At 45.0% G+C, this 57671-nt stretch carries 47 protein-coding genes (1 of these 47 running past the window's edge); 20 read left to right on the top strand and 27 right to left on the bottom strand.

The window, feature by feature from the left end:
• The first annotated feature begins 814 nt into the window (after positions 1 to 814).
• On the top strand, positions 815 to 1348 hold the full coding sequence (locus JMA39_RS20405; RefSeq protein WP_202723736.1) for a thioredoxin family protein: 534 nt from the start codon (positions 815 to 817) through the stop codon (positions 1346 to 1348).
• A 73-nt stretch (positions 1349 to 1421) separates the two neighbouring features.
• On the opposite strand, the gene JMA39_RS20410 is transcribed toward JMA39_RS20405, so the two are convergent.
• The 3 genes from JMA39_RS20410 to rhlB all read right to left on the bottom strand — a co-directional run bounded on the left by JMA39_RS20410 (position 1422) and on the right by rhlB (position 7097).
• Positions 1422 to 4403, bottom strand: a complete 2982-nt coding sequence (locus tag JMA39_RS20410; protein WP_202723737.1) for a TonB-dependent receptor — start codon at positions 4401 to 4403, stop codon at positions 1422 to 1424.
• A 452-nt stretch (positions 4404 to 4855) separates the two neighbouring features.
• Positions 4856 to 5767, bottom strand: coding sequence for a Ppx/GppA phosphatase family protein (locus tag JMA39_RS20415; RefSeq protein WP_202723738.1), 912 nt, complete (start codon positions 5765 to 5767; stop codon positions 4856 to 4858).
• 13 nt (positions 5768 to 5780) lie between these two features.
• Positions 5781 to 7097 carry an ATP-dependent RNA helicase RhlB gene (gene rhlB, locus JMA39_RS20420; protein ID WP_202723739.1) on the bottom strand — a complete coding sequence of 439 codons (1317 nt, stop codon included), beginning with the start codon at positions 7095 to 7097 and terminating at the stop codon, positions 5781 to 5783.
• 402 nt (positions 7098 to 7499) lie between these two features.
• Between rhlB and trxA the strand changes: the two genes are divergently transcribed.
• Both trxA and rho read left to right on the top strand, forming a co-directional pair.
• Positions 7500 to 7826 (top strand): thioredoxin TrxA, encoded by a 327-nt coding sequence (gene trxA, locus JMA39_RS20425; RefSeq protein WP_012278950.1) that lies wholly within the window; start codon positions 7500 to 7502, stop codon positions 7824 to 7826.
• A 237-nt stretch (positions 7827 to 8063) separates the two neighbouring features.
• Complete coding sequence (gene rho / locus JMA39_RS20430) at positions 8064 to 9329, top strand: transcription termination factor Rho (protein ID WP_202723740.1); 1266 nt, start codon at positions 8064 to 8066, stop codon at positions 9327 to 9329.
• Between the two features lie 86 nt (positions 9330 to 9415).
• Here the strand turns inward: rho and JMA39_RS20435 are convergent, their stop codons facing one another.
• The 5 genes from JMA39_RS20435 to JMA39_RS20455 form a co-directional block, all read right to left on the bottom strand.
• A complete protein-coding gene (locus JMA39_RS20435) occupies positions 9416 to 10333 on the bottom strand; it encodes a LysR family transcriptional regulator (RefSeq protein WP_202723779.1) in 918 nt (305 codons plus the stop codon).
• A 108-nt stretch (positions 10334 to 10441) separates the two neighbouring features.
• A complete protein-coding gene (locus JMA39_RS20440) occupies positions 10442 to 11173 on the bottom strand; it encodes a fumarate reductase iron-sulfur subunit (protein ID WP_202723780.1) in 732 nt (243 codons plus the stop codon).
• Between the two features lie 8 nt (positions 11174 to 11181).
• Entirely contained in the window at positions 11182 to 13182 is a 2001-nt protein-coding gene (locus JMA39_RS20445; RefSeq protein WP_202723741.1) for a fumarate reductase flavoprotein subunit, read from the bottom strand.
• Positions 13183 to 13239: 57 nt separating this feature from the next.
• Positions 13240 to 13914: a fumarate reductase cytochrome b subunit gene (locus JMA39_RS20450; protein WP_202723742.1), complete on the bottom strand. Its 675-nt coding sequence runs from the start codon at positions 13912 to 13914 to the stop codon at positions 13240 to 13242.
• Positions 13915 to 14075: 161 nt separating this feature from the next.
• On the bottom strand, positions 14076 to 14810 hold the full coding sequence (locus tag JMA39_RS20455; protein ID WP_280639056.1) for a fumarate reductase cytochrome b subunit: 735 nt from the start codon (positions 14808 to 14810) through the stop codon (positions 14076 to 14078).
• Between the two features lie 336 nt (positions 14811 to 15146).
• On the opposite strand from JMA39_RS20455, the gene prmA reads away from it, so the two are divergent.
• The 8 genes from prmA (at position 15147) to JMA39_RS20495 (ending at position 20408) form a co-directional block, all read left to right on the top strand.
• Complete coding sequence (gene prmA / locus JMA39_RS20460) at positions 15147 to 16028, top strand: 50S ribosomal protein L11 methyltransferase (RefSeq protein ID WP_202723744.1); 882 nt, start codon at positions 15147 to 15149, stop codon at positions 16026 to 16028.
• 151 nt (positions 16029 to 16179) lie between these two features.
• Complete coding sequence (dusB, locus tag JMA39_RS20465) at positions 16180 to 17148, top strand: tRNA dihydrouridine synthase DusB (RefSeq protein WP_202723745.1); 969 nt, start codon at positions 16180 to 16182, stop codon at positions 17146 to 17148.
• 17 nt (positions 17149 to 17165) lie between these two features.
• Positions 17166 to 17471 carry a DNA-binding transcriptional regulator Fis gene (fis, locus tag JMA39_RS20470; protein WP_012153658.1) on the top strand — a complete coding sequence of 102 codons (306 nt, stop codon included), beginning with the start codon at positions 17166 to 17168 and terminating at the stop codon, positions 17469 to 17471.
• 285 nt (positions 17472 to 17756) lie between these two features.
• Positions 17757 to 18023, top strand: a complete 267-nt coding sequence (locus tag JMA39_RS20475; protein ID WP_202723746.1) for an AlpA family phage regulatory protein — start codon at positions 17757 to 17759, stop codon at positions 18021 to 18023.
• 441 nt (positions 18024 to 18464) lie between these two features.
• Positions 18465 to 18713: an AlpA family phage regulatory protein gene (locus tag JMA39_RS20480; RefSeq protein WP_202723747.1), complete on the top strand. Its 249-nt coding sequence runs from the start codon at positions 18465 to 18467 to the stop codon at positions 18711 to 18713.
• Entirely contained in the window at positions 18706 to 18957 is a 252-nt protein-coding gene (locus JMA39_RS20485; protein ID WP_202723748.1) for a MerR family transcriptional regulator, read from the top strand. The genes JMA39_RS20480 and JMA39_RS20485 overlap by 8 nt, the downstream gene beginning before the upstream one ends.
• Positions 18958 to 19138: 181 nt before the next feature.
• Positions 19139 to 19759 (top strand): YagK/YfjJ domain-containing protein, encoded by a 621-nt coding sequence (locus tag JMA39_RS20490; protein WP_202723749.1) that lies wholly within the window; start codon positions 19139 to 19141, stop codon positions 19757 to 19759.
• A gap of 430 nt (positions 19760 to 20189) precedes the next feature.
• Complete coding sequence (locus JMA39_RS20495; RefSeq protein ID WP_202723750.1) at positions 20190 to 20408, top strand: hypothetical protein; 219 nt, start codon at positions 20190 to 20192, stop codon at positions 20406 to 20408.
• A 73-nt stretch (positions 20409 to 20481) separates the two neighbouring features.
• Here the strand turns inward: JMA39_RS20495 and JMA39_RS20500 are convergent, their stop codons facing one another.
• The 5 genes from JMA39_RS20500 to JMA39_RS20520 all read right to left on the bottom strand — a co-directional run bounded on the left by JMA39_RS20500 (position 20482) and on the right by JMA39_RS20520 (position 28031).
• On the bottom strand, positions 20482 to 21570 hold the full coding sequence (locus JMA39_RS20500) for a phospholipase D-like domain-containing protein (RefSeq protein WP_202723751.1): 1089 nt from the start codon (positions 21568 to 21570) through the stop codon (positions 20482 to 20484).
• 176 nt (positions 21571 to 21746) lie between these two features.
• Positions 21747 to 24611, bottom strand: a complete 2865-nt coding sequence (locus tag JMA39_RS20505; RefSeq protein ID WP_202723752.1) for a type I restriction endonuclease subunit R — start codon at positions 24609 to 24611, stop codon at positions 21747 to 21749.
• Positions 24612 to 24690: 79 nt separating this feature from the next.
• A complete protein-coding gene (locus tag JMA39_RS20510; protein WP_202723753.1) occupies positions 24691 to 25017 on the bottom strand; it encodes a hypothetical protein in 327 nt (108 codons plus the stop codon).
• 114 nt (positions 25018 to 25131) lie between these two features.
• Positions 25132 to 26445 (bottom strand): restriction endonuclease subunit S, encoded by a 1314-nt coding sequence (locus JMA39_RS20515; RefSeq protein ID WP_202723754.1) that lies wholly within the window; start codon positions 26443 to 26445, stop codon positions 25132 to 25134.
• Between the two features lie 14 nt (positions 26446 to 26459).
• Positions 26460 to 28031, bottom strand: coding sequence for a type I restriction-modification system subunit M (locus tag JMA39_RS20520; RefSeq protein WP_202723781.1), 1572 nt, complete (start codon positions 28029 to 28031; stop codon positions 26460 to 26462).
• Positions 28032 to 28265: 234 nt separating this feature from the next.
• On the opposite strand from JMA39_RS20520, the gene JMA39_RS20525 reads away from it, so the two are divergent.
• Positions 28266 to 29147 carry a hypothetical protein gene (locus JMA39_RS20525; protein WP_202723755.1) on the top strand — a complete coding sequence of 294 codons (882 nt, stop codon included), beginning with the start codon at positions 28266 to 28268 and terminating at the stop codon, positions 29145 to 29147.
• Positions 29148 to 29312: 165 nt separating this feature from the next.
• On the opposite strand, the gene JMA39_RS20530 is transcribed toward JMA39_RS20525, so the two are convergent.
• On the bottom strand, positions 29313 to 30536 hold the full coding sequence (locus JMA39_RS20530) for a tyrosine-type recombinase/integrase (protein WP_202723756.1): 1224 nt from the start codon (positions 30534 to 30536) through the stop codon (positions 29313 to 29315).
• Positions 30537 to 30789: 253 nt separating this feature from the next.
• On the bottom strand, positions 30790 to 32013 hold the full coding sequence (locus JMA39_RS20535) for a tyrosine-type recombinase/integrase (RefSeq protein ID WP_202723757.1): 1224 nt from the start codon (positions 32011 to 32013) through the stop codon (positions 30790 to 30792).
• A gap of 558 nt (positions 32014 to 32571) precedes the next feature.
• Here JMA39_RS20535 and JMA39_RS20540 point away from each other — a divergent pair.
• Entirely contained in the window at positions 32572 to 34104 is a 1533-nt protein-coding gene (locus tag JMA39_RS20540; protein WP_202723758.1) for a leucyl aminopeptidase, read from the top strand.
• Positions 34105 to 34207: 103 nt separating this feature from the next.
• On the opposite strand, the gene JMA39_RS20545 is transcribed toward JMA39_RS20540, so the two are convergent.
• The 4 genes from JMA39_RS20545 to JMA39_RS20560 all read right to left on the bottom strand — a co-directional run bounded on the left by JMA39_RS20545 (position 34208) and on the right by JMA39_RS20560 (position 40338).
• The gene (locus JMA39_RS20545) at positions 34208 to 37375 is read right to left on the bottom strand and encodes an efflux RND transporter permease subunit (protein ID WP_202723759.1); all 3168 of its coding nucleotides are present in this window, start codon (positions 37373 to 37375) and stop codon (positions 34208 to 34210) included.
• Positions 37376 to 37386: 11 nt separating this feature from the next.
• Positions 37387 to 38427, bottom strand: coding sequence for an HlyD family efflux transporter periplasmic adaptor subunit (locus JMA39_RS20550; protein ID WP_202723760.1), 1041 nt, complete (start codon positions 38425 to 38427; stop codon positions 37387 to 37389).
• The gene (locus JMA39_RS20555) at positions 38424 to 39812 is read right to left on the bottom strand and encodes a TolC family protein (protein ID WP_202723761.1); all 1389 of its coding nucleotides are present in this window, start codon (positions 39810 to 39812) and stop codon (positions 38424 to 38426) included. Before JMA39_RS20555 ends, JMA39_RS20550 begins: the two co-directional genes overlap by 4 nt.
• Positions 39813 to 39927: 115 nt before the next feature.
• Positions 39928 to 40338 (bottom strand): hypothetical protein, encoded by a 411-nt coding sequence (locus JMA39_RS20560; RefSeq protein WP_202723762.1) that lies wholly within the window; start codon positions 40336 to 40338, stop codon positions 39928 to 39930.
• 336 nt (positions 40339 to 40674) lie between these two features.
• Here JMA39_RS20560 and ric point away from each other — a divergent pair, with 336 nt between their 5' ends.
• Positions 40675 to 41397 (top strand): iron-sulfur cluster repair di-iron protein, encoded by a 723-nt coding sequence (gene ric, locus JMA39_RS20565; protein ID WP_202723763.1) that lies wholly within the window; start codon positions 40675 to 40677, stop codon positions 41395 to 41397.
• Between the two features lie 71 nt (positions 41398 to 41468).
• On the opposite strand, the gene JMA39_RS20570 is transcribed toward ric, so the two are convergent.
• From JMA39_RS20570 to JMA39_RS20600, 7 genes are all read right to left on the bottom strand, one after another.
• The gene (locus JMA39_RS20570) at positions 41469 to 41933 is read right to left on the bottom strand and encodes an Sbal_3080 family lipoprotein (RefSeq protein WP_202723764.1); all 465 of its coding nucleotides are present in this window, start codon (positions 41931 to 41933) and stop codon (positions 41469 to 41471) included.
• A 107-nt stretch (positions 41934 to 42040) separates the two neighbouring features.
• Positions 42041 to 42757, bottom strand: a complete 717-nt coding sequence (locus tag JMA39_RS20575) for an HAD-IA family hydrolase (RefSeq protein WP_202723765.1) — start codon at positions 42755 to 42757, stop codon at positions 42041 to 42043.
• Positions 42754 to 43668, bottom strand: coding sequence for a tyrosine recombinase XerC (gene xerC / locus JMA39_RS20580; protein WP_202723766.1), 915 nt, complete (start codon positions 43666 to 43668; stop codon positions 42754 to 42756). The genes JMA39_RS20575 and xerC overlap by 4 nt, the downstream gene beginning before the upstream one ends.
• A 12-nt stretch (positions 43669 to 43680) precedes the next feature.
• Positions 43681 to 44313: a DUF484 family protein gene (locus tag JMA39_RS20585; RefSeq protein WP_202723767.1), complete on the bottom strand. Its 633-nt coding sequence runs from the start codon at positions 44311 to 44313 to the stop codon at positions 43681 to 43683.
• Positions 44310 to 45137, bottom strand: coding sequence for a diaminopimelate epimerase (gene dapF, locus JMA39_RS20590; protein ID WP_202723768.1), 828 nt, complete (start codon positions 45135 to 45137; stop codon positions 44310 to 44312). Before dapF ends, JMA39_RS20585 begins: the two co-directional genes overlap by 4 nt.
• Before the next feature lie 65 nt (positions 45138 to 45202).
• Positions 45203 to 46447, bottom strand: a complete 1245-nt coding sequence (gene lysA, locus JMA39_RS20595; RefSeq protein ID WP_202723769.1) for a diaminopimelate decarboxylase — start codon at positions 46445 to 46447, stop codon at positions 45203 to 45205.
• A 5-nt stretch (positions 46448 to 46452) separates the two neighbouring features.
• The gene (locus tag JMA39_RS20600; RefSeq protein WP_202723770.1) at positions 46453 to 46629 is read right to left on the bottom strand and encodes a hypothetical protein; all 177 of its coding nucleotides are present in this window, start codon (positions 46627 to 46629) and stop codon (positions 46453 to 46455) included.
• A 411-nt stretch (positions 46630 to 47040) separates the two neighbouring features.
• Here JMA39_RS20600 and cyaY point away from each other — a divergent pair, with 411 nt between their 5' ends.
• Positions 47041 to 47370 (top strand): iron donor protein CyaY, encoded by a 330-nt coding sequence (gene cyaY / locus JMA39_RS20605; RefSeq protein ID WP_202723771.1) that lies wholly within the window; start codon positions 47041 to 47043, stop codon positions 47368 to 47370.
• A gap of 85 nt (positions 47371 to 47455) precedes the next feature.
• Here cyaY and JMA39_RS20610 read toward each other — a convergent pair whose 3' ends face one another.
• Positions 47456 to 49879 (bottom strand): class I adenylate cyclase, encoded by a 2424-nt coding sequence (locus JMA39_RS20610; RefSeq protein WP_202723772.1) that lies wholly within the window; start codon positions 49877 to 49879, stop codon positions 47456 to 47458.
• 200 nt (positions 49880 to 50079) lie between these two features.
• Here JMA39_RS20610 and hemC point away from each other — a divergent pair, with 200 nt between their 5' ends.
• From hemC to JMA39_RS20635, 5 genes are all read left to right on the top strand, one after another.
• Positions 50080 to 51012, top strand: coding sequence for a hydroxymethylbilane synthase (hemC, locus tag JMA39_RS20615; protein ID WP_202723773.1), 933 nt, complete (start codon positions 50080 to 50082; stop codon positions 51010 to 51012).
• A gap of 7 nt (positions 51013 to 51019) precedes the next feature.
• Entirely contained in the window at positions 51020 to 51751 is a 732-nt protein-coding gene (locus JMA39_RS20620; RefSeq protein WP_202723774.1) for a uroporphyrinogen-III synthase, read from the top strand.
• Positions 51752 to 51815: 64 nt separating this feature from the next.
• On the top strand, positions 51816 to 53009 hold the full coding sequence (locus JMA39_RS20625; RefSeq protein WP_202723775.1) for a uroporphyrinogen-III C-methyltransferase: 1194 nt from the start codon (positions 51816 to 51818) through the stop codon (positions 53007 to 53009).
• Positions 53009 to 54178 carry a heme biosynthesis HemY N-terminal domain-containing protein gene (locus JMA39_RS20630; RefSeq protein WP_202723776.1) on the top strand — a complete coding sequence of 390 codons (1170 nt, stop codon included), beginning with the start codon at positions 53009 to 53011 and terminating at the stop codon, positions 54176 to 54178. Before JMA39_RS20625 ends, JMA39_RS20630 begins: the two co-directional genes overlap by 1 nt.
• Positions 54179 to 54457: 279 nt before the next feature.
• Positions 54458 to 57671, top strand: the beginning of a protein-coding gene (locus JMA39_RS20635) for a retention module-containing protein (protein ID WP_202723777.1). The gene runs 4340 nt beyond the window's last position; the window shows 3214 of its 7554 coding nt (coding positions 1-3214); its start codon is at positions 54458 to 54460; its stop codon lies beyond the right edge, outside the window.

Below are 57671 nucleotides of genomic sequence, written 5' to 3' on the forward strand. Positions count from 1 at the left end.
TACACTTCCCAGTGTCGGCGTCAAGCGCTTATTTTAAGAAGTTTTTCAAGCGATGATTCTTTATACAAGGCACATCTAATAAAGCTCTTAAAGCGATTGTCACCAGATTCAAATCTCTTTCGATTTTTGAATCCCCAACACCGCTGCAAGTCCCGTTCTATCTAGCGTTTACGCTGGGTAGTTGACCTGCTGTGCCGTGTCAGTGGATGCGCATTATAGGGAGATTCGAGGCGAGCGCAAGCGCTTTTTGAAAGAAAAATGAAGTTTTTTCAAAAGCCTATATTAAGCACACCATACCCACTAAATACCCCCAGAGTTATCCACAAAACAGACATTTTAGTTCATATTTTGTGCGCCGGGACATTCAGTCTAGTACAGTATTTTCGAGTTGCACGTAGAATTTTTAATTAAGTTGAATTATTGCAAGCTTTACCTTCATTACTGGAATTATACAGAGTTCCGTTATCTAGGCCTCAGCTCGCTGTATTCCTTATATATGCTCTAAAATAAGCAGGTAACAAATGGTATAACGCTGACTCAGCTAATTATCCTACTCTTTAAACTAAACCATCCGATAACTCCCTGAAGATCTCCACTCAGTAAGATGCCTCTTCTCTATTAGGCTTAGATACTCTTAAAGATTCTGCATACATAATTAAGCTCCCCTTCAGGCTTCGCCTGTTAACCTACTTCCTATAATGAATTTATTCACTTTAGAGTGATCCCTATAACAATGCGGTAATTGTTCCCTTCACGCACTTGTTAAGACATGCTTGAATAAAACAAACCATTTCTTCTTGCCCGAGGTACTTTCATGCACAATAACGTAAAAGCATTGCTTGCAACCACTGTCTTATTTTTTAGTAGTCAAACATTGGCTAGCAGCGGATGCGCATTCGAAGATAAGCAAGACGGCTTTTTAGCGACTTGCAGTGAGGAGAAACAAGAAGTGATTTTAACTGGTGCTGTAACACATCAAGAGCTTAACCAATTTGACTGGTTTACCGATGAGTATTCAAATTATACCGCTGATGCATCTGCGATTAGTCAGCTACAAAAAGTAGATACTCCAACAGAAGTCATAGTCATCATCGGTACATGGTGCCCTGACTGTCATCGCGAAACCCCTCGCTTCATTCGCATCATTGAAGAGATCAACAATCCAAACATAAAAGTGACATATATTGGTGTAGACAGAGCCAAACAAGATCCGCAAGGATTAGCTGCTAACTATGAGTTTACCCGTATTCCGACTTTTATTGTTGAACAAGACAATAAAGAGATAGGCCGCATCGTCGAAAGACCAGAAGTGACACTAGAGGCTGATTTGGTAAATATCTTAAAGTAACCTTGTAGCTAATAAAATTAAAAGGCCGCAAATGCGGCCTTTTATACTCTTATATTAGCTAGTAACTTCTACATTAGAAATCGTAACGAACCGACGCTCTAACATAACGCGGAGTCTGGAAACTATCAGCGTAACCATAGCGAATGTTCTTAGCACCACTGTCAAACTCATATTGCTCATCCACTCCTGTAACACCATCGAAGTTAAACAAGTTGAATACGTTTAACTTGAAGTTAAGACGGCCTGCTTCATTAAAGTCCATTGTGTAAGACATATTTAGGTCAATGTTATAAATCCAATCCGTTCGTCCCATGGTGCCACGAGGTGCGGCTTCACCGCCGGCATAGAAAGATGAAGCACCGTACCAATCACGACCATAACAAGTCCCATCAATCGCCACAGCCTGAACACAGTAACCTTGGTCTTCAGGGTGAACGCCAAAGGCATTAATTGGACGACCAGATTGTAGGTACGAGTTAAAACCAACGCTGAAATCATCAGTTACGTTATAAACACCATATAACTTGAAGTTATGACGACGATCGTTTGGTAGGTAACCATCACCATTATCCATAAGTTCAGGGTAGTCAAAAGATGTTGTCCAACCTGGATCTGCCTGCTCATTATCAGAACGAACTAGGCCTTCTGTATTACCTTCACTCTTAGACCAAGTATAAGAACCATTCAGTGTAAAGTCGTCTGTAACATTACCGCTAAAGCTTAGCTCGATAGCCTTATATGTACGCTCAGCTTCTGGAAAGCCCATTTGATCGGCATTTACATTTACAGTCTCTTTAACACCATCACCATCTACATCATAATAGATCTCTGTACCAATCCCTGGGTTTGTTAGTGTCGGGAACCAACCACCAACAAAGTAATCTTCAGCGCTTGTTTCACCATTACCAGCATGCCATGTATTTGCATCATAGTTTTCTAAAATCCATTGGTTCATACCGTAGTTAAATGATACATCTTCAATAGATTGCTTAAGATCGCGATACACACCACGCACACCTACAGCCCAATCATCATTAACCTGCTGCTGATAACCAATTGCAAACTCATCTGAATACATTGAGCCAGCTTTGTTATTAAACAGCTGATCAGCATCTGGTACTGAACCGTCAGCAACAACGCGGCGACTAATTTCATCTCCTAGTATTGGAGAACCATCTGCATTAACACCATCAAGATGACTTACGATATGTGAATCATACGCAGCAGATGCCATGCGTAAGTTTGTGTTTGGAGATACAGGCTGGAAATAACGTCCATATGAAGCGTATAACTTACTCGCACCATCTCCCAGTACATCCCATGTAGCACCTAAGCGTGGCGCAAATTGGCCATCTAGGTCGACATACTTGTCACCAGAACCAGTAGTGTTACTAAATTCGCTATAACGAACACCAGCATTAATCGTTACAGTATCAGTCACTTCCCAAGTATCAGAAACATATAGTGCAGTATGAACGTTTTCTGTTTCGCTATTTTTCCCCCAAATACGCAAATCAGCATACTCAGTACCTTCAGCAAGCCCGTATGAATTATCAGGACCTGCAGCAAAATACTCATACCAACCATCACCGTGCGGTGTATAGATATCAGCAATTTCTAGACGCTCATAATCATAACCAGCACGTAATGTATGATCACCAATAACCCAGTCTAAATCGATACGGTAAGTGATTCGTTTGTCTTCAGTTTCTGAAGAGCCATAACCAACCCAGTCACCTAAGCGCTCCCATGAACCGGAACGAAGATCCCAATAGGTAGATTGATCTAACGTGCCAGAGTTATCCTTGGTAGATTGGGTGATCTCACCATACATAGCTGTTAAAGTAATATCGTCTGTTAGATAACCAGTATATAAAGCATTCCAACCAATTCCGCCGTATGTGGACTCTGTTACACCAATCTCATCACCACGACCGCCGTTTTCATCACGCTGGTATTCATTTCCTGTGTAGTCGCCTTCATTACTGAAAGCCATTACACCCAAAGAGTGATCTTCATGGATAAACCAATCAACTTTGGTAAACCAACGGTTAGTCTTCCACTCATTATCGTTAATCTGACTCTCACCGTATCCAGTGGTTTCCTCTTCAAACGGGTTCCATAAACCGTAGAAAAATAACTTGTCTTCAATTAATGCACCTGAAGCCCAAATATTATATTCAGTTTCTTGCCAATAACCGTCTTTCGCCTCTTCAATAGTGCCATCATCTTTCATTCTTAGCGCCGGTTCAGCTAACGAATCTGGTGCGATTTCAGCTTTTGCACCAAACTGCCACTCATTATCACCCGACTTTGACACTAGACTTACAACACCACCGATAAAACGACCATATTCAGCCGATACACCACCAGTTTGTACTTCAGTTTGCGCAATAGCTTCCCATGGAAGATCGATATCGCCCATACCTTTACGTAAATCAGTGATATTTAGTCCGTTTAGATAGTATCCGTTTTCTGCAACTGATGAGCCGCCAATCGAAACGCCGCCGAAACCATCATCACCTGCGACAGAGCCTGGAGTAAGTAAGGCAATAGCAGTGGCATCTAATTCAACGGGTAACTGGTTAAGTTCACCCATAGAGATAACTTGTGACGCTGTAGTACTAGAAGTATCTACTCGGCTAATTCTTGCGCCACTAACAGCAATACGCTCGACACCAGAATCCTCAAGATCAAGAGCAACATCGAAAGTCAGTGCATTACCCATAGTAACTGCTATGTGTTGCTCTCTTACTTGGTAATAACCGTCTTTAGAGATGGTTACTGTATATTTACCAATCGGCAGACCTTTAAGAGAGAAGCTACCGTTTGCACCTGTAGTCGTTTCTCTCACAATACCTTTTGATTCATGCTTAATAATAACTTTTGCATTACTAAGATTTGAGCCAGCTTCAGTGGTAATTCGACCTTGCATAACACCTAAGCCATCGGCTGCCATCGCAGCAGGCGCAGATATAAACAACACCGACCCCACGGCTAATGCAGCTAACGTTTTTTTCGGCGAAAATCGCTTCGAAGCGTTACTTCCAGACATAATTTATCTCCCTTAAACTTTCTTTGAGTAAGCGCTTAGTCAGAATATTTTTTAATAAGATTGGGTACAGAACAGCCAAGCGCAACAAAACGTTAACACAACATACATATTTTATACAATCTACATTATCCAGAAGGCTATAGAATTGAGAGTATTTAAGGTTTTTATGAAGTAGAAGATCTAGAGAACAACACACACTACAGTTTTAACGTTTACAAAAATCAACAAAAGCAGTCGGTGGAACCGTAAATTAGTTACATGCCAGATAAAAAGACTGAAATAAGCAGGGGAAATATAATTTTAATTGTTAAGAGCAGCTAAAGCAGAGTCATTACAGCGGCAAGTATTGAGTTAATTGATACTCAAACGCGACAAAATAGAATTGAATACAAATAATAGAAAGAGGGATTAAGAGTTGAATATAAAGTAAAAGTAAAAATAAAATTAATAAGCTAAAGGTTACTCGCTAGAGTCTGCAGCACACCTTCACGCAGGGCACCACCAGAAAGGTGGAGTTTTTCAATTTCAAGTAACTCAAATAGAGCAAGTAAAATTGACACGCCAGCAGCAAATGTTGGCGCTCTTTCATGATTCAACCCCGGAATTTCTAGCATTGACGAATCCTCTTGGGCCAATACTTCCTGTTTTAGCTGCAGTAAAACAGCTAGTGTGATTGTACTAGAAAGATTACGATGGTTTAGTAGTTCAACAACTGACTGAACACTGCCCGACGCCCCGACTACGCAATGCCAACCTAATGTTCTAAGCTCGCCAAGCTGTTTTCCCAATATCCCCTTGACCTTGGCCTTAGCGTCATCAAAATCCAGTTGCTGGAATGGGAAGCTGCCAAAAAAGGCCTCGTTAAAAGTAACACACCCAATAGGCAAGCTGGTTTTGAGTAGTACCCGACTACCATCACCGATAATAAACTCGGTGCTTGCCCCACCAATATCGATAACAAGACGGCGCCCTTCACCTTCGGTCGTAGCAACCATACCTTGATAGATAAGCTCAGCCTCACGCATACCGGAGATAATTTCGATAGGGTGGCCGAGAATAGTGAGTGCTCGCCGACAAAAGTCATCCGAATTTGAGATGTTTCTCAGTGTGGCTGTAGCAATTACTGCCACGTTATCACCGCTAACGCCCTCTTTTTCGAGCATTTTGGCAAACATTTTTAAGCAGTCGAGCCCACGTAATAACACCTCTTCACTCAGCGAACCATCGGCTAAAATACCTTCAGCCAAACGAACTTTTCGTTTGTACTTAGCAATAATTTTAGGCTGATGGCCATCAGTTTTAGCCACCAGCATATTAAAACTATTTGAGCCTAATGTGATGGCTGCATAAAGAGGTGCTGTCATTGAGCGCTATCGCCTAAGAATGCCTACGCGTTCTATCATGACGACGTGGACCACTACTACGATGGTTGCCCTGTGGGCGACCTTGACCACTGCGATCACGCTGATTGCGAGTATGACTAGTAGGCTTACGATGAATTTTTACTGGTGGTGGAATATCATCAAGTAGCGCATCGCTATCGTAAGATGTCACCGGAATTGAGTGTTGAATATAAGACTCAATAGCAGGCAAGTTAAGAGCATACTCTTCACATGCAAAACTCACTGACACACCTTTTTGACCTGCGCGGCCTGTACGACCAATACGGTGTACGTAATCTTCGCAGTCATCGGGTAGATCGTAGTTATAAACGTGAGATACATCAGAGATATGCAAACCACGCGCCGCAACGTCTGTGGCCACTAAGATGTCAATTTCACCTTTGGTGAACTGCTCAAGAATACGTAAACGTTTCTTCTGCGGTACATCACCTGTTAACAAGCCTGCGCGATGTCCGTCACCTTCAAGCCATGACCATACTTTTTCGCAGCTGTGTTTAGTATTAGAAAAGACGATGGCTTTTTCTGGCCAGTCTTCTTCAAGCAAAGACAATAGCAAAGGCATCTTCTCCTCCATCGATGGATAGAAGATCTCCTCTTTAATGTTCTTTGATGTTTTCTCGTTTGGCGCAATCTCAACCTTCTCTGGCTCATTCATGTGGTCATAAGCAAGCTCCTGCACTTTCATAGAAAGCGTTGCAGAGAACAACATATTCAAACGTGACTTAGCATCTGGCATACGTCTAAACAGGAAGCGAATGTCTTTAATAAAGCCTAGATCGAACATGCGATCGGCTTCATCAAGCACAACAGCCTGAATCGCACTCACGTTAATGACACCTTGGCGTACGTAATCAATAATTCGACCCGTAGTACCAATAAGTACGTCAACGCCTTTATCCAGTACTTTACGCTGTGCTTCATAACCCTCGCCACCGTAAACAATACCAACCTTAAGACCGGTATGTTTAACCAATAAATTGGCATCTTTAGCAATTTGAATCGCTAACTCTCGAGTCGGCGCCATGATAATAGCGCGTGGTTGATTGAGTTGACGATCTGCTGGGGCTGGTACTGATAAGAGGTGGTTAAAGGTCGCAACCAAAAAGGCCAAGGTTTTCCCTGTACCCGTTTGCGCCTGACCAGCTATATCTTTTTTTTCTAATAAAATCGGTAATGATAACGCTTGAATCGGAGTACAGAACTCAAACCCAGCTTCATTAAGTGCTTGATGAACCTCTTTATGTAAGGGGAATTCAGCAAACTTCTTTGTAGATAAATGTGTTTCGCTCATAGCGCAGGCTTACCTGTAAAGGTTGCAATAAAAAACTCGATCGTTTGAAATAGCGATAGAATTTTATCACGGAAAATTGGTGCACACTCTGAGAAACGTAGTTCACGGTACTTTTTGCATCGGTGACGGAATCACTATTCCCTCTGTTTTATATGATGCTATGAAATTTTAGCGTGTATTTACGGTTCTCTTAGGACAATTTTAAACGCTTATTCGCGTTAGACGTCATTGACGTAGGCTAACTATGCCTGTAAATCAGCGTCTTGTCTAAAGCGTTTTTTGCTCCTAAAGAGTACTGCAGTAATATTTGCATAACTTTTGGCTTGAAAAGCTATTTTACCAACCCAATATACAGGTTAAGCCATTAACAAACCAGCGATGGCAACCAAACTGGAGAACAACATGAGCGACAAGATTGTATACCTAAGCGACGATAGCTTTGAAAATGACGTAATTAACTCTGAACTACCAGTTCTGGTTGATTTTTGGGCTGAGTGGTGTGGTCCATGTAAAATGATTGCCCCAATCCTAGATGATGTAGCTGAAGAATATGAAGGTAAAATCACAATCGCTAAGCTGAACGTTGATCAAAACAATGTATCACCAGCTAAGTACGGCGTTCGTGGTATCCCAACTCTACTGCTATTTAAAGCCGGTGAGCTTGCTGCTACTAAAGTTGGCGCATTGTCTAAGACTCAGCTTAAAGAGTTCATCGACGCTCAACTTTAAGCTTAAAAATACCGCTCCCCCCCCTGATATAGCGGTATGAAAGTGATTCCCGGCACAGCTTCAACAAGAAAATGTGTCGGGTTAAGCTAAACTTCTAGACGCCTCGTCTTGTTAGTGCTACTTTAATAACCAGACACATTCAAATTAACCCACTTCTCGCTATCCAATCGATATTCAATAAGCTACAAAACCATTGATCGAAGATAGTATTGTCACGTAAAAACAAGACCCACCAAGATGAATTTATCAGAATTAAAAAACACCTCGATTTCAGATTTAGTCCAGCTTGCGCAAGACATGAAGCTAGACAATATGGCCCGTGCTCGTAAGCAAGATATTATTTTCTCTATTCTTAAGGCCCACGCTAAAAGCGGTGAAGATATTTTTGGTGGTGGCGTTTTAGAGATCTTACAAGATGGCTTCGGCTTCCTTCGTAGCTCTGATGGTTCATACTTAGCGGGCCCAGACGATATCTACGTATCACCGAGCCAAATTAGACGCTTTAACATGCGTACTGGTGACACGATATTTGGTAAGATTCGTCCACCAAAAGAAGGTGAGCGTTATTTTGCCCTTCTAAAAGTTACTGAAGTTAACTTCGACAAACCTGAAAACTCTCGCAACAAAATCCTTTTTGAAAACCTTACACCTTTGCATGCAGAAGAACGTATGCGCATGGAGCGTGGTAACGGTTCAACTGAAGATATCACTTCACGTATTCTGGATTTATGTTCTCCAATTGGTAAAGGTCAACGTGGTCTTATCGTTGCACCACCAAAAGCGGGTAAAACCCTATTACTACAGAACATGGCGCAAAGTATCACCAACAACAACCCTGAAGTGGTGTTGATGGTTCTACTAATCGACGAACGTCCTGAAGAAGTTACCGAGATGCAACGCATGGTTAAAGGTGAAGTTATTGCTTCTACCTTCGATGAACCAGCAAGCCGTCACGTACAAGTTGCCGAAATGGTAATTGAAAAGGCAAAACGCCTCGTTGAGCATAAGAAAGACGTAGTTATCTTACTTGACTCTATTACTCGTCTTGCTCGTGCATACAACACTGTTATCCCTTCATCTGGTAAGGTGCTTACTGGTGGTGTTGACGCTAACGCTCTACACCGTCCTAAGCGTTTCTTTGGTGCAGCTCGTAACATCGAACATGGTGGCAGCTTAACCATTATCGCAACAGCGCTTGTTGATACAGGCTCTAAGATGGATGAAGTCATTTACGAAGAATTTAAGGGTACAGGTAACCAAGAGTTACACCTTTCTCGTAAGGCTGCTGAGAAGCGTGTCTTCCCTGCAATCGATTTCAACCGTTCTGGTACGCGTCGCGAAGAGAAACTAACTACGCCGGATGAGCTACAGAAGATGTGGATCCTACGTAAGATCCTTAATCCAATGGATGAAGTGACAGGCATGGAGTTCCTTATCGATAAATTGGCCATGACCAAGACTAACGATGAGTTCTTCACAGCGATGAAACGCGCTAAGAGCTAAGTCTCTTTTAATCAACTGACGTTAAGTTGATTAAAATAAAAAAACCGCATTCGTGCGGTTTTTTTGTTTCTGTATTACAGTAAAAGCTAGCGTTCCATGTAATGACTTACACGCTCTAAACGCTGTTTACAACGCTCTCTAAGCATATCTCTCAGTAACAGCACCACAGGCGTCACATGCTCGCGTCCGGGGCACACTAGGTACAGATCAGCCTCTTCCCCTCGATAGTCTTTCAACAAAGGCACTAAACGACCCGACTCGATATCATCTGTTAGATCTAACCAAGACTTAAATACCAGACCTTGGCCTGCAACCGCCCAACGCCGCGCTATATCTGCATCATTACAGGTACGGTTGGCGGTGACTCTAATCTTATGCTGCTGGCCATTTTTGCTAAATAGCCACTGATCATGAGTCCGTTCATCCAGCATAAAGAACAAGCAATTATGTTCTGCTAATTGCTCTAACGAGGTCACCTCACCGAAGCGTTTGATATAGTCTGGTGAGGCACACAGCACTCGATGTGACTGGCAAATTTTAAAGGCCACCAGCGAAGAGTCTTTAGGCTTGCCTGAACGCAACGCCACATCAATCTTGTCATGATAAAAGTCCGATAGGTTATCACCGATATGTAGACGCAGTTTCATCTGAGGATATGCTTGCAAGAAATCATCTAACCAAGGCAATAACACATTACGCCCAATGTCTGAGGGTACCGCTAAGCTAACCAAGCCCGAAATACTGGCCTGACTGCTCTCTATCGCCCTTTGACCTAATTCAAGATCCGCTAACGCTCTGCGGCAATGAATAAGATAGCGCTCCCCGGCATCAGTAAGCCTTAAGCTACGTGTACTGCGAATAAATAGGCTGGTTCCTAACGCTTTCTCTAACCGCTTTAGCCCGGCGCTTGCTACCGCAGAGGAGATATCTAGCTCCACTGCTGCAGCCGTCAAACTGCCACAATCAGCTATCCGTACAAATAGCCTGAGATCATCGAGCTGCATCTTTATCAATATTCCGAAAACTAGGTATAAAACTTCATTGTAGATAAAGCACCAGTAAACATCACCCATAAAAAAACCTGCAAATGCAGGTTTTTTCTTTATCTCAACCTAGACTAGCGTCACCGCCATCTTACGGCGCAGATAGGCTATCTGCTGCATATGCGGCAAGTCTTTAGGACAGTTGTCTTGGCAACCCAGTAGCGTCATACAGCCAAATACACCATCTTGGTTACCAATCACATGATAGAAGTCTTCTAGCTCGCGACCATCGCGGCTATCTAGCTCGAAACGTGCCAACTTCATCATGCCTACAGCGCCAACAAATGTGTCACGCATCTGCTTAGTCGCACAAGCTGAAACACAGACACCACACTCGACACAGCGCTCTAGCTCATAAAGCTTAGCCGCTTCAGCCGGATCCATTGGCGCTTCTAAGCGGTGCACATCGATGTCATCACTGATTGGGTGTAACCATAGTTTTAAGCGTTCAGCGAGTTCACGCATAAACTTACCCGTGTTAACCGATAGATCGCCAATCAGCTCAAAACCAGGCAGCGGCATCAAGTTAATCTCACCCTTAGGGTACTTAGTGGTCAGTGTGCGGCAAGCCAATGTAGGGAAACCGTTGATCACCATGGCGCAACTACCACAGATCCCGGCACGGCAAACAAAATCAAACTGCAAAGAGGTATCTTGCTCCTCACGCAAACGATTCAGTGCAATAAACACCGTCATGCCCGGTGTTTCTTCCAGCTGGTACTTCACCATCTTAGGCTTATCACCCGGCACCTGCGGATCATATCTAAAAATGTTAAAAGTTAAGGTACGGCCCTTAGCCATTTCTTGGCTCATTTAGCGTTCTCTCCTACGCTCGACTGATCAAGCGTGTCACTTAAGCGTTCGTTCTTTGGTTTTAATGATTCTGGTACGTCAAACGGCATCAAAGCGTGCTGCTGCTGATGCCTATCGGCATCTGGCCCTAGCTGAGCTAAGATCTCGCTGATCTCCTGCTCACGCTTGGCGGTATCTGGATGAGCAATCGCATTATCGATACCATAACCACGATAACCCGGTGGTAACTCCATCTGCATCACATCTAACTGCTCATACTCAAGCTCTGGTGCAAGTGCATTCTCATCAGGCCAGCTAGATAAGGTTCTGTTTAACCAATCTTTGTCATTACGTTGTGGGAAATCTTCACGAGCGTGAGCACCGCGGCTCTCGGTACGCGCAGCGGCACCTGCAGCAACTGTTAGCGCGACTTTAAGCATACGTTTAACGCGCAGTGCTTCTACCAGCTCAGGGTTTGCATGACGCTTGTTACACTTAAGGCCAATGGCGCGTGAGCGCTTTAATAACGCTTGTAGTTCAGCAACCGCTTTTTCTAACTCAGGACCATTTCGGAAAATACCGACGTAATCCATCATGATCCGCTCCATCTCTTTACGGATCGCAAATGGACTCTCTGTGCCGTCACCTTCTACTAGGCCATCAATTTCACTGCGTACCTTGTCGACGAATGTCTCAACTAGACCTGTATCGATCTCTAAGGTGTTTTCCTGACAGAAATCGGCCACATACTTACCGATGATCATGCCGCCAACAACCGTTTCTGCTAGTGAGTTGCCCCCTAAGCGGTTAAAGCCGTGCATATCCCAACACGCAGCTTCCCCGACGCTGAATAGACCCTTAAGCTGTGGGCTTTGTCCCGTCTTATCGGTACGAATGCCGCCCATCGAATAATGCTGGGTCGGTCTTACCGGGATCCAGTCTTTAGCAGGATCGATTCCTAGGAAGTTTTCACAGATCTCTTTAACTTCACGCAGGTTAGTCTCTACGTGTTTACGACCAAGCAAGGTGATATCCAGCCACAAGTGCGGACCATAAGGGCTATCGACCCCTTTGCCTTTGCGCATATGCTCTGTCATGCGGCGCGATACTACGTCACGTGAAGCCAACTCTTTCTTCTCTGGCTCGTAATCAGGCATAAAGCGATGACCATCTTTATCACGCAGTAAGCCACCGTCACCTCGACAGCCTTCGGTAGTCAAGATCCCCACTGGCACAATCGCCGTTGGGTGGAACTGCACCGCTTCCATGTTACCAAGCTTTGCTACACCGGTTTCTAATGCCAACGCTTGACCAACACCTTCACAGATAATGGCATTGGTAGACACTTCATAGATCCGGCCATAACCGCCAGTAGCGATAGTGGTCGACTTAGCTACATAGGCATGTAGCTCACCAGTAATCAGACAACGCGCCACTACGCCGTGACAGCGCTTACCATCGTGGATCAGTGATAATGCTTCCATGCGCTCATGCACAGGAATATCCATCGAAATGGCTTTATTATCTACCGCATAAAGTAACGAGTGGCCGGTACCATCTGCCGTGTAGCAAGTACGCCACTTCTTAGTACCACCAAAGTCACGAGCATTGATTAGGCCATGAGCGCTCTGTGCTTCCTCAATGGTTACCTTCTCTGCATTCACAACCACTTGACGTGGGCCAGCGGTTACACGCGTCCAAGGTACGCCCCAATTCGCTAATTCACGCACGGCTTTCGGCGCACAATGAGCAAACATACGCGCCACATCTTGATCGCAGCCCCAGTCAGAACCTTTTACCGTATCTTGGAAATGGACATCCTCATCATCTCCCATGCCTTTTACGGTATTGCCCAAACTCGCTTGCATACCACCTTGCGCCGCCGCCGAATGGGAACGCTTTGCAGGAATTAATGACAATACAACAGTATCTAGGCCACGCTCTTTAGATGCGATAGCTACTCGTAATCCAGCAAGTCCGGCGCCGATCACTAATGAATCGGTATATATCAGTTTCACACGTGCTCCTTAAAGTAGGGTGCAGAGTCAGTTTATGTTCTATTTATCATCGACTATTTACCCATTGGCATAAGGCAGGAACGCCAGTAATGACGCCAAGCCCACAACAATGAAAATCACACTGATGATAGTCTTTATTTTTTTCAGTCTTTTGCGGGTATTTAAGTCTCTCGCTGCGCCCCATTTCACCGCTAGGCGGTAAACACCAATCGCGGCGTGAAGCTCAACACAGAGTAACAGCGGCAGATACAACAACCACGCCCCCTGTTGCCAAATTCTATCGGCACTCCCGTGGGGGCCTATCGTCTCGGGGGCAGATCCTATCAGCCATAAATGCACGGGAAGCAATAGTAAAATCACCACTCCCGTTGCGGCTTGCCATACCCATAAACGTGTATCGCCATGATTAACCAAGTTAAGCTGCTGCCTTAACGCTTTTTGCTGACGCAGGCTAAGCGGTAGCTTATGGATAGCTACTAGGACATGCACCAACACAATAGCCGCAATCAGTAAGGCTATAATCGATACTACCCAAGGGTATCCATGACCATCAGCGCTTAAAAAGCTCAGCTCCATGGTCTTGGCAACCCAGGTCATCGCATCTCCCCCTAGCAAGATAGAGGAAACCAGTATCAGGTGTGTCCATAAAAATATTGCCAACACGCCACCAGAGATACTCTGGCTCAAATCTAACCAACCACTCCAATTACCGCGATCTGTTATTTTATTCATTCGCTGCCCTATCCTTGATAAATACCTAGCCCATTAACCTTTTGGTTACAATGTCGCGCAATAATAGGTATTTAACTGTGAGATAGATCAACAAAAATACGATTAGTTAAGTGAAGATTAATCAACTACTTCAGCTTAATCCCCACATAAATAAGCACCGCTTAACTTGGCCGATAAGCCTCTACTGGAAGTGTCAACTCACTGCCGATCAAAATGTAGGAACCTAGGCTAAGTAAACCGATAACGATAAGGTAAACAATTAACACCTTAACCAATTTACGCAGACCAGTGCGCTTATGGGTGAAGCCCCACTTAACCGCAACACGGTATAGGCCGATCATAGCGTGGATAACTACAGCGGGTAGCAGTAGTGCGTATAACAACCATGCATTATGGTGATAAACACGCTCCGCTGATAAGTTAGGGCCAATTTCAGGATTGGCAATCATGGTAAATAGGTGAACAGGTACTAGGAAGAACAACACAAAACCAGTAGCTAATTGCCAAAACCAAGCATGGCTATCTTTGTGATTAATCACTGTCATATGGCGTCGTAACGCACGCCACTGGCCAAGCTGAGCAGGAAAACGACGTAAGGCAACGGCTGCATGCAGCATCACTACGGCTAGCATAAACACCGAGAAGACTTTAGTTACAATCGGAAAGCCGTGACCAGTAGGGCTAAACATACCGCCTTCTAAGAATTGCACGACCGTATAGAAAGCATCTTTTCCAAGTAGGATACTCGACTCGAAGTGTAGGTGAGCCAGTAGGAAGCAGCCCATCATCACTCCTGTAATGCTTTGTATTTTGTCTGCTTTTGCCGATGCAGGATGTCCGGTACCGCTTACGTAGGATGCTAACATTATTCTTGTCTTGTTTGTCTTATGCCTAATAGTGGGATTTACACTCTAACAAGAACTTTGTCAGCAAAATGATACAGGGATTTTTTTCGTGAACAAGCTCACCCTTTTTGGCCCAACTATTAGATCAAGATCACAAATAGTGACGTACAAAAGAACACTGGTAATACCATTTACCCAATACAATTCAATACCTTGAATGGATAATTCAAACAAAACAATCATCAAGAAACCACTTCGATATTGAAGGTAAAAGCGACAAAAAGTAGCTATAACTAAAGATTAATTCGTTGATTTAGCATCTAACGTTCACGCTCAAACCTGCCATGGTTTACAATAGCCCCATATATTTAGATAACGAGAATGCTCATGCCTTGGATCCAACTAAAAGTCGATACCGACAATCAACACGCTGATGCCCTAAGCGATATGCTTATGGAATTTGGTTCACTTTCTATTACCTACGAAGACGGCAAAGATACTCCGATCTATGAGCCAACCTTAGGTGAAACACCATTGTGGAATCATACTGTTATCACCGCGTTGTTTGAGGCTGACTACGATCTAGCACCGATAGTCACTATGCTAAAAGGCCTACCTTACTTAGGTGAAAACTTCAGCCATAAGATCGAACAAGTTGAAGATAAAGACTGGGAACGCGAATGGATGGATAACTTCCACCCAATTAAGTTCGGTGATCGTTTATGGATCTGTCCAAGTTGGCGTGAAATCCCAGACCCTACAGCCGTCAACGTCATCTTAGATCCTGGTTTAGCCTTCGGTACGGGGACTCACCCAACTACCGCACTCTGCCTAGAGTGGTTAGACGGACTCGATTACAGCAATAAAGATGTGATCGACTTCGGTTGTGGATCAGGCATCCTAGCGGTAGCAGCGCTTAAGCTTGGTGCAGAGCGTGTAACAGGCATCGATATCGATTACCAAGCCATTGAAGCGTCAAAAGCCAATGCCGAGCGTAATGGTGTTGAAGACAAGCTTGACCTTTACCTACCTGAAGATCAGCCAGACGATTTACAAGCCGATATTCTAGTGGCCAACATTCTTGCAGGCCCACTGCGTGAACTTGCACCGCTTATTGCAGAAAAAGTTAAGCCGGGTGGACTATTGGCACTTTCTGGCCTGCTACAAGAGCAAGCTGAAGAAGTTTCTGCCTTTTACAGTCAATGGTTCGATATGGACGAGCCCGCTCACAAAGACGATTGGAGCCGCTTGACAGGTATACGCAAATAGCAGTAACCCGCGGCGCTTTCTGCGCCGCGACTGACTTCTCACCAAGCAAAAGTCAAGAAAAAAAGTTGCCCTCAGGTCATTTATTGACCTTTTCACAGGCTTGAAAAAGGCGTACTATAGCGCCCCTTTGACGAGCAAGGTGTTTTGATAAATGCAGATTGGACCCTATCGCCTGAAAAATCAGTTGATCGTGGCGCCAATGGCAGGTGTCACAGACCAACCCTTTAGAAATCTCTGCTTACGTTATGGCGCAGCCTTAGCCGTGTCGGAGATGCTTTCATCGAATCCTGATGTTTGGGATACAGATAAAAGCCGCTTGCGTATGACACACGCAGGTGAAGACGGAATACGTTCGGTTCAGATTGCTGGTGCAGATCCTGAGTTAATGGCCAATGCCGCTGTTGTTAACGTACAACAAGGGGCGCAGATCATTGATATCAATATGGGTTGTCCAGCAAAGAAAGTGAATAAGAAGCTCGCAGGATCAGCTTTGTTGCAAGATCCAGTTCAAGTAGAAGCAATTCTACGTGCAGTGGTGGCAGCGGTTGATGTGCCTGTGACGCTAAAAATTCGAACGGGATGGGCTCCAGAGCACAGGAATGGTGTTCATATCGCCCAGATAGCTGAAGATTGCGGTATTGCCTCGTTGGCCGTTCACGGTCGCACTAGGCAATGCATGTACAAAGGCGATGCCGAGTACGACACAATCAAAGCGATTAAAAAACAGATCTCGATACCAGTTGTCGCAAACGGAGACATTTTAACCCCAGAGAAGGCACGTTTTGTGCTGGATTATACTGGTGTGGATGCCCTGATGATTGGACGAGGAGCTCAAGGACGACCTTGGATATTTAGGGAAATCCAACATTACCTGGATACAGGTAATAAGCTAGCGCCCGTTGAGATGGATGAAAAGCGTCAAGTGATACTTGAACACCTAAAGCTACTGTACGACTTGTATGGTGACTATAAGGGCATCCGCTTCGCAAGAAAGCATGTTGGCTGGTACCTAGACCAAGAAAATCAACGGCCTTTTAGAGCCGAGTTTAATCGACTCGAAACCGTTGAAGAACAATGTTCCATGGTGGAACGCTATTTTGATGAATTTGTTGCATATTAATAAAGAGCAGAATACGAATGTTTGATCAGACTACTCACACTGAAGTTCACCCACTTACTGTTGGCAAAATCGAAACCGCAAGTGGCGCTATCAAGCCACAACTACTACGTGATGCGGTAAAGCGTGCTGTCACTAACTTTTTCGCTCAAATGGACGGGCAAGAAGCTGAAGAAGTATATGAAATGGTGTTAAGCGAAGTTGAAGCACCTCTGCTAGATATCATCATGCAACACACTCGTGGCAACCAAACTCGTGCTGCCAACATGCTAGGTATCAACCGTGGTACACTACGCAAGAAATTAAAGAAGTACGGCATGAACTAAGACTAACGTCTTAACGTGTTGTATAGAAACGGGTTTTTTGGCGACAAAAAGCCCGTTTTTGCTAATATGTACCCCCATATGTACCCCCGTTGTTTTGTTGCCCTAGCCCTTATCCCCTCTCAGTTTTCTCAATTTCACCCATAAAAAATATCATGTGAAAAGATCTGCCACTTTTCATGCTAAAACCCTTCATCTGCTAAAAACCCCTAAAATTTCGTTTTTACTTGCACTCTCCTCAAAATCCATATCCGCGCAATCAAGCGCTATGAATACGAGGAAATACCAATGAAAGACGTCAATTTAGCTTTAACGGATATCGGTGCAGCAAATGAATTAGTGTTTGACCGAATGGTTAAAGAAAAAGAGCGAAAGCTCATCACCTCAGTAAGTAGATCTGAAGCCTTCCAACTAGAACGCAAAGGCCTATTCCCTAGTCGCAGAAAAATCTCTAACCGTTCCGTAGGTTGGTTGCTCTCAGAATTGCTAGAGTGGGTAAAATCTAGAGATGCTGTAGTGTCACCAGATAATCATAAGCAAGAGGCAGCATTATGATTATCGCTAAAGGCGCAGTACACTCGCCACAGATTGAAATTATGCCGCTAATTGGTATTGCTGAAATGTGCACAAAATTGCATAAGAGTCGCGCAACTATCCACCGATGGGTAAAAGCGCATAAGCTTATAGCGCCTATATATCGAAACAATCGAACCATTGGCTGGTGCCCGCTTAAGTTTGAGCAATGGCAATTAACTCAAAAGTAAAAAATAGCTGATTTGCTGGTGGTGATACATAGCCCCTTAACCACCAGCACCTCCCCTAAAAACAACCTAAATAGTTATACAATGTATAACTCAAACTCAGCTATCTTCCCTCTGACTCCTCGCCAAAACAGCCCAAAACACTAAAACTCCCTAAAATTTAGTTTTTACTTGCAAGTTAAGCAGAATCCTTCAACCAAGAGCAATAAAGCCCTTTGGAGCCGAGGAGAAACAAATGCAAACATCGATATTCACGCCATCAATCGAAGACAGTATTAATGAACCTATTATCAATGAGCAGCAACGTAGGTTCATCACATCGGTTAGTCGAGCCCACGCCTTCCAACTAGAGCGCCAAGGCCTATTCCCCAAACACCTAAAGCTCGATAACAACGCCAATGGCTGGAAGTTAACAGAGATCCTAGCTTGGGTGCGTTCCCGCCCAATTGCAGAGCTTAAACAAGTGGGAGCCAACAATGACTAAATCACCTAACGCAAATACTAGAAACAATAGAAAAGTCAGGCTATGCCAATTAGTCGCCTCAACACACACCGTTGAACAAGTGCTCACTGTGGCTCAAATCGCAACTCGACTAGGCAAAAGTACTAAGACCATCAGAAATTGGCTAAGACAAGCCACAGATGCGCCTAAAGCCTTTAAAGACCAGAATGAATGGTTTGTCAGTATATCGGAATATGAAAAGTGGGAAGTTCGCTCACAGCTGTAGCGTTCGACCAATTAGAAGAGGGCAATATGTTGCCCTTTTTCAAGGGTAAGAATGAGACAAAATGGGCTGTTATAGTGCTTTATCAAACCTAAAAAATCGAAAAAAACGACTCAAATACAGCCAGCTTTGCGCCCTTGAGGGCAAGGCTTCCACCAAAATGTACTAGGTTTTAAATATTATTATGTCTTTGATCTTTAGAAGTACACCGGAAATAGAAGATACACAGAATAGTGTTAAACAATTAGAGCAAGCTATAGATGTTGTTCTAGGTGGGATCAGATGGAAAGTAATGCAATTCCCTGAAGGGTTAAACCGCAAACTTCTCAACGCCCTGTACAGTACTTTAATGGCCTATATCTCATGGCACTCTAAAGTATTGGTGATCCGCTTAGATGTCTCATTATATGATTCATTACCCAACAATCAAACCATCAGTAAGCTAAGAAGTTACATTCTCAGGCATCTTAACTCAAATTACAACTCTAGAGCTGAGTTTGGCTGGGTAAGGGAAGAGAACCAATATGCTGATAAATGTCACTATCACTGTTTCATTTTACTGGACGGGCAAAAAGTCAGGAGCAGTAAAAGGACATTCGATCTAGCGAAAAAGGCACAAGAGCTAATCATCGATATCAATATTCACTTCCCTGAAAATTGCACCTACATGATATTACCTAACACCCTGAGTAGCATCCAAGCCGCATTATACAGGCTCAGTTATTTAGCCAAAAATTGGACTAAAGAAAACAATCCCGCTTTAGCCAAAAGTTATTACTTTGGCCGTACTAAACATAAAACCTAAACAAAGCAACTTACAGCCTCACCACCAGCACTAAATATAGGCCGTATTTTTACAACAGAAACAGTTAATTAATTGTTAACCGTTTTACTGTTTTTTTGATCACAAGCTTATTTATGAACTCGTTTAACTTAGCCCCCCTGTGCAACTATTTACTTTTCAGCATGTTAGGTTTTAAGCGGGTGATCAAAAATAGAAGATAGCTAAGAGAGGCAAGAGTGATCACTTTTTTGTGATCACTCCGAATATGTTGAGTTTGAAGTAGCGGCAATTATCGCCATGAAAGTCGCTTACGAACGGTTACAAGATTGATGGTAAAACAACCGTTATTACATTAGGATTAACCCACCCAGAATATTAAATTGTGGGAGAAACTGATGCTAATTGGATTTTTAAAAGGCGCTCTTTTCTAGGTAATCCCTAGGAGAGAGACATGAAGAAAGAAGTTCGACTAACCCGTTTTTACGGAGTCAATGAAGTAGGATTAGCGGCATTGCCGCACAAAGTGTCAGGTAGGCAAGTTTCACGTATCTGCATTGGTGAAGAGATGGGATGCTCTCACTGCTTTCCTCACGGCATCGATACGATAAACGGCTACCATACTAAAGAGCAGCGTAACTGGAAGAAATACCGCAGAACCCAGTACCGCTAGCCAAGCCTCAGAAACTAAAACAGCACTCATTTGAGTGCTGTTTTGTTATTCAGATAAACCTAAAAAATGCTGGCTATAGTGTGGTACCAACACCATTAATTTTAGCTATCAGAAAATCGCCGAACTCTTTAGTGATTTGTACCTTATCACTTCCCATATTCAGCGTTCCTAATCCAAAACCACCAGCACTTGTAACTGGCGTATCAGGAAATGCCTCTCTAAACTCCATTAAAGCCTTATTTCGTTTAATATCGAACTTCCACCAATCTCGACCAAACTCAGTACTATAGCTTCTTGCCTCCATATACCAAGGCCAACGCTCCTTCCACGACTCTGCTTGTGCTTCGGCCTCTGTCACAAGGTTCAAACTTCCTGTCACTTTAAAATAGGAGATCAATGAGCCACAGCCAACGCCAGTTGTGATAACAATATCACCTTTACTAACACCCTTAGGTTTTCGTTTTGAAAAATGGAGATTCTGATGCAAGTCAGAATAATCATTTTTATCTTCTAGTCTTACGGGGTGCTCACTAGAGCCAGTAGGCTTTAAGAAATAAAGAGGCTCTTTATCTTTTGCTGCTTCAGTTGAATAAATAGTAGATATTATGTCTACGGGTATATCGGGCTTCTTCGTCCAATCAGGGTTACTTCTCAAGTACTGCTCAGCAAACAGCTTAGCTTTGTTGATTTGAGTAGCCGTTAACTCAGGGTAATCTAGATCCCCCAATACCTGCTCTAACAGTTCTCCAATTGTTTGCTCATCTGCAATCCTCAATCCCCACTCATGATTCGAATACATACCACTTTGAGTAAAATTTGCAGAAGTGACAATGGCTGATAGCATTTCACCGAATGCCATATAGACTTTGCCATGAAGCTGATTGTCGATGTTGATCTTCAACTTTATCGATGGGTATTTATCTTGAAAATAAACGAGTATGTCATGCAACTGAAACGGCTTAGTCAGCTGTTCAGGGTCTTTAGCCTTGAATGTTGTCACTATATCCAAACGATTTAGACTAGAGAAATCAAACTGCTCCAGCAGTGAAACCATATCGGAAGCCAAATATGGAGAAGCAAGGACAAATCGATTAGGAGCTGAGCTTAATTGCTTCTGAATTGCAGTTACATGGTTACTACCGATATTTGATGTTAATTCCATACTCACACCTAAAATCCTGACATAAACGTATCGACAAAGCGCTTAAACTTGTCGGTGATAACGGGTAATACTCGCTTGCGCTATAAAATCGTCGACTCGGTTTCTAACGATTCAGCAAGGTCTTCATGTAGCGGCATTTCATCACTTCGCTCATAACGCGCCACCAGCTTCAGCATCTAGTGAAAGCCACTAATAAACGTCTCAGTAAATGCCTTCAGCCTTTCAGTAATTCTCGGCAGAATGGTTCGGCGCGATCTAAAGGTCATCTTCTCGGTGGTCAGCTGAGCGATATCATCAGATTTAAGGCCGTCCACATCTAGACCATTCTCAATACTAGTAATCATCTGGCTAAACTTATCTGAATCTAGCTTCTCTTCAGCAGCGATTTGGTTAATCTCTTTTTGCTTCTGCTCTTCGATGTACTCATCAAATTCACTCCCCTGCACTAAACCTTGAAAGTTTTTCTCAATGAAGTCTTCGATAAGCTGGCGCTTACTATATAGCGTTGGCTCAGTGGCCAGCAGATTAGCAATGACCTGTCGCTTCTTCTCTTTCGCATCTTCACAAGATTCTTCAAGCATGGTTTGCAGCAAGTGACGTATATAGCCCACATTGACGTTATCACGCTGAAGCAGTTCTAGTTCAAAATCGATATCAGCGAGAATAGATGCCTTATCGCTAGGGTTGCCTTTAAGCTCTCTTGCTAAGTCACCATACTTAGAGGCGTAATCCACGAACTCTTGCTCTGAGATCCCAAGCACCTCAATATCAAAGTCACTGAAAGTTTCTAGCTGATTCTTCAATCGCATCAAAATACGGAACTGTTTTACAAAGCCAGCGCGGGCATCTTCATCAGGGAGGTCATCAACACTTTGCACATCGGGTGCTATGGCTTTAAGTGCTTCAAGCGCCTTGGCAAAGTCCTCTGCTAATCCATCAAGGTCGGGCACCTCAATGTGTTCGATAGGCTGCTTATTTGAGAACATCATGAATGCTTCATCAGCCTGTGGCTTCAGGTTGCGATAGCACATCACGTTACCGTGCGACTTCACCGTACCGTTTAATCGGTTAGTACGAGAAAAGGCTTGCACCAAACCATGATGTTTGAGGTTCTTATCCACATAGATGGTATTGAGGTTAGGCGCATCAAAGCCTGTAAGGAACATATTAACCACCAGCAAAATATCGACTTCACCATCTTTAGTACGTTTGGCAATGTCTTTGTAGTAGTTGTAAAAGCTGTCGGTATCTCTGGTGGAATAGCTAGTGCCAAACTGCTGGTTGTAATCACCAATAAACTCATCCAGCTTGTCTCGGCTATGCAGCTTCTTATAGCCTTGCGACACCTCTTGTATCTCAATGTCACTCAAATTGCCGTCAAACTCTTCAGATTCATTAACGCCATAACTGAAGATGGTAGCGATATTAAGCTTATGCTGCCCCTCTGCTTTTAAGGTTTTGAGCGTGTCATAATAAGTAATCAAATCAGGCACACTCGCCACACATAACATGGCATTAAACTGATGCTTGGTTTTAAACTTATGTATACCAATAATGTGCTCACAAACCTGCCTGATCCGCTTAGGCGAGCTAAAAAATTCACTGACATCAATACTGCTTACATCAACGTCTAAGCCCGTCTCTCTGCGCTTAAGCTTGCCATAGTATTCAATAGCAAATGGCAGTACGTTATCGTCGCGAATGGCATCAACAATCACATAGCTATGTAGGCGCTCACCAAATAGGTCTTTGGTGGTTTTCTTTTGTACGCCCTTATTGGCAATTTTCTTAGCGGTAGCGTTGTCCGCAAAAATAGGCGTCCCCGTAAAGCCAAATAGCTGCGCACGGGTAAAGAACTCGATAATGTTCTGGTGGGTCTCACCAAACTGGCTGCGGTGGCATTCATCAAAGATAAACACCATTCGCTGATCAGCTATCCCCTCAACCTGCTTTTTATAATGCGCCTTAGTGACGAGGTTATTAAGCTTCTGCAAGGTGGTGACAATCAGTTTCGAGTTTCTATTCTCGTTGATGACTTTGCCCTTCTCCGCTTGACCAAGGAATTGGTTCAATAGGCTCTTGGTATTGTCAGTACTATCGACACAGCCTTTGAGGAAGGAATTAAACTCTTTAGCTGTCTGGTAATCGAGGTCTTTTCTGTCGACCACAAACAGCACTCTGTCGATATCATCCAGCTGCGTCATAAGTTGCGCAGCCTTAAAGCTAGTAAGGGTTTTACCGCTACCAGTGGTATGCCAGATATAACCATGCTTATTGCTGGTCATTACTTGGTTTACAATCGCCTCTACTGCATAAAATTGATAAGGGCGCAGCACCATCAAGAACTTGCCAGTTTCGTTCTGTACGATGTAACGACTGAGCATCTTAGTCAGGTGCTCTAGGTTTAAGAAAGCATCAGCAAACTGCGGCAGTGCATTAATCTTGTTGTTGTCTACGTCCGTCCAATGGAAAGTCTGCTTAAAAGACAACTCTCGGTTATTGGAGAAGTATTTAGTATTGACCCCATTGGAGATCACAAATAGCTGTATATAGTTAAACAAGCCGCCTTCTGCGCCAAAGGTATGCTTGTCGTAGCGTTTGATTTGATTAAACGCCTCCGCCATCTCAATACCGCGACGCTTAAGCTCTATCTGCACTAAAGGCAAGCCATTCACTAGCAAGGTAACATCGTAACGATTCTGGTACTTGCCGTGCATGGTGACTTGATTGGTCACTTGGTAGATGTTGTTGCTAGGGTCACTATCCAGCAGCGTTAAATAGCTAATGGTGCCATCTTCATGCACCACATCCACCTTACCCTTCAAGCGTTTAGATTTATCGAAAATACTGCCTTTCTCAAGGCTAGTGAGCACACTCTCGAACTCACGCTCGGTTAGCGTGAGGTTATTTGCTCGTTCAAGCTGCACCTTTAGGTTGGCTTTGAGCGCGGCAGCATTACCAATCACTACAGATTCAAAGCCACCAGCATTCAGCTGAGCGATTAAGTTATTCTCTAATTGTTGCTCTGTTTGAGAAGCCATTCAGTTATATCTTCCGTTGATTTCTAGCTATTGATAAGCAAACAAAGCTAAGGCTTTATTCCTTAGCTTTTTTAAACCGTTAATACCAGTTATCTTGCTTATACTGTCCACTACAATAATAATCTTGAACAAACTGACCGTTATCAGTATCACGACAGCGATATTCACCATTACTTGGGAAGTAGTCCCAAGCAACACTTTCATCACAATAGCTACCTCGGCAATATACATAATTTGATGAACTACTTTGCTGGTTACTATCAATGATTGCCATTACACCTAAAATAGCGATAGGCAGTGCAATCGTATTGAGGAGACTAAACTCATCATATTCCTCACCCGTATACATATTATAATTGGTGGTACATCCTGAAAGCAGTGCCAAGCTCAGGATGGAGGAAGTCAATTTTTTCAACATTTCTTTCTATTCTTATTACAAACACACAATACGACAAACAGCTAAATACAGGCTGCAATGTGCAATCTAAGAATTGTTTAGCTGTTAACCTATAAACCTAAATTAAACAAACATCTGCTGCAGTAAGCCTTTCTTCCACTCTTTAGCTTTATCAAGCTCAGAGTTGACTAGCTCTATCTTCTGGTCGATGGCTGATAGGAAGTTAGCTATTTTGGTTTGCTCTGCTTCACAAGGCATATTCAATTCAATTTTCTTGCAGCTTGCAGCATTGAGCTTTGGCTGAGCTGTACCACTGTTGTACTTTTCATAGTTGAGTAGTTCAAGGCTTTGGGCTAAGAAGTACGTGCAGCCTAAAGCTTTAAGTACGTGAGCATGATTGTTAACCCAAAACTTGCCCTTTACTACAAATGCCAGAGGTGTACTGCGAGTAATAATATTGGCTCCATCCTCTCCTAACAAAACAAATTCACCATCAAAAAGGAAATCATCTACATAATCAATTACGCCAGATGCACCGTAATATCTATACTGCCCTTGACGTTGTTGACGCTCTTCAGAGCTGAGAGGTAGTCGTTGGCTATCTCTAAATTCACAGACGTCACCCAGCTTCTTCTCTTCCCAGTCAGGGAACTCGCTACCATCGTCGGCTTTGAATCTTAGTGTGGGTGGGATGAAGGTTAACTTTCCACTATCAACTTTCACTTCTCCACTATTAGCACCTTTCAACTCACCACTATTAACCCACTTGCCACTAAACAACTGCTGCATCACCCCTTTTTTATACTCGGTGAGCTTGGATTTCTTATCTGACAACAACCCAATCTTCTCATCGACCTTTGATAAGAAAGAAGCAATTTTTTGTTGCTCTGTAGCGTTTGGCGGTATCGGAATAGGAAGTCTCTTGATATCCCCTAGTTGTAAATCCATTATTGTCGATTGGTTAACTTTCGAAATCGCAGACCGATAGAACTTCTTAGTTTTAAAATAATGAAGGGCGTAGTCAGGGGATAAGGTACTTACATCATCCATTCTAATAACGGCAATATTCTGAGTGATAGCAATTGGCTCTGATGTTGTATTTTTAGCTGAAAAACCAATTGTTCCTGTCTTTGACAAAAATAAGTCACCAACTATCGGCTTAGCTTTGTCTGATAAGTTATTAAACTCACTTAAAGATATCTGTGGCGCTTCTGAGTACTTGACAGTGCCAGAGGTAATCTCACGAGCTGATATTAAGGGGATTCCGTCTTCAACAAACTTTGGACGGATAGTTAACCCATAAGTAATATGTTTACTATACGAACCAAGTTGCTCAGTACTCCACTTACCCTCAAACTCACCAAACCTCAGCTTAGGCACATTTCCCTCAATGGATAGTGGAGAGTTGATAGTGGAAACATCATTTTCAATTTTCAATTTTCCACTCTCCACTACTCTTTGCCTGCAAGAAAGGGCGCTTTAATATTTAGCTGCTTACAGAACTCAGCAATATCCGCATCCACAGTGCTCATTTTGGTTTCAATATCGCTTAAATCAGTTGCTACCGCATCGAGATCTACCGCGTCTTCCTCTTCAAAGGTATCCACGTAACGAGGGATGTTGAGGTTGTAGTCGTTGTCGCTAATCTCAGATAGCTCAGCGACATGGGCAAACTTCTCTACTGATTCACGCTTGCTGTATGCCTTAATAATATGGTCAACATCACTATCACGCAGATGGTTTTGCGCTTTGCCTTTCTCGAAGTGATTAGACGCATCAATAAACAGAACATTGTCATCGTTTATACGGTTCTTTTTAAATACCAAGATACAAGTCGGGATACTTGTACCGAAGAAGATCCCCGCTGGTAAGCCAATCACAGCATCGAGGTAGTTTTTGTTCTTGATAAGGTGTGTACGAATATGGCCTTCTGCTGCGCCACGGAACAGGATACCGTGGGGTACAACCACCGCAAGTGTGCCTGTTTCATTGAGCTGGTGGATCATATGCAGAACAAATGCAAAGTCAGCTTTGGTTTTTGGTGCAAGCTTGCCGTAATCACTAAAACGGTCATCGTTGAGGTGCAAGTCGTTTGCACTCCAATTAGCAGAGAACGGTGGGTTAGCAACTACCGCATCAAAACGCTTATCCATGTGCATTGGGTGTTCAAGGGTATCGTCGTTCTTAATATCAAACTTATCGTAACGCACACCGTGCATCAGCATGTTCATACGAGCAAGGTTATAAGTGCTTGGGTTTTGCTCTTGTCCACAAAACTCAAGCTGGTGGCTGCCTTGTTTACCAGAACTCTCTAGCTCGCGAGCAACACGCAGCAGCAATGAGCCTGAACCACAGGTAGGGTCATACACAGACTTTACGTCGCCAGCTAAACTAACAAGCTTAGCAAGAATCTTACTGACCTGTTGTGGGGTATAGAACTCACCCGCCTTTTTACCTGCTCCAGAGGCAAACTGACCAATTAGGTATTCATATGCGTCACCAAGAATATCAATTTCGGTGTTTTCTAAGTGGAAGTCGATGTTTTCAAGATGAGTCAGCACTTGAGCAATTTTTGCGTTGCGAGCATCAGGGTTTTTACCCAGCTTACTAGAGTTAAGGTCTAGATCTTCAAACAAGCCGTTAAAATCATCAGCTGAATCAGCAGAGGTCGCAGAATGTTCGATATCAACCAACACACGCTCTAAATCTTGAATAATAAATTCTTTCTTGTCGCCACGCTTAGCAAGACTTGAGAATAACTGCTTAGGCGCAATAAAGTAGCCAAGGTTTTCGACACACTCATCACGTAGCTCATTGATAAGCTCATCGTCTGATTCAACGAATGTAATACCGTCTTCCACCAGCAAGTTATCACAATAGCGATTGAGCTTGTCAGACAGATACTTATAGAAAATCAGTCCTAGAATATAATCACGAAAATCGTCGGCAGACATGTTGCCACGTAAAGTATTAGCGATATTCCAAAGCTGCTTTTTCAGCTCTTGTTGATGTTGTTGAACCATGGTTACTTTTACCTGCACTTTAATCAGTACTTTAATCTGAGCATGGGGTGTTAGCCCCACAAATATTGAGCCGATTATACACAATACTGATTGGTTAAATCATTGCGAGATCATAAAGATACAACAATTATGTATTCATTGGTTTTAAGATGGATTATATCTATTGCTAACCCTTTGGTTTGCAACATACAAAACAGCTCAGCGCAGTGTTTTTGATTATCAGGAAGCAGATAAATGAAGATGGAATTGATCCCCACGGTACAGTCGCTACTTAAGCAAGATGCAATACGGGTTGAGGGTGATATAGCACTTATTGAGGCATTTACTAAGCTAATAGATTTACTGAGCTTTCAGTACGAGCACCCGCCTGTGTTTGACTTTAATAGCTACCCATTCCTTGACCATAGCGCTCGAAAAATCCCCTTATTGAGCGACAGCATTAATCGGCCTCTTAGTCAGCAAGTGCTTTATAGCATTAGCCTGCAGCCAGAGAGGTTTGAAGTGCTGGTACATATTCACTCTGACTCAACCGCTAAACCTGAATACACAACTAAGCCTGTTTACACGGTAAGAAAGCCTAACTTATCAAATCTAAATCATGCCTTGCATGCTTTGTACGACTACATTGATGACTCGACTCATTTTTTGATTTGCCAAAATTGTAAGCAACTGGTGGCCGCAGAACTGTGCAGTGATAACTCTTGTGGTGATTTTGCTAAAACTAAGCACAGTGCCCAGCACTGTGAATCCACCTATAAGCAAGTGTTTGACACTTCTTTTGTGGATCGTGTTTCTATTACAGGCGAAGTGGTTAATGTGTTTAAAGGTGAAGATGAGATCAAGTTTTATGCCTCCTCCACGGCATGGCCACATCCTCACGAACCACAGTGCTACAGTCGCGTTATTGAGACGCTACCTTTAACGGCAACACTTGATGAAGTGCACGCGCTAAGAGACAAGCTAGAAGCTGAGCAGAAATACCCTGCACCGTGCTTTCATTGCAAAGAAGAGTTTGATGAAGGCGAGGCTATGGATTTAGCCTCATTTGTTGATTTCGATACTGATGAGATTGTGTGCTATGGCTGCGCCTCTTTACACTATGGCGTAGTCTATTAGTTGAGACTCTCATTGATGACCACCAGCGAACTTGCGTCTTTTCAATTCAAACAAACACAATGAAAGACACTTTTATGCGCATAAAAGTGCAAGATTTCACATTTTTATGCGCGTTAAACTGTAATAACAAAGCAGCAATTAAAAGTCGTTATTAATAATGGTACTCTACCCAACTTTTGCCAAACCGATATCCACCACGTTATCAATGGGGTTTGCCAGTCTATCTAACCACTCACACCACATATCCAGTGCTGCTGCCGATTGCTTAAGGTATTTGCTGTGATTGTAATGTTTCTCAGAACCCTTAATCACATGGCCTATCAATTTATCAACTATCCGTGAGTCGACCTCAAGGTCATTTAGGATGGTTGAAAAAGTACTTCTTAAGTCATGTAGCGTCCATCGTTCCTTATGCTTTAACTTATTACAAATCCTACCGCCTGAACCACTTACGCTGACATCTTCTCTCAACTCACCTAATAGATAGCCTTGTTTGGCATTGCGCTTAATCAGTAGCGCAATAACAGGCTTTATTTGCTGCGGTATCGGCCTAACAATCACTAAGCCCGTTTTACTGTGCTGTTTTGGTACAGTCCATAAGTCATTATCTAAATCCCATTCATGGATAGTTGAGAGCCTAACCTCCTGCGTACGCGCACCAAATACGATTAACAACAAGCACAGGTAGCGCATATAGAAGGAGCCTTTTCGCCCATGACTCCACTGCAATACATCCTTTAGTTCGCTATATGAAAGCACTCTGTCTTTTACTGCTGCTTTTTTACCAACATCACCCGCTACAAGATCATCCAATTCATGAGTGATTGCATATCCCCGAACACGACAGAACTTTAATGCTTGCTTGCAGGCTTGCAGTATTTGCCCCGCAGCAACAGCAGCGGGCTTTTGCACACCTTCAATACCAGTGTTAATACGATCAAAACACTCAAGCCAATGGGAAATTTTGGTTTGCTCTAAAGGGTAGTGACCGATGTAAGGGTAAATATGCTTATTAAATTGAGATTGTGTTTTTTCAAAGCTCGATCTCTTCACTCGCGCATACTTTTCAATCCAATACTCCAAGGCGTCTTTAACCGTCACAGGCTCTAAAGTTCTGTCCCTTGCTATTTCACGTGCAATTTTGGGGTCATGACCACCAGCTAACCATGCTCTGCATTTATCTCTTTCATCCCTAGCTTGTTTGAGGGACAAATCAGGGTAATAACCTAAATCTATACGCTTATTCTTACCTTTAATTTTATAGCGAAACTGGAATCGAATACGGCCTTGTTTAGAGACTCGAACACCTAGCCCTTGTCCGTCACTTTTCTCTTTAACCACCGCTTGAGACTTTCCATTCATGGAGCGCAAATGTGTTTCGTGTAGCATGATTATCCAGCTGATATTACAAGAGTAAATTGATTACCCGTACAACCTAAATGTGAGTAAATATAAGCATAAACAATACCCCTATCCTATAGCTCAAGGTCGGGTAAAATCCTCATCAGTGTGGATAAGTATCAAATAACGAATATAAACAGAGTCGTATGAAAACCAATGAAAACAGCATTTTGTTATCTGGTTCACACAATGCAGAGAAGAGGTGACGCTACAGGAAGGAGTTAGCTTGGAAAGTGAAGTGTTACCCGTATCTTGCTGAGCCAATAAGTACGACGTTATCAGCAGGATTGACCAACAGTTCTAACCATTCACACCACATATTAAGCGCTGCTAACTTCTCTGGTAGATATTGACTGCGATTATAGATAGACATTACCCCACCGAGGGAGTGGCCGAGCAACTGTTCGACCACATAGGGCGCTACACTCAAATCGTTTAGTTTGGTAGTGAAGGTTCTTCGCAAGTCATGCAATGACCAAGACTCTTTATGCTTAAGCCGTTTGTAGATTAGGCTACCCGCACCACTAACGGATTCACCGCTTTTGAGCTCGCCAAGCAGATAACCCGTGTCGCCATGGCGTTTATATAAAAACTCAATAATCGGCTTAACTTTCGCGGGAATAGGCCTAACAATTACCGTATTGGTCTTGCTATGCGCTTTAGGCACTGTCCATAGGTTAAGCTCTAAGTCCCATTCATCAAAGGTCGATAACCTTAGCTCTTGTGTGCGAGCGCCAAAAATAATGAGTAAACGACATAGGTAGCGCATATAAAAAGTGCCTTTGCGGTTTGCAATTGAGCTCATCAAGTCGTACAACTCAACATCGGTCAGCACTCGGTCTTTCTTCCGTTGCTTTTTACCCACATCGCTAGCTATCAAATCATCCAGTTCGCGACTAATGGCATAGCGCCTAACTCGGCAAAAGCGCAGTGCTTGTTTGGCATTTTGCAGTATTTGCCCTGCAGCGACGGGCGCAGGCTTTTGTCTGCCAGCAATGCCACGTCGAATACGGTCAAAACAATCAATCCAGTGGCGAGTCTCTGTTTGCTCTAATGGGAAGTGACCAATATAGGGATAAATGTGCTTTTCAAATTGGGCGATATTTCTGTCGACATTAGCGCGATTATCTCTGGCGTAATTCTCAATCCAATACTCTAGAGCTTGCTTAACAGTCACTGGCGTTAGCGTTTTCTCTCTGCCCATGCAACGCTTTATTTTGGGGTCATGGCCTTCTGCCAACCAAGAACGGCATTCATCAGCAATGTCTCTGGCTTGCCTGAGCGATAAATCTGGATAAGCGCCAATATCCATGCGCTTATTTTTGCCATTGATTTTGTAACGGTACTGGAAACGAATCTTCCCCAGCTTAGACACACGCACACCTAAACCTTTGCCATCAGCAAGCTCGATGGTTTGAGGTTGATGCTTGCCATTTAGTCCTCGCAAACTAGATTCGTACAGCATGATATTTTGACTCATTTAGGTGGGAATACGGCCAATTCCATGTACCCCCATATGTACCCCCATGTAACCATAGGAACCAAAACCCACCAATACCAATGAAGACGCGAAACGAGCTTTAGCTATTGATAAATAAGAAAAAATACTTGGATGAAAAACAATTCAAAACCGCTAAAAACAGCCCGTCGTACTCTACGGCATGAACTAAGACTAACTTCTTAACTTGTTGTATTAAAACGGGCTTTCCAGCAATGGGGAGCCCGTTTTGCTTTTATATGTACCCTCATATGTACCCCGCTTTATCTGTTTCAGCCCTGTACTTTATTCAAGCGCCCCAGCAATAAAAATCCCCGAAATAAATCTCGTTCCTCCTCCCGCTTTCAGCTTCGGCTAATTTTCACGCTGTAGACTCGCAAACCATGTGACGATTCCTAACAAGATTTAACTTAGTTGTTAATTCAAAAAATGATAAATTTCACAGCCAACTGCCAATACAACAATAAAAGCTACGGCTTGCTTGGCAAAGCCAGACCGTAGAAGGAAATCCCGATAGAGGACACTATGCTACTGAAGAAAACCCTATTAACTAGCGCATTAAGCCTAAGCTTGCTAACAACTTATTCTGCTCAAGCCGAAACATTCGATTTTGTTGAACAGCGCAATAACAGCATCGACACCTTAGTCATCTTTCAAGCTGGTGATAAAGCTTCACCCGCACTGACAAAATTGGACAAGCAGTCAAAGCAACAGATCAGCAGCGCATTAGCACTGCAAGAGTTCACTGGCGAAAAGAAGCAACTCGTTGAGATTTTAATGCCTACTGGTATCGATGCTAAACGTCTTGTGGTTGTCGGTATTGGCGATGAGTCAGCCCTAACCCCAGGAGAGGTCAACAAGCTTGGTGCCAATATCACAGCCCACTTCAATGGTGTTAAGGTCGAAGAGATCCAGCTACTAACAGATGGTATTAGCGATGCAAGTTGCAATGCCAGTTTCGCAGCTCAATTGGCTCATGGCATCAACCTGCGCGCTTACAAATTTGATAAATACTTATCAGAGAAAAAGCCCGCCGAGAAAAACTACACCATTACCGTCAGCAAGCCCAAAGATGCAAACAAGCAATACAGCCAGTTGGCAGCGATTGAGCAAGGGGTATTCTTAGCCCGAGACTTAACCTCTGAAACACCTACTGAGATGACACCGGTGGATTTCGCTAACGCCACTAAAGAACTTAAAAAACTGGGCGTCAAAGTTACCGTACTAGAGCCAAAAGAGATCGAAAAACTCGGCATGGGTGCACTTCATGCCGTGGGGCGTGGCTCTAAAGAGGGCGCACGCTTAGTGATAGCCCACTGGCAAGGAAATGATGACGCGCCTATTGCACTGGTAGGCAAAGGCATCACCTTCGACTCTGGTGGCTATAACATTAAGGCCTCGGGTGATTCTATCTCGCGGATGAAATCCGATATGGCAGGTGCGGCCGCCGTGGTTGGCGCAGTAAAAGCGATGGCACTGCAAAAAGCCGATATAAATCTAGTCGCCGTGATGCCGATGGCAGCGAACATGGTATCTGAAACCGCGCTAGCGCCGGGCGATGTACTGATGACAGCTGAGGGCTTAAGTGTTGAAGTGCTCAATACCGATGCCGAGGGGCGCTTAATTTTAGCTGATGGCATGTGGTACGCCAGAGAGCATTATCAGCCGCAGGTCATGGTGGATGTCGCCACGCTGACAGGCTCCAAGGTGCGCGCTTTAGGTAAGCGCTATACGGCTGTTATCAGTGATGATGACGCCTTAGTCAATGAGCTGACCTTTTCAGGCCAAGCTGTAGATGAAAAACTGTGGCGCTTACCGCTTGCCTACGAGGACTTACTCAAAAGCCCTATCGCCGATCTGAAAAATGCTGGTTTTGGCGGCCCTGGAGCAACAACTGCCGCTGCATTCCTAAAACAATTTAGCGGCGACACCAAATGGGCTCACCTCGATATTGCAGGTAGCGCACTCGCCTCAAAAGATGTTGGCGTGACGCCGATTGGCGGTACAGGCCACGGCGTTAGACTATTGAGCCACTGGATCATGACCCAAAGCAAATAAGCTTCTGGCGTTAAACCTTAGTCTTAAATTTAGACTTAGCCTTTAGAAAGTCAATAAAAAAGCCCTGCAATTGCAGGGCTCTTTTTATATTACGCTCAAGATATTAAGCTGGGCTAATTTCAGCTTGTTTATTACCAGCTTGGCACTTGTCTCTGCGTTTATTGTCACCGCGTTGGTGCGCCATACGATAGAGGATAGGCAACACAAACAAGGTCAATATCGTCGATGAAATAATGCCGCCAATCACCACGGTTGCGATAGGACGCTGCACCTCGGCTCCGGTACCTATATTAAGCGCCATCGGCACAAAGCCTAAACCAGCCACTAACGCCGTCATCAACACTGGACGCAATCTAATTAGCGCACCATCGATAATCGCAGACATCAGCTCGCCTTTCTCTTGGTAGAGCTGACGAATAAAGCTCAGTAGCACTAAACCGTTCAACACCGCCACCCCCGAGAGTGCAATAAAGCCCACGCCCGCAGAGATAGAGAGTGGCATATCTCTAAGCCAAAGCGAGAACACTCCACCGGTTAATGCCAATGGAATACCTGTAAAGATAATTAGCGCATCTTTTACCGAGCTAAAGGCCATGACCAGCAAGCCTAAAATCAATGCTAAGGTTAATGGCACCACAATTGATAAACGTTGGCTCGCCGACTCGAGTTGCTCGAAAGTACCGCCATACTCCAACCAATAACCAGCTGGAATATCAACTTGCTCACCGATCTGTCGTTTGGCTTCACTCACAAATGAACCTAAGTCACGACCACGCACGTTGGCCGTTACTACGATACGACGCTTACCGTTTTCACGGCTGATCTGATTCGGTGACGGTGCAATCTCTAGACTCGCGACCTCGGATAAAGGCACATACTCACCAGAGGGCAGTACAATAGGCAGCTCATGTAAGTGCTCAACATCTTTACGAATAGTTTCTGGTAGACGGATCACCATCTTAAAACGGCGATCGCCTTCAAAAATCAGCCCTGCCTCTTCACCGCCAATCGCGGTAGCTACAAAGTCCTGTAACTCACTAACGCTTAAGCCATAGCGGGCTAATGCCATACGATCAGGTTGAAGAGACAACATAGGCAGTCCTGTCACCTGCTCAACTTGTAGATCGGCAACGCCATCAATTTGCTCTAACACTTCGTGAATAGCATTGGCCGAAGTCAGTAACTGCTGCAGATCGTCACCAACAACCTTGATGCCAAGATCCGCACGCACGCCTGAGATCAACTCATTAAAACGCATCTCAATGGGCTGAGTGAGCTCAAAGTTATTACCAGGCTGACCAGAGACTGCCGCAACAATATCGGCCGCTAACGCATCGTGGCTCATCTTAGGATTAGGCCATTCACTGCGAGGCTTAAGCATGATAAAGGTATCGGCAATATTGGGCGGCATAGGATCGTTTGCCACCTCAGGAGTACCAATTTTAGAGAATACGTTTAGCACTTGTGGGAAGTGTTTAATGCGATCCTCTAATTGCATCTGCATATCCACGGACTGCTCCAACCCCGTGCCCGGAATGCGGATAGCTTGCAGCAAGATATCTTCTTCATTGAGCTGCGGGATAAATTCAGAACCTAAGGTCGTTGCTAACCAAATAGAGAAACCAACCAGTGCCACTGCGGCACTCAATACCAACCAACGCAGCTTCATAGCGCCGATTAACAACGGCTTATACAGTGACTTAGTCGCAGTAATGACACGGCTCTCTTTCTCGCTGATTTTACCTGTCATAAACAGCGCAACAGCAGCTGGAACCAATGTTAATGACAATACCAACGCTGCTAACAGTGCCATTACAACGGTTGCCGCCATGGGGTGGAACATCTTACCTTCCACGCCTGTGAGGCTAAACAGCGGGATATACACCACGGTAATGATCAGCACACCAAACAAGCTTGGGCGGATCACCTCATTGGTGGCTTCAAACACCAGCTGCAGACGTTGCTTACGAGGCAACACGTGACCGCCATTTTGCACCTGTGCTTGACCAAGTCGTCGAATTGCATTTTCAACAATAATTACCGCACCGTCGACAATAAGACCAAAATCTAATGCGCCAAGGCTCATCAGGTTAGCCGAAACGCCCGCTTGTACCATGCCCGTCATCGTTGCCAGCATCGCCAACGGAATAACCGCCGCAGTGATCAAAGCCGCTCTGGCATTACCCAGTAGAATAAACAGCACCACGATAACTAGTAGCGCACCTTCAACTAGGTTCTTCTGCACCGTATATACGGCTTTATCCACCAAAGTCGTTCGGTCGTACACCGCTTCCACTTTAATGCCATCAGGCAAGGAGGCTTTCACATCTTCAAGCTTAGCGGCTACGGCGAGTGACACCTGACGAGAGTTTTCGCCCACCAGCATCATAGCACTGCCAAGTACGGTCTCTTTACCATCACGAGTCGCAGCACCTGTTCGCAGCGCTTTACCAATCCCTACCTCGGCAACATCGGTAATCATGACTGGTGTGCTATCAATATGTTTAACCACGACCTGAGCGATGTCGCCCATGGTCTTGAGCTGAGCCGCCGAGCGTACCGTCAGTTGCTGACCATCGCGTTCGATATAGCCCGCACCGCGATTACTATTGCTGTTAATAAGTGCAAGCTTGATGTCTGCGAATGACACCCCATATTCAAGCATTTTCGCAGGCAACGGCGTAATGTGGTACTCCTTGTCATAACCGCCGATGGTGTTGATTTCAGTGACCCCAACCACCTGAGCTAGCTGAGGCTTAATGATCCAATCTTGGATCTCCCGCAGCGCGGTGGCATCAAACTCACTACCATCAGCCTGTTTAGCTCCAGGAAGTGCTTCGATGGTATACATGAAGATCTCACCAAGGCCAGTCGATATAGGCCCCATCTCGGGCTCTATCTGTGCAGGTAACTTACCCTTGATGCCATTAAGGCGCTCACTGATAAGGTTACGGGCAAAATAGAGATCGGTGCCTTCATCAAACACCACCGTCACTTGCGACAATCCATAGCGCGACAATGAACGGGTATAAGACAGGTGCGGGATCCCCATCAACGCATTTTCAATGGGATAGGTAATTCTCTGCTCGGTTTCTTGTGGAGAATAACCCGCAGCCCGAGTGCTAATTTGTACCTGTACGTTAGTGATATCAGGCACAGCATCGATAGGGAGTTTTTGATAGCTCCATAGCCCCACTGCAACCAGCAGCATGGCGAGGAACATCATCATCCAGCGTCTATTTATCGCGAGACGCAAAACTGATTCAATCATCTGTGTCTCCTTTAGTGCACATGGCCTGCGCTAGATTTTTCAAGATCGGCTTTTAACAAAAAGCTGTTATCTACTGCGTAAATCTCACCCGCCTCAATACCCGACAACACCTCACTGACTAAGCTGTCGCTTTGGCCAAGTGTTACCGCACGCTTCTCGAAGCCCTCTTCATTACGGATAAACACTACCTGCTCGCCTTCCATCTGCTGCACTGCACGCTTATCGATCACTAAAGCAACGGCATGCTTACTCAAGGTTAATTCCCCAGACACTAATGCGCCTACAGCCCACTGACCACTGCGATTGTTTAACGCTGCACGAGCAAGCTTATAAACTTGGCCATTGGGGGCATTGAGTAGGTGGGAAATTGTTGAGGTGACAGCTTGCTGCTCTGAAGCAATGCTTAGCTCTTGGCCTACGGCAACCTTGCTCAATTGACCTGGGAAGACCTGATACTCAGCCCAAAGTTGGCTATCATCAATGATGCTCAATAGCACATTATCAGATGCCATCTCCCCAGCATTCGCACTGCGACTCACCACCATTCCTGAGATTGGTGCTTTAATTGAGTAACGTTTTAAGCTGGAGTTTGACTCCACTTCAGCAAGTACCTGCCCCGCCTTGACTCGATCGCCAACATTGATATTGATGCTCGTAATAAGGCCTGCAAATCGTGCGCGAACCTGGCTGCTCGCCGCCTCTGGTACCACTGCACGGCCATACACGGTGAGGGTTTGCTTAATATCACCGGCTCTAGCCGTTTGGGTGACGATCCCCGAGGCCACAATTTGCTCAGCGCCGATGTGGATCTGTCCCTCTTCATGCTCATCGTGACCATGCTCATCGCCGTGTTCGTCATTATGATCATCGTTATGACCATGACTATCACCGTGATCGTCGTGATGCTTATCTGTGTGCTCAAGCTCATGGCTATGTTCAGGCTCATGGATGTGCTCTGATGAAGCATAAATCGGATTACTCATCATCAATGCAACCGCCGCTACAATAGCAAGGTGAACTAAAGAGAATTTATTTAATAAGGTAGAGTTCATTTGGTTTGTCCTGTAGCAGCGTTAGAAAAATCAGCTGACTTTGAGAAATCAGCAGCCGCAGAAAAATCATTAAAGAAGGTATGTTGAGAAGCAGGTAAAGGCTCAGCGATTAGCTGCTCAATATCCACGCCATAACGCAGTGCTGAGGCCGCAGCGTCAATTAGCGCTCGACGTGCAAATAGCAGCTCTTCTCTAGCAGTCAGGTAATCGAGGTAACTGTATAACCCCTGCTCATAGGCTTTCTTGGTATCTTCGAGGGCTAAACTTAAGGTAGGGATAACACTAGCCTGTAAACGATTAACAGTCACAATGGCTTGTTTACGGCTGGCATAAGCGCGGTACAGCTGGCCGTAAAGCTCAAGCAGGGCAACCTCACGATTTGCAATGACCTCCTCTTTAGCCGCTTGGGCGAGTGCCACTGCACCACTATTACGTTCACCGTTAAACAGCGGCACACTAAACCCGGCGGTCAATGCCATATCATTCGTCTGTTGTAACTGCTTAACGCCTACCGACCAATTGATATCGCTACTAGACTGGGTCTTAGCAAAGCGTAGCTCCGCCTCTTTAAGTTGCGCTCGACTCAAATAAGCCGTAATAGATGGGCTGTATTTCACTTTCTCAAATAACGGCGCTAAGGCCACATCATCAGTAAACGCAAATAGGCTCCCCTCTAACGAATCAAAACTAACTCGGGACTCGCCCCACATCATGCTTAACGCAAGCTTGGCATAATCAAGTTGGTGCAACTGGGTTTCTGCCACTAATCTGGCATTAAATACTGCAGCTTTAGCACGCTTCACTTCCGCGTCTGGCGTGACTCCCGCTTGAGCACGCTTCGCTACAGCCTCTTGCGTCTCTTCGGCCAACTTTAGTGCGTCAGCGGCTAATTGCAGCTGTGATTGCGCTGCTAATACATCGATATAGCGACGAGTCGCCTCAGCGAGTAAGTTCAATGCGGCAATTTTTTGCTCAGCATCGAGTACTGCACGCTGCTCATTGACAACACCGCTGCGGGCATCAAGTTTGTCACCTAGCTCAATGACTGACGAAAGTGATACGCTAAACTCACCACTCTCTATCCCTTGAAACTCTCCAGTTCCAGCGACATTATCGACTTCAAAGCCGATCTCATATCCCGGTGTCAGCCCTTGAGTTTGCGCCGTCCCATCCAGTGCTCGCTGCCTAAACTCAAACACTTTAAGGGTCGGGTGTTGCAGCTGCACTCGCTGAATAACGGTAGTTAAAGACAGGGACTCGTTTTGTGTTGCCGCCTTTGCAGCAAACGAACCCGCCAATAGCAGAGCGATGATGACGAACGTGCTATAAAGCCCTCGCCACAGGCAAGCCATGCCTATTTTGGCGACATTAGTTTGATAAAACATCTGAGTGTAAACCTCAATTTAATACAAAATACTCGGCCTAAAAGTGTGAGATCTAAAAAAGATCGATAGGCCTAAAACAAGCTGTTAAAAGCTCGCTAATTAAATAAAATTTTGATTAAACGATTTCGGCTTTTGGGGGGCGCAAAAACGCGTAGTAAGGCGTTTCTACAGAGGTGGAATTGAATGAGAAAACAAAACTATCAGGATGAGGAAGTGCAGCTTGCACCTCTGCAATCGGGTGCATCAAGGTCAAACAGCAGGAGCAGCAATTATTACTGCATTCAGTGCAGTCATCTTCCACATGGCTCGCCATCGTTGTCTCATCACATTGAGACGCACCATTAGCTGACTCGGCTTCATGTTCAACAAAATAGCTTAACTCGCTGCCACAGTCGTCATGAGACAAAGTGCAATCATCGGCCATAGCAACCATAGATTGCATCGTTAAAATCACGATCAACAACACCCGCCCCAATACTGCTGGAGAGGTGATAACTGCGCGAATAAAACGACCTAGGCTAGACATTATGCCTTGGTACTACCTTTGACACTGTAAACGGTCATAGCTGACTTTGTTAGACTCTAAAATAACTGTTGATGCCGACTAGTCTAAATTAATCAGTATTAAAACACTATGATAATGCTCAACTTAGAAACTAGGCTGTTTAAAAAAGATCCAAAAACCTCGATAAGTCCACATTAATGGCACTCATTATCCCTTATCTCAATTGAGTTATTTTGTAGAAAAACGGCATTACCTGAGCATTTTAGTCAAGTAATCATTGTATCACGGCAAGCATACATATAAGATGCATTTAAAATATGCATTTTAAATCCTCATTGTCGTATTTGGAGCCAAACCATGTCTCAATCAAAAGCCCCTCACTCGAAAGAAAGTTTACTTGCTTCTCGTGTTGGTGAATTAGTTGCTAATGATTTCCGTACAGCCCACTTGTTTAGCCAGCACGGCATTGATTTCTGTTGTGGCGGTGGGATTTCATTGGAGCGAGCTATTAAACGCTTCGATGCCGATGAAACTAGCGTCATCGATGCCCTGATGGCACTTGAGACCCAAGGCGAAAAGTTGCAAGGTTTAGAGCAACTCCCTCTCCCCGACTTGCTTAACTATATCGAATCGACTCATCATACTTTTGTCAGAGAAAAAGCGCCTCTGCTTGTGGAGTACAGCCAAAAGATGGTGCGTGCCCACGGTGAGAACCATGCTGAAATCAAACCATTGGCAGGCTGGATCCATGCACTAGTCGAAGACTTAATGCCGCACCTGATGAAAGAGGAGCGGATATTGTTCCCGGCGATTCTAGGCCTGCACAACCAAGTTGAAATGCAAAACTGCTTTGGCCATATAGGCAATCCTATCAATGCCATGCAATATGAACATGACGATGCGTTACAGATCTTCGAGAAAATCAGTGAACTTACGAATGGTTTTGTGCCACCCGCTCACGCTTGCACCACATGGCGCGTTTGCTACGCGACCTTGGCTGAGTTTGAGGCCGATCTTAAACAGCACATCTATCTCGAGAACAATATCTTGTTCCCAAAGGCACTTGCGCTAACAGCTTAAGGCCCGCTTTTAAGCAAGAACTTTAAAGCTAGGCTTAAAACAGAAAGGCTCACAATTGTGAGCCTTTTTTATTAAATAGCGGTCTGCTGAAGTGGTGACCAGCGCACAGAGGCTTGCTTCTGTTGAATGAGCTGATCGATCAACTCTCGGATCTTAGGCTCTGCATCAATAAATTTATTCATATTAGCACCACCACTTCGAGCGTCATAAATTGCCTCACCATCTAAACGCCCCTGATGGAAGACTTTGATCTCGGCATAAACCATATATAACGCAAGATCCCAACGCCAGTTCGCCATATAAGTTGCAGTCCATTCACATTGCTGGCTGGCATCTAACTCTTCAATAATGCGGTATTTAATCTGTTTCTCTACAAGAATCTTCTCCATCTCCTGCAAAAAACCATCCCTCACGTCTGGGTTCTTTTGAATACATACTTCAGCATTATTATTCACATGAACCGGATCAACACGCTGCTTAATCGAGCAGGCACTGGTGAGTAGTAGAGCAGATAACACAACAAATAGTTTTTTCATGATAATCCCTATCTTATAAAACTTTGTTCTCATTAAATTTTCAGAGAACAGAGCATATCAAGACAGCGATAAATAACAAGCAATTAACAACCGTTGATTCAACAAAGTTAGAATAGCTGCCTTAACTGCTGCACAGAGGAGATTTCGATATGAGGTAACAGCACGTTGGCTATCGATTTCTCAGTTCCCCCAAAGCTCGGGTTAAGCCACACAGCCTGACAACCAGCTCGTCTTGCCCCATCGACATCACTCTTTGCACTGTCACCAATATGAAGAATACTTGCCAAGGGTAGACCCAGTTTTTCAGCCGCTAATATAAACATCTCTGTCGACGGCTTTTGCTTATAGCCGTGCCCAGGGTGCAGTACGAACTCGAATACCCCCTCTAAACCGATCCTTTGATGGTCGACATTACCATTGGTGATCCCAACTAAGCGATACTTCTGCTTAAGCTGAGTCAGCAGCTCAATAACCTCAGTCGATACTTTGAAGTGACTACGATGCTTCACGAAGTGATCAAGACCTGCCTGTGCGCCTGTTTGCGCGGTTTGGGCGTCATAACCCAATTGCAGTAGACCACGTTCAAGCATTGCCAGTCGCGCGGCGGTCGTATCATGACGCAATTCTGGTGACTCTCTAAACAAAGCAAATTTAAGCCTGCGCCAGTCAGCAAACTGCCACTTTGCAGACTTAGGATAGGCTTGATGTAAAAAACTCTGCAGCTCGGCTTCAGCCTGAACTATGATCGGCCGATTGTCATAGAGGGTGTCATCTAAGTCGAAGCTGATAGCTTGAAAGGCTTGTGGACGAATATAGACCTTCATGACCTGTTGCCTCGTTTTTTCGCTCTTGGATGCGCGCCGTCATACACCTTGGCTAGATGCTGAAAATCTAAGCTGGTATAAACCTGCGTAGTCGACAGGTTAGCGTGGCCTAATAGCTCCTGCACTGCACGTAGATCGGCACTGGACTCCAGCATATGGGTCGCAAATGAGTGACGCAATTTATGGGGGTGTACCTTAATGCCGAGGGCCTGCTCTTGGCCCCACTTGGCAAGACGCGCCTGAATACTTCTGTGGGCTAAACGTTTGCCCTTGACGGTCACAAATAGGGCGTCATCTTCACAAGCAATTTCGCGCTTAACCGCTAACCATTGATTAATGGCCTGGAGTGCCAACTTACCAATAGGCACAATCCGCTCTTTACTGCCCTTACCTAAGACTTTGACCTGAGCTTGGGAGAATTGGATATCAGCGACATTCAGTGCCGCAAGCTCCGCCAGACGCAAGCCCGAGGAGTAAAACAGCTCCATGATGGCTTTATCACGTAGACTAAGGGGATCATCGCCATCGATGTCGAGCAGATGGCTCACCGAATCGACATCCATATTCTTAGGCAGGGGTTTACCCTGTTTGGGCGCAGTAAGACTGATGGCCGGATTCACCTTAATCTTCTGCTCTCTGAGTAAAAACTCGTAGAACTGCTTTAAGGCTGAAAGTGTCAATGACAGTGAGCGTGGACTTAGGCCTTTACGATGCAGCTTAGCCAACATAGCTTGTAAAGACTCGTGTTGCAGCGACAGCCAAGTGTCCATTTCACTAAATAGCTTCTCGACTCGCTGCAGTTCAAACAGATAGTTACGAACCGTATAAGCCGAGACTTGACGCTCTGTGCGCAGGTAACGTTCAAAGTCACTCAACCAACGCACATTATTCGATAACGCTTCGTCAGCCATAGAGCCTCGCTATTAAATTTTAGTCAGTTGGTGATCGAGTAACTGCTTAAGCTGTGACAAGAGAAGGTAATCCATCTCAGGATGAAAATGCATGGGATCTTGACTCGCGATGGCAAAGATCACCTGACCGCACTCTTTCGATAATCGAGATAGTGCTACCGAGCCCACTTCCGTGCCAAACAGGCGCTTCGACTCCTCTTTAGTCAGGCGACCAAAGTAGTAACCCGAGTCGAGACGCTTACTCCAGATCTGCGACAATTCACTGTCGATATCATGTACCGTGATAAGCCTTACATGACTAAACTGAAACTGCTCTTTTAAACCACTAGACAGCACCTGACGTAGTTCACCCATATCCTCACATTTTAGCAGCTTCATAGATAATGCACTGTTAAACATGAAGATCTGTTCATTACGTGATGCCATGGCTAAAAGAGCGGTGATCTCTTCTTCGAGCTGACTGACTCGTTGACGCAGCATCTCCTGCTGACGCTCGACCAGTGACACAGCTCCACGCTCAGCATGAGGGATACGCATGGCCAGTAACAGCTCTGGATAACGACTGAAGAAGTCAGGGTTTTCCAGCAGATACTCGCGGATCAGAATTTCATCAAATGGAGGAGTCGATTTAGAGGTATCTATCATTGCGAGATCTGCCCATCGTAAACATGCTCTGCAGGCCCAGTCATCCACAACGGCTTACCTTCACCGTCCCAGTTGATCATTAGGCTGCCACCAGGTAAGTCTACCTGCACATTTCTATCGAGCTTACCTTGTAAAATCCCCACGACGACAGCAGCACAAGCACCTGAACCACAAGCTAAGGTTTCGGCTGCGCCGCGCTCGTAGACTCTAAGTTTGATATGGCCAGGACTTAACACCTGCATAAAGCCCACATTGACGCCCTTTGGAAAACGTTCGTGATTAGTCAGTTCGGCGCCTATGGTATCGACATCAGTCGCGGCAGCATCATCCACCTCAATCACGCAGTGAGGATTACCCATAGAGACAGCGCCACAAAGATAGGTACCACTTGGCGCCATCAGTAGGTAAGTCTTCTCAGCTTTCTTAGCGGTAAATGGGATCTTACCCGGCTCAAGAATGGGGATCCCCATATTAACGGTAACCTTGCCATCACGCTCTAGGCGCAGGGTTATCTTGCCCGACGAGGTGCTTACTCGAATTTTATGTTTATGGGTCAGGCCTTTGTTACGTACAAATCGTGCGAAACAACGTGCGCCATTGCCGCACTGCTCAACCTCACTGCCATCAGCATTAAAGATGCGATAATGAAAATCTAAATCGGGATCGTAGGGAGGTTCCACCAGTAATAACTGATCGAAACCCACGCCAAAATTCCGATCCGCTAGACGCTTAATTTGATCGGGAGAGAAAAACACATTCTGTGTCACCCCATCGACGACCATAAAGTCATTGCCTAACCCATGCATCTTAGTGAATTGGATCAAGATGGACATCCTTAAAAAGTAGCTGCCGCGAACGTCGTACGCTAGCGGCTTAGTATTATTCTAGTTTACGGCAGGATCTGCTCACCTTGCCATAATTGAGCGATTTTTTCTCGTTCACGGATGACATAGGCTTTATCACCATCCACCATCAGCTCTACGGCGCGTGGACGTGAATTATAATTAGACGCCATGGTAAAGCCATAGGCGCCCGATGAACGCACAGCAAGGTAATCGCCAGCCAAGACATTGAGCTGACGGTCTTTACCTAAGAAATCACCCGTCTCGCACACAGGGCCGACAACGTCATAACTATGGCTGTCGCCAGCGCGCTCAATAACCGGAATGATCTTCTGCCATGCGCTATAGAGTGATGGGCGGATCAAGTCATTCATTGCACCATCGACTAAGGCGAAACGCTTATCGCTGTTTTCCTTCAGATAGAGAACCTGAGTGACAAAGATGCCAGCATTGGCGGCAATGGCACGGCCTGGCTCAAAAATCAGCTTAAGATCACGGCCACCTAAACGCTCAAGCAGGGCTGCGGCGTAAACATCAGGCTGTGGCGGTAGCTCGTCATCATAGGTAACACCGAGTCCCCCCCCCACATCGAAGTGCTTAATCTCGATCCCTTGCTCGGCTAAACGATCGATCAGCGCTAGCATGCGATCCATCGCATCTAGGAAGGGTTTAATCTCAGTGAGCTGGGAGCCAATATGGCAATCGACGCCTTTTACCGCAAGGCCCGGTAATTCGTTAGCGCGAGCAAAGATAGCTTCCGCCTCTTCCATCGCGATACCAAATTTATTCTCTTTAAGGCCGGTCGAGATATAAGGATGAGTCCCGGCATCGACATCTGGGTTTATTCGTAGTGATACCGGCGCGACTTTACCTAGACGTACAGCCACTAGGTTAAGCTGCTCAAGCTCTGCTGCCGACTCAACATTAAAGCAGTAGATGCCAAGGTTTAGCGCCATCTCCATCTCGGCAACAGTTTTGCCGACACCCGAGAAAACCACTTTAGCGGGATCACCACCGGCCTCAATCACCCGTGATAGCTCACCACCAGAAACAATATCGAAACCACTGCCTAAACGTGCCAGTACATTAAGCACCGCAATGTTAGAGTTTGCCTTCACCGCATAACAGATAAGGTGTGGATGCTCGCTTACGGCATTATCAAAAGCGTGCCAATGGCGTTCAAGCGTCGCACGAGAATAGATATAGAGCGGCGTTCCATGCAGCTTTGCAAGTTCAGCGACTTGACACTGCTCGGCGTAGAGTTCATCTGCTTGATATAAAAAATGATCCAAGATCTTTAGTCCTTTTTGCTCTGTTCGCTTTGCGTTGGCTCTGCGTCAGACACCTGCTTGTCAGCTGCCTGCTGATTAACCTCTTGCGGAGGCGCTCTAAATAACGCACTTTTTTGCCCACAACCTAAAAGTACTAGGCTACCAAGCCCTACTAGCAAAAACAGTCTCATTTTTTTCAACATCAGATGACCCTTGGAGCAATAACACTACGGCTTGCTATCGGCTAAAATTCTTAGTCCTGATGTTTGCAGACTAGCCCGCTGTGCGTCAACCCTATAACGCATTTATATCAAGCCTTTCTTACATTAACTGCAGCTAACTAGACCCTAAATACTCCAAGTTAACTGTCATAAATCACAACTTAGCCGCGTATAACTGTGCTAAGGCAAAATAATTCAATTAATCATGATGTTTCCCTTGCGGCTCCACCTCCCTTTCATAATATGTAATCTATTGAAATAAAATGCTTTTGCAAAGATTAAAATTAGACTGACTTATTTAGCAGATGATTAACCACAAAATTAATGTGATTGGTAATCAGGCTATCGATTGGTAATATGACTGCATTAACAAAAATCTGAGGAACAATTAGCATGGCGATGACAGATTTCGAATTTCATCAGTTGGTTGATGAAATATTTCAAACAATTGATAACGCGTTAGAAGTGCTTATTGATGAGCAAGATGCGGATGTCGATGTTGATGGCTCAGGCAATGTGCTGCAGTTAGAGTTTGACGGTGCCTCTAAGATCGTCATCAATAAACAGGAGCCTCTGCATGAAATTTGGCTGGCAACACAGTTTGGTGGATACCATTTCGGCTATGTAGACGGTAAGTGGATAGATGAGCGTAACGGTAATGAATTTATGCCGTTTCTAATCGAGTCGATCTACAAGCAAAGTGGCTTAAAATTAGATCTTTAATCTTATGCAGCCAATGGAATGGGGAGGAAACTCCTCATTCAGTAATCTTCAATGTCTCAGTCTTTAAAATTCACCGCTCTTCGCCTTAAAAATCGACCTCCTGAGCTTCCAGAGTCACACCAAATGGCACTGCGGTTAGCACCCCCTTAACTCGATCGAGTTTAAAGAACTGTGGCAAGTTAAAATTCTCCCGGGTCAGCTGCGGATCTTCAAATGTATGATAGTGACTCAGTTGATTAACTAATGCATTTACATCTATGCCCTCCTGCACATAATGGTTCAGCTCATTCATCTCATCCAAGATAAACACATCTAGGCCTTGCTTTCTTTGGCGCAAGAAATACTGAATCGCCCCCTTAGCCGCATAGTCTTGGATCACCGCTGGAAGCTTAGAAAAAGGTTCATCACCTAAGGTTGGCCTAGGCAGCTCCAACAGTTTGCGCTGAGATAGCTGTTGATAGAAGGATTTAGCATCACTTAAATTTTCGTAATGCATACCACGGTTATTGAAAAACAGTCCGTAACGTAGCCTTCCAACCTGTAGTGCATAACCTAAGGTCGTTGAACTTTGGGCTTGGCGACTCAGGCGTACCGCCCGATATAATAGATCCTTCACCGTACGCTCAGTCTGTGAACGGAGTTTACTCGAGCAGCTAATCACCTCGACCGAGACCTTGGCACTTGCACGCTTCATTCCAGGAGTGACAAACGACAGCGCATCCAAGATGCTCTTCTCCCCCTCGAAATGATGGCAATGCCACTCCCCCCAACTATTGAGACTAATCACATCGATAGAGTCCACCATATTCTGACGACGTCGCCCAATGGAGAATACATTACTGTTCATATAGTCGACCATGATATCTTGTCCGGCCCACCTCTCTGTTGGATCATTATTAAAATTAAGCAGAAACACTAGCTTGCGAAAATGCCAAGGCTGATACAAAGCCATCTTAGGCACCTTGACCGACTCATTCACAATCAGCCCATCGAGCCGATTCGCCGCGTGAGTCAAATAGATGGATTTACGCTTACTCTGACGCAATTCAAACCAACGGGTTTTATCATCGGCCACTCCATTAAGGCAGGCCCAAACTAGGAGCTTAGCCTTACTCTTAGAGTGAAATACCGAACTGTGTTCGAGAAAATTCCTCGGCTCAGGTGAGCAACGATACAGATAGTAATGCCCATCCTGCTCGCTATAGAGCACCGATAGATACGGCTCTAAAATAGAGCGGCTCCACAGGGAGTTAAGTCGCATAATTTGCTGCGCATCTTCACTAAAGTAGGTATGCAGCTTCCGAGTTAACAGGCCTAACTCTGAAATTCTAAGGCTCTGACTTAGGCGGTGGGTCGAGGCAAACTGTAGCAGGGTCCGATAGCAACCTAACATCAACTCATTGAGCTGTTCGTTAAACCACTGCAATTGTCCACAGTGCCAATTCTCACAGTTATCTAAGGTTTTGAGTAAGCTTTCAGACCAGTTCCAGCTACTAACCAGCTTTTTCATTTTGTAATAACGCCAGTCGACAGCTTGGTCGCTCTGACTTAGCTTTACACCACATTTTAGATAAAAACAGCGGCGAGCAATTTCAAGCCTGCGCCGCTCTCCACGCCCTAACAGATAAGATTCTATCGACTCATAAAGTAGATAATAGGCATCATTATTGGAGGAGAAATCCCCTTCCAAGGTGCGTTGCCAAATTCGCTCACTCACTAGGCGGGTATGGGGGTATTCACTGGCGTAAGCTTCAAGAAGGAGCACCTTCAACAGTGCCTTATGGGGTTTTTCAACTCCCTTATATAGCTGCCAAAGCGAAGCGCCAAAATACTCACTGGCAGGTAGAGCACTTGCATCACCTAAAGATAATAACCTTGAAGAGTTGTCAGCATTGGGCCACCACGCAATAGGCTTGCCCGCTAAACGAAACTGACTACGATAAAACTCCTCTAGTAATAACCAATGCTGAGCACTGCCACTGTGTTCGTGCCCTATGCAGTTATAGGGATCGACTTGATCTGTTTGATCTTTAATAAACTGATCCGGATGCACAAGATAGATATTGACCTCAAAATCAAACTTGGCAAACCACTGGCTCAGTAACACCGCCTTACTTGCTAGTAATTCACATTGATTCTTGCTTAACAAGTCACTGTGAACTAGCCAAACATCGACATCACTCTGGGGATTTTGGCCAAAACTGGCGGTACTACCCATGCTATAAACCCCCTCGATTAAGGGAGTATCGGCAGTGTATGCGGTAGAAAGGTCTATCTCAAGAGTTTCACAGGCGTCTGTTGTATCAGCATCAATATGATAATCCACAACCCCACTAGGTGTGAGCGGGCCGTTATAACCAGGTAGCTTAGGGGCGTGGTAATGCAAGAATACGGGAATAAGCCTAAGAAGATGGCGCTTCAATGGCGATAATAATGCTATCGCTCTGGCATACCTGATAATGTCTAATCGCTCGGCAGCATGCTGAAGCTTATCAAACTCTTCTGACAAATTATTCCACCTTAGAAAGATTAATCACTCCCCCCTAATGTATACGGCAAAGCGAACAGCGGCAAGCTATTGTGATCAAGATCACATTTATTATCTATCTAGAATAGGGTAGACTTCAAAGAATCGGCAGTAGAGCGTTACATCTGTAATCGGGCAGTGTTAGCATTGACGCAAATAAGTTCTAAGATGGAATATAGTGCATGTCTCAAAATCTGATCCGTATCGCAACACGTAAGAGCCCTCTTGCCATGTGGCAAGCCGAATTTGTGAAAGCTGAACTGGAAAAAATCCACGAAGGCCTCACCGTTGAATTGCTACCAATGAGCACTAAAGGTGACATCATCTTAGATACGCCGCTAGCTAAAGTTGGCGGTAAAGGATTGTTTGTTAAAGAACTAGAAGTCGCAATGCTAGAAGGCCAAGCGGATATCGCGGTTCACTCAATGAAAGATGTACCTGTTGAATTCCCTGAAGGTCTAGGTCTTGAAGTAATCTGTGAGCGTGAAGATCCACGTGATGCATTCGTTTCAAATACCTATAAGACAATCGAAGACTTGCCACAAGGTGCAATCGTCGGTACTTCTAGCCTACGTCGTCAGTGCCAAATTCGCGCTGCACGTCCGGATCTTGTTATCAAAGATCTACGTGGTAACGTGGGTACCCGTCTAGCAAAACTAGATGCTGGTAACTATGATGCCATCATTCTTGCTGCTGCGGGTCTTAAGCGTCTAAAGCTTGAAGAAAGAATCGCAAGCTTTATCTCTGCAGAACAATCACTACCAGCAAACGGCCAAGGCGCTGTCGGTATCGAATGTCGTACCGATGATGCTCGCGTTAAAGCACTACTTGCACCACTTGAGCATGCAGAAACCCGTATGCGTGTACTTGCAGAACGTGCTATGAACACCCGTCTTGAAGGTGGTTGTCAGGTACCTATCGGTGCTTATGCTGAAATCGACGGCGACACATTAAACCTTCGCGGTCTAGTGGGTAACCCTGATGGTAGCCAAATCATCACTGGCACAACCTCTGGTAGCACTGCCGATGCCGAGAAGCTAGGCGTTGCACTAGCAGAAGAGCTACTAAGCAAGGGTGCTAAAACCATTCTTGACGCTGTTTACGCGAACGCGTAACACCTAGATGAAAGTCTTACTGACGCGCCCAGAAGGGCGCAATCAGTTGATGGCAGAGGCGTTGACTCAACGCAACGTCTCTTACTTCATCACGCCCCTACTTAACGTTCAGCCCACTTCTAATCTCGATGCTAACCAAATAGATCTCCTGCTCAATAGAGCCGATATTATCATTTTTATTAGCACCAATGCCGTAGCCTTTGCTACCCAAGCAATTGATAACCAATGGCCTACTTCAGCGCAATATTTTGCCGTTGGCGATGCCACATATGCAGCACTAAAACAACTGGGCATCGATGCCCAAAAAGCACCAGAAGATTGCCAACAAACTGAAGGCTTACTGACCCTCCCCTCATTAGCCGATGTAACTGACAAGCAGATTATTATCGTCAGAGGTCAAGGCGGCAGGGAAGATTTAGCCACAGAGCTCATCAATAGAGGTGCCCAGCTCAGCTATTGGGAAGTCTATAAACGGGGTTGCCCAACGCTTGATAGCACAACTCTTTGCCAACAATGGCAAAGCTTTGGTATTAACACTATTATCATTACCAGTGGCGAAATACTCGATAACCTAGTTAAAACAGTACCAAAAGAGCTATTTGCTTGGCTGCAAACTTGTCATATTATAGTCCCTAGCCCCCGAGTATTTGAAAAGGCAAAGGCTTATGGTCTTGTGCATGTCAGCAATGCGACAGCCGCTAACACTAATGCCATGTTAGCTGCGTTATCGTTAAACTAGTTCGCCGCTGACGTAAGTTCATACTCGCTATTACTGCAGCATCATAGCTTTCAAGGACTGTTTAATGGAAACCAAGAACACTGACGCCAGCGCTTCAGAGCCAACAAGTGAGCAAACTGTGGCGGCGCAGCCAGTTACCGACGCTATGCCTGAGTCTCCTACTGATGCTAACAACAGTATTGGCTCTAACGAAAGCGCTAACTCTAAAGAAAGCCCTGAGCAAGCACAGGTAGTTCATAAGCCCGCGCCTTGGGGACTTATCTTTACCCTATTCCTATTACTGCTACTGACTTTTGCTGCTACAGGTGGCGGCTATTACCTCTATCAACAGCTACAAACTCAGCAAGCTGAAACGGCGGCGCTACAGCAAGAGCTCAATCAAAAATTACAAAGCGAATTGGTTGGTCCCAATCAGCGCATCGCTTCGCTTGAGCAGCAACAAAATAAATTTCAATCGAGTGTTGACTCAGCCATGGCGCGAACACTCGATCAGCAAACTCAGCTTGAAGAGCGCGTATCAATTATTGCCCAGCGTAATCCAAACCATTGGCGCGCAGAAGAAGCTAAGTACTTAGTGAGACTTGCTGGACAGAAACTCTGGCTAGAGAAAGATCCAAGCACCGCGACTAGCCTATTGAAAGCGGCAGACGATCGTATTAACTCGATGCGCGATCCCTCTTTAATGCCTTTAAGGAAGGCACTATCGAAAGATATTGCTGCAGTGGCGGCGATTAAGAACACCGATATTTCGGGTACCGTACTCACTTTAGATACAGTCATAGATAATTTAGATAAACTACCTTTGAATCGTGCGGAAACACATTTTTCAGCCGATGAACTCGCCGATACAGAAGTCAGTGACTCACTCGGTGACTGGCAGTCTAACTTAGCTAAGTCTTGGCAGGCATTGATTGATGATTTTGTCATCGTCAGAAAACGCACCACAGATGCTGCACCTCTACTTGAACCCGATCAACAGTGGTACTTAGTCGAGAATACGCGCAATAAACTACTACAGGCTCAACTTGCGCTTTATCGTCAAGACCAGGTGAATTATCGTAACTCCATCAAGCTGGCGAGAAAGTGGATCTATCAATACTTTGATCTTAAAGATCAGCTAACCATAGATACGCTAGCAACGCTAGATGCGTTAGAGACTCTGAAAATCCAAACAACCAGCATTGAGCGCTTTGAAGCGTCTAACCTACTCAATCAATTAGTCACCTACGGCAACTTGATGACAGAGGAGACGCAGTAATGGTTAGAGCTCTGGTCTATCTGATTATTATCTTGCTTGGGCTATGTATTAGTCCATTTCTTGTCGGCAGTAAGGGCTATCTATACCTCGCAATTGGTGACTATCAAGTCGAAACGAGTATCGTATTCGCCATCATTGCACTCATCATCTTCTATAGCTTATTGCAGCTCGTTGAGTTCGTTGTCGTCTGGCTTTTAAATATGCTACTCAGTAGCCGCTACCTTCCAGAAAGATGGCGTAAAAAAGCGGCGCGAAAACACACCCTACTTGGCGCGCTCGCACTGGCAGAGGAAGATTGGCCGGCAGCCGAGAAAGCCATGGCTAAAGGTGCAGAAAAAGGTGAAATCCCGGCTCTAAATCTATTCGCCGCCGCTCGTGCCGCACACCATCAGAACAACACTCAAGCCCGAGACGAGTACCTAGCCAAGGCGCAACTCGAACCGCTGGCCGAAAAAGCGGTACGCACTACACGTACACGTTATCTATTGCAACAGGGTGACTTAGCAGCTGCAAGAGAAGAGTTAGATAAGCTTAACCCAACCAGCAAGAGTAAATTGCCAGTACTCAAATTAGCTATTGAGCTGTACCAAGCTCAGCAAGATTGGCAAGCACTTAAGTTATTGCTACCAATCGTGAGTAAAAAGCATGTTTTAGCCGATGAAGCATTTCAAGCCTTATCGCTTAAAACCAATATGGCACTGTTAACTGAAGCGACTAATGCCAATGAGCAAGAGCTAGAAAAGTGCTGGCATTGGCTAAGCCGAGCAGAGAGAAAACAAGCTGAGTATATTGCGCAATACGCCATTGGCCTAAGCCGCTTTGAGCGTAAAAATGATGCTATAAAAATGCTTCTCAAGCAGGTAAAAACATCACCAACGGCATCGATTTTTGCAGCCTTATCTGAAGTATTAACACCAGCAGATGTCGAAGCGAAAAAGCAACTCTTGGCATTAGAAGCTCAGTATGAGAATAATCTCGACTACCAAATTTGCTTAGCCAAGCTTTATCAAAAAAACCATGATTATCACCAAGCAAAAATCTGGTGGCAAAAAGCTTGCTACCTGAAAGATGATGTATCCAGTTTGCATGCGCTCGCCGATGCCCAAGAGCACTTAGGCGAGCTTAATAGAGCACTACAAACCAGACGCAATGCGGCTAAACTCATTTAGCGCTTATACCTTTTTTAACTAAAAGCCGCCTTTTTGGCGGCCTTTTTTTATTTAACTATGACTACTAAATACACATTCCCCCCTAAGTAACTGATTACAAAAACCATTCAAAGCATCACAGTTAAACTAGCTAAATTCCTTCCTAGATACTTGACTTCTCCCAATTTGACAACAGCTCACAGCCGTTCAAAATTCATACTGCATGTACCTAAAAATAATGACTAACGAAGTACAGCGAATCCTTTATTTAACTCATGGATGAGCAAGTTAGAGCACTTTATGATGGATACCTATATGCTTAAGCAGGATGCCACAATTGTTGAGCTGTCCGGCAATATCAATACCAAAAACAATCAGGGCGAGGAAGTAACGCTCCGCCTTGGAGATACCTTAAAGCAGAATATAACTTTTACTATTTCTGCTGGCACAACATTCACATTGCAATACAGCGATGGCACCACAGCGACTCAAGATGACTTAGTCATCAGCCCTATCGCTACTGACGGAGATCTGCAGCCCAGCGAACCGACAGTGACGGAGATCGATCCTGAAATTGCTGCTTTACAGGAACAGATCCTCAGGGGCGAAGACCCAACTGAGAACCTACCCGATACTGCGGCAGGAGATACGCCCCAGACTGCAAATGAAGGCGGTGGGTACGTTGCCGTTAGCCGAACTGGTGACGAGACCCTTGCCAATGCAGGGCATGACACCGCAGGCTTTGAACAAGTAGCACTCCCTCGGATAGATGAATTACCTGCTTTCTTAACAGAGTTTGCTCTTCCTCGACTTTCTGCACGTGCCGTCACCCTATACGAGAGGCACTTAGAGCAAGGTTCAGAGCCTCAAGCCACACAGCTGTCTCAAGCAGAAAGCGTATCCGTTAATGTGCAAGCAGGGATCCAATCTCTAAGCATTAACGGCATAGCTGTTTTTACTGATGGTGAATTTGTTGGACCCGTATCTATCACGACCCAATATGGTGTCTTAACGATTAGTAGTTATGATTCTATTAATTCAGTATTAACCTACAGCTATACCTTAGTCGCTACGCTCGACCATTCTGATTCAGATACCTTGTCAGAGCTATTCTTGCTGCAACTCACTGACAATCAGGGGGTGCAAACTACAACCTTAGTCACTGCAAACGTCGTTGATGACGCACCAAGTGGCTTAGATGACAGTAATCAAATCAGCCAAAATGACTTAGATGGCGTAGCGGGTAATGTTCTGCTAAACGATACTCTTGGCGCCGATTTGGCTGTAGTAACCCAAATAAGTAATAGCGAAAATAATAGCAGTAATATTGCAGGTAATACGGTCATATCGGGTGTTTATGGCTCACTTACGATTGCTGCCGATGGCAGCTATAGCTACCAATTAAACAACCAACTACCAGAGATACAATCTCTTGCTTTAGGTGAACAATTACTCGAGACATTTAACTATCAGCTGACCGATAGTGATGGCGATTTTGTGTCTCAAACCCTCACTATCACGATTACTGGGGAAAATGATGCCCCAGAAATCACCTCCTCTCTCGAGGATGCTCAAGGTAACGTAATTGAAGCGGGTGTCTTAGTCGGCGGCAACGAAGAAACTGCAGGAGCGGCACAAGCTAGCGGTACACTAACGGCCGATGATGTAGATAATGGCGCCGTACTTACCTGGCAACTTGATAACGACCCTGTGACTCCATACGGTATCTTTACTCTTGATGAGTCTACTGGTGAATGGTCATTCATCTTAGATAATGAGCTTGCCAATAGCTTGGCATATGGCGACCAATTAACTCAGAGCTTTACCGTCACAGTCACCGATGAGTATGGTTTATCGGATACCCAAGTGGTCACCATCACAATTAATGGTACTAACGATATTCCTGAGATCACCTCCTCAGTAGAAGCCGCTATGGGCGATGTGGTTGAGGCTGGCGTACAGCCCAGCGGTAATACGCCTGAGCCGGGCACCTTAGTGGCCTCGGATACCTTAACCGCCGATGATGTGGATAACGGCGCGATCTTAAGCTGGAGTGGTAACGCCGCTGGCAGCTACGGTAACTTTGTTATCGACCCTGATACGGGTACTTGGACTTACACCCTCAATGACAACTTGTTAGTGGATCAACTGGCGCTCGGCGACAGTGAGCAGGAGCAGTTCTTGGTGACCGTCACCGATGAACACGGTGCCTTCAGTACTCAACTTGTCACCATTACCATCACAGGCACCAACGATATTCCTGAGATCACCTCCGCAGCGGAAGCCGCTATGGGCGATGTGGTTGAGGCTGGCGTGCAACCCGGCGGAAATACGCCTGAGCCGGGCACCTTAGTGGCCTCGGATACCTTAACCGCCGATGATGTGGATAACGGCGCAGCCTTAAGCTGGAGTGGTAACGCCGCTGGCAGCTACGGTAACTTTGTTATCGACCCTGATACGGGCACCTGGACCTATACCCTCAATGACAACTTGTTAGTGGATCAACTGGCGCTCGGCGACAGTGAGCAGGAGCAGTTCTTGGTGACCGTCACCGATGAACATGGTGCCTACAGCACTCAACTCGTCACCATTACCATCACAGGTACCAACGATATACCTGAGATCACCTCCGCAGCGGAAGCCGCCATGGGCGATGTGGTTGAGGCTGGTGTGCAGCCCGGCGGAAATACGCCAGAGCCGGGCACCTTAGTGGCCTCAGATACCTTAACCGCCGATGATGTTGATAACGGCGCAGCCTTAAGCTGGAGTGGTAACGCCTTTGGCAGCTACGGTAACTTTGTTATCGCCCCTGATACGGGGACCTGGACCTATACCCTTAATGACAATGAATTAGTGGATCAACTGGCGCTGGGTGATGTGAAGCAGGAGCAGTTCTTGGTGACCGTTACCGATGAACACGGTGCCTTCAGTACTCAACTTGTCACCATTACCATCACAGGTACCAACGATATACCTGAGATCACTTCCTCTGCAGAAGCCGCAACAGGCGATGTGGTTGAGGCTGGCGTGCAACCCGGCGGAAATACGCCTGAGCCGGGCACCTTAGTGGCCTCAGATACCTTAACCGCCGATGATGTGGATAACGGCGCAGCCTTAAGCTGGAGTGGTAACGCCGCTGGCAGCTACGGTAACTTTGTTATCGACCCTGATACGGGCACCTGGACCTATACCCTTAATGACAATGTATTAGTGGATCAACTGGCGCTGGGTGATGTGAAGCAGGAGCAGTTCTTGGTGACCGTCACCGATGAACACGGTGCCTACAGCACTCAACTCGTCACCATTACCATCACTGGTACCAACGATATACCTGAGATCACCTCTGCAGCCGAAGCCGCGACAGGCGATGTGGTTGAGGCTGGTGTGCAACCCGGCGGTAATACGCCTGAGCCGGGCACCTTAGTGGCCTCTGATACCTTAACCGCCGATGATGTCGATAACGGCGCAGCCTTAAGCTGGAGTGGTAACGCCTTTGGCAGCTACGGTAACTTTG

It is taken from the genome of Shewanella schlegeliana, from assembly GCF_016765635.1.
Classification (GTDB): Bacteria; Pseudomonadota; Gammaproteobacteria; order Enterobacterales; family Shewanellaceae; genus Shewanella; species Shewanella schlegeliana.

Excerpts from the sequence above, each read along its gene's own strand:
- JMA39_RS20525 (WP_202723755.1), top strand. The coding sequence starts at position 28,266 with ATGAAGATGGAATTGATCCCCACGGTACAGTCGCTACTTAAGCAAGAT.
- JMA39_RS20500 (WP_202723751.1), bottom strand. The coding sequence starts at position 21,570 with ATGGAATTAACATCAAATATCGGTAGTAACCATGTAACTGCAATTCAG.
- JMA39_RS20535 (WP_202723757.1), bottom strand. The coding sequence starts at position 32,013 with ATGCTGTACGAATCTAGTTTGCGAGGACTAAATGGCAAGCATCAACCT.
- JMA39_RS20630 (WP_202723776.1), top strand. The coding sequence starts at position 53,009 with ATGGTTAGAGCTCTGGTCTATCTGATTATTATCTTGCTTGGGCTATGT.
- fis (WP_012153658.1), top strand. The coding sequence starts at position 17,166 with ATGTTTGATCAGACTACTCACACTGAAGTTCACCCACTTACTGTTGGC.
- JMA39_RS20440 (WP_202723780.1), bottom strand. The coding sequence starts at position 11,173 with ATGGCTAAGGGCCGTACCTTAACTTTTAACATTTTTAGATATGATCCG.
- JMA39_RS20550 (WP_202723760.1), bottom strand. The coding sequence starts at position 38,427 with ATGAACTCTACCTTATTAAATAAATTCTCTTTAGTTCACCTTGCTATT.
- JMA39_RS20480 (WP_202723747.1), top strand. The coding sequence starts at position 18,465 with ATGCAAACATCGATATTCACGCCATCAATCGAAGACAGTATTAATGAA.
- JMA39_RS20495 (WP_202723750.1), top strand. The coding sequence starts at position 20,190 with ATGAAGAAAGAAGTTCGACTAACCCGTTTTTACGGAGTCAATGAAGTA.
- rhlB (WP_202723739.1), bottom strand. The coding sequence starts at position 7,097 with ATGAGCGAAACACATTTATCTACAAAGAAGTTTGCTGAATTCCCCTTA.
- JMA39_RS20415 (WP_202723738.1), bottom strand. The coding sequence starts at position 5,767 with ATGACAGCACCTCTTTATGCAGCCATCACATTAGGCTCAAATAGTTTT.
- JMA39_RS20585 (WP_202723767.1), bottom strand. The coding sequence starts at position 44,313 with ATGATAGATACCTCTAAATCGACTCCTCCATTTGATGAAATTCTGATC.
- JMA39_RS20620 (WP_202723774.1), top strand. The coding sequence starts at position 51,020 with ATGAAAGTCTTACTGACGCGCCCAGAAGGGCGCAATCAGTTGATGGCA.
- JMA39_RS20555 (WP_202723761.1), bottom strand. The coding sequence starts at position 39,812 with ATGTTTTATCAAACTAATGTCGCCAAAATAGGCATGGCTTGCCTGTGG.
- rho (WP_202723740.1), top strand. The coding sequence starts at position 8,064 with ATGAATTTATCAGAATTAAAAAACACCTCGATTTCAGATTTAGTCCAG.
- JMA39_RS20540 (WP_202723758.1), top strand. The coding sequence starts at position 32,572 with ATGCTACTGAAGAAAACCCTATTAACTAGCGCATTAAGCCTAAGCTTG.
- JMA39_RS20625 (WP_202723775.1), top strand. The coding sequence starts at position 51,816 with ATGGAAACCAAGAACACTGACGCCAGCGCTTCAGAGCCAACAAGTGAG.
- JMA39_RS20435 (WP_202723779.1), bottom strand. The coding sequence starts at position 10,333 with ATGCAGCTCGATGATCTCAGGCTATTTGTACGGATAGCTGATTGTGGC.
- JMA39_RS20410 (WP_202723737.1), bottom strand. The coding sequence starts at position 4,403 with ATGTCTGGAAGTAACGCTTCGAAGCGATTTTCGCCGAAAAAAACGTTA.
- JMA39_RS20575 (WP_202723765.1), bottom strand. The coding sequence starts at position 42,757 with ATGAAGGTCTATATTCGTCCACAAGCCTTTCAAGCTATCAGCTTCGAC.
- JMA39_RS20520 (WP_202723781.1), bottom strand. The coding sequence starts at position 28,031 with ATGGTTCAACAACATCAACAAGAGCTGAAAAAGCAGCTTTGGAATATC.
- JMA39_RS20560 (WP_202723762.1), bottom strand. The coding sequence starts at position 40,338 with ATGTCTAGCCTAGGTCGTTTTATTCGCGCAGTTATCACCTCTCCAGCA.
- JMA39_RS20570 (WP_202723764.1), bottom strand. The coding sequence starts at position 41,933 with ATGAAAAAACTATTTGTTGTGTTATCTGCTCTACTACTCACCAGTGCC.
- JMA39_RS20475 (WP_202723746.1), top strand. The coding sequence starts at position 17,757 with ATGAAAGACGTCAATTTAGCTTTAACGGATATCGGTGCAGCAAATGAA.
- JMA39_RS20545 (WP_202723759.1), bottom strand. The coding sequence starts at position 37,375 with ATGATTGAATCAGTTTTGCGTCTCGCGATAAATAGACGCTGGATGATG.
- hemC (WP_202723773.1), top strand. The coding sequence starts at position 50,080 with ATGTCTCAAAATCTGATCCGTATCGCAACACGTAAGAGCCCTCTTGCC.
- JMA39_RS20450 (WP_202723742.1), bottom strand. The coding sequence starts at position 13,914 with ATGAATAAAATAACAGATCGCGGTAATTGGAGTGGTTGGTTAGATTTG.
- dusB (WP_202723745.1), top strand. The coding sequence starts at position 16,180 with ATGCAGATTGGACCCTATCGCCTGAAAAATCAGTTGATCGTGGCGCCA.
- xerC (WP_202723766.1), bottom strand. The coding sequence starts at position 43,668 with ATGGCTGACGAAGCGTTATCGAATAATGTGCGTTGGTTGAGTGACTTT.
- JMA39_RS20490 (WP_202723749.1), top strand. The coding sequence starts at position 19,139 with ATGTCTTTGATCTTTAGAAGTACACCGGAAATAGAAGATACACAGAAT.
- JMA39_RS20530 (WP_202723756.1), bottom strand. The coding sequence starts at position 30,536 with ATGCTACACGAAACACATTTGCGCTCCATGAATGGAAAGTCTCAAGCG.
- JMA39_RS20600 (WP_202723770.1), bottom strand. The coding sequence starts at position 46,629 with ATGTTGAAAAAAATGAGACTGTTTTTGCTAGTAGGGCTTGGTAGCCTA.
- trxA (WP_012278950.1), top strand. The coding sequence starts at position 7,500 with ATGAGCGACAAGATTGTATACCTAAGCGACGATAGCTTTGAAAATGAC.
- ric (WP_202723763.1), top strand. The coding sequence starts at position 40,675 with ATGTCTCAATCAAAAGCCCCTCACTCGAAAGAAAGTTTACTTGCTTCT.
- cyaY (WP_202723771.1), top strand. The coding sequence starts at position 47,041 with ATGGCGATGACAGATTTCGAATTTCATCAGTTGGTTGATGAAATATTT.
- JMA39_RS20405 (WP_202723736.1), top strand. The coding sequence starts at position 815 with ATGCACAATAACGTAAAAGCATTGCTTGCAACCACTGTCTTATTTTTT.
- JMA39_RS20485 (WP_202723748.1), top strand. The coding sequence starts at position 18,706 with ATGACTAAATCACCTAACGCAAATACTAGAAACAATAGAAAAGTCAGG.
- prmA (WP_202723744.1), top strand. The coding sequence starts at position 15,147 with ATGCCTTGGATCCAACTAAAAGTCGATACCGACAATCAACACGCTGAT.
- JMA39_RS20505 (WP_202723752.1), bottom strand. The coding sequence starts at position 24,611 with ATGGCTTCTCAAACAGAGCAACAATTAGAGAATAACTTAATCGCTCAG.